A 57671-nucleotide genomic window follows, 5' to 3' on the forward strand; every position below is an offset into this window, starting at 1 on the left:
GGCGTTTCCAATGGGCTGTACCGCCATTGACCAACGAACCTCTATGCAGCGTCTTTGGATAGCGCTTGGCCGCTCGGATGCGGTGCGCGCATGTGTGACATGCAGTTTACCATAGGCACAGGATGCGTGGGGGAATGCGAGGCGTATAAATGATTGCCCGTCCAAGGTTTGAAATGTCGCACGCCGTTGGCGCAGAAAGACTGTGCGGTTATTCATTGCCTCTGCGCTCGGCGCGGAGAAGAGAGTTTGGACAGGATTAACAAGATTCACAAAATGAACTTGTGTGAAGTAATTGTCGATGACAACAGGAGAGGGTCTTAATCGTGTGAGTTTTGTAAATCATGTCTAATGAATGATCGTGTGGAGTTGCCGGGATGTAAGTCGTGCATTCCGCCGAATGGCGCATTGACGATATCGCGACACAATGAAGAAGCCGGACTAATCCGGGATATCGGATCAGTCCGGCTGATGGTGCGGATAAGTACGAGAGCTATGGCACGCGTGTTGCCGTGATTCCTCCTGGAAGCGAGGCGGTTTTCACAACGTATCCGGCCGGTAGGTTGAGCCGGTATTTCACTTGGCCGTCTTCCTTCCACCACCGCATTGTGACAACGCCGTCGGGCACCGGGATGCGGCCTTCGCACCATTCGAGGGGCACGTCGGAGATGCGCACCGTGACAGCCTTCTGTCCGGCTTCCACGACGACGCCCAGCACGTCGCGATAGAGCGTGTGGACGATGTGCGAAGCGAAGCCGTGGTTGCAGCTAGCCTCTTCTTTCACGTTCTCCCAGAGGGTGCCGGTGCGGTCGGCCATGTAGAGCAGGTAGTCGATGGATTCGGGAAGGATCTGCGCGCTGCATCCGTAGCGGGAAAGGATCTCGAAACGCAGCATGTTGCCAATGAAGGAATTCGCCGCGCCCACTTCAGGGTATAGGCCCTTGTCCTTCCGGTTCGGACCGAATTCATTCACGAGCTTCTTCCACAACTCGGGATGCGTGTCCGGCGTCGCTACATCGAAAAAGAACGCAAAGTACTGGCAGACTTCGGTTCGATTGCGCGTGACTTCCAGCTTGCCGTCTTTGCGCACGGCGTTGTCGACGAAGAATTCCCCGTCATAGGATTGCTTGAGGATAACGTCACGCATACGCTTCGCTTGGTCATTCAATTCCGGCATGGAATAGAGGGATCCGGCCGCATCCAACACGGAGGCATAGAGCATGTTGGATGGGTAGTTGACGTCCTGCACGTACTTGTTCGCATCGGACCACTCGACGAAGACCCAGCTTTCCAGCTTCTCAAGCAGGCCGTCTTCATTCTTGAACTTGTCGAAGTACTTCAGAAGCGCCATCACGCGCGGCTTGAGCGCATCGACCATTTCACGGTCGTTGCTACGCTGGTAGTACTCCTGAAGCTGCATGACGAACCACATCGCCCAGTTCGGGATGAAGACGCCATCGTAGTGATCGGCGGGATAGCACATCGGCAGCATGCCCTCGGGCAGATCGTCGAACTTGTCGGGGAGCAGGAAGTTCTCGATGAAGTTGCGCTCCACCGTAGTCTGGCCGCAGAGGTCACTCGCAGAACGCGCCGTGAAGAAGCTGTCGCACAACCAGCCCGCGCGCTCGCGGTGCGGGCAGTCCATGAAGACGTCCACGGAGTTTTGAACGAATGTCTCACGGCCCGCATCAAATAGGCGATTCAAGCGTACGTCAGACGAGGCAAACTGCGCCTCGCCGGCATCGGCGTTGACATATTCGCGAATGTAGGGATCGGCAACGCCGCAATCGCCGTCCAACACAAGAATCTTGAGATAGCGCAGTGTGTACGGTTCGATAGATTCAACAGTGTACGTTCCCGGTTCGAGTTCGAACGCAACAATATTGACACATCCAAGCCGACGCCAATCGACGTCGTTATTTGTCAATACCTCGTCGAACAAGAAGTACAACCGGGACGCTTTCTTGCATTCCAAGGTAGCGCCGATGAAGCCAGTAAGATTCGTACCGAAGTCCAACACACGATAACCGCCCTTCTTCGTCTGCACTTCAAACGGAGAAGAAGAAAGTGCTGGAGTGCCTTCACGTTTCGAATAGCTGAAACGTTGCAGGTCGATGGACGGAGTGACCGCAAGCTCGGCTTCGGGGAATCCCTTGAGTTTGGGCCCCACGTTCACAAACGAACGGTCTTTCCACGGGTGTTCCGGCGCCGGTCCTTCCGCGGCCGTGCCGTAGCCGAGGTCCATGACGGCGAGGCGCTTCACGAAACGCGGAAACGATATGCCGCGCGCGATGAGCTTCTTTTCGCCGACAACATCGCATGCAACCTCCGACGTCTTGACGTTGGGGTCGCTACGCCATGCATCGTAGCCGGGTTTCAAACGGTAGTACTCCGTGAACGGGCGTTGAAAACTGTAGCGGCAGACTTTCTGCACCCGCTCTTCGATGATGTGCGCCGTAAAGGGTTTCGCCGTGTCGCCAGTCGCCGCCAGCACCGTGTCGCCTTTGCGCACTTCGGCCTGCAGAAACGACGGTTGGTCGAGAACGTAATAACTATTCGAGTTGTAGCCAGCGACTTCCACCGCGATGACGTTTTTGCCTTCATTGACGCGGTTCGAGAGGTCCCACTCGTCGACGCGGAAGAACCCCTTTGCAGCACGCGCGGGACCGTATCCCGCAAACCCGCCGTTCACATAGATTCGGTAAATGGTCGAACCTGTTATCCGCAGCGCCAGCGGATCGCCGCGTTTCGCATCGACTATCGCGCGAAAGCCGACATTGACATTCATCTCCGTGTCGCGGCCCGCGGGCCAGATTGGTTTCGCCGCGGAGAAGTCCGCAACGGATACATGAAGCGATGCAGCGAGCACCGCCGTTGCCAACAACGAGAAGCCCATGAAGTACCCCCTTCTATTCACCCCGCCGTGCAAGACCGGGCCTGTAATTGAAACGTGTGGTTATTTGGTTTCGTACGGTTTATCGATCATGCCTTCGATGCGCTGTTCGACAGGCGCAAGCGGGGGCAGGCCGTTCTCGGGCCGGTCAAGATAAAATAGGGCCACCGCACAGAAATCGTCGCGCCGGTAATAGTTCACCCAAGCGACATCCGGCGAGTCGTGCGCTGCCAAGTCAACGGGCTCCGGCGATTCGAGCAGCCGTACAAACCGGCCTTGATTGTCATTGGCTATGGAGACCGGCTGAATTTCCACTCCCGCCTTCTGCATTTCCACGACTTCTTTTTTTGACGCTCCGCCCATGTGCTGAATCGTCACACGCAGGTCCCGGTGAAAACAGATCGGCTCGGGAACATGATACCGGTAGAAGCCATACTGAAGATGCTCTCCATCTGCCACCAGGCTTCCCTGATACCGCCGCTGAAACAGGCCTTGTCCCCAGCCCGTTCCGATGTAGTCCTCGGTGCCCGTGCCCACGATGGTCGGCCAATCGGTGTCGCCGTCGACGTACATTTTCACTTCGCCTTCGCCCCACCAGCCCACGTTCTCGGGATGAGCGATCACGCCGATGTGCGCCCCCACGAAACGCCCCTTGCCCTTCACGGCCGGCAGTATCTCGAAGTCCTTGTTGAGCGTTGTGGAAGTCTCGCGGCGCCAATATGCGTGGAAACAGAGCGCATCGGGATCGGGCTTCGCGGTGACAATGCAATCAATGTCATAGAACAACTGCACGACGTCGCGCTTCGACTCGTTGGTCAAAGTGACCTTTGCCCCGTTGTGGAACGGCATCGGGATGTAGCAGTTGAACGAGCGGCCTTCGGGATTACAGAAGAACTCATTCTCCATCGCCACCGGCCGGCCCAGGATGGCGCAAAAGAAATCGCCGAACGGCACCGACACGGCCGGCGTTGCGGCCCCGTCCCAATACATATCGAGGCGCAGCGCGCGCAGCATCTGCGGATCGCGCTCACGTATCGTGAACCACATGCGGCGGATTTCGCCGCTGCCCTGCAATTCAAGCAGCGTTTGCGTTTGACCCGCCGGGAGTAACTGACACGGGTTCCCCTTGCCGCCTTTGTTCGACTTGCCGCCTTCTCCCTTGGCTCCGGTGGGGTTTTCGAAGCTTACCCAGCGGGATTCCACGCCGTCGGGAACGCGATACAGGTCGGAACGGGAAGCGCCTTGCGCGCCGGCAACCGATGCAACAAATAGACAGAGCACGGTGAATTGGAGGCATTGTTTCATGATGAGTTTGCCCTCTAGTTTTGCTGGGCAGGCTGTGCTGCTTCCGCGGGCGCGGGTGGTTGAGCGGCGTTCCACTTCCATTCGCCGCTTTCACCCTTGACCAGCGTGGCGATAGGGCCGCCCTGAGCATCGAGAATCGCGAGCGTTGGCGTTTCCTGTTGCTCGAAGCGAACCATCACGCCGGTCTTGCCGGAGCGATCCGTCAGCACCATGGTGGGCAAATCGTCTGCCCCCATGAGCATCTCGGCCCGCTTGCGTTCGTCTTTGCCCATCACGCCAATGGAAGTGGCTCCGTTGGGATTCACGCCCAACGAAACGCGCATCTTGCCCGCCTTGTCCAGCAGTTCCAAATACGACTTTCCTTCGCTATTCACCCCCAACCGTGCACCGGGTCGTCCTTCGGCGTCGATGGCTTCGAATCGTTGCGAACGCACCACGTTCTCCTCCGCCGATACGCTGCCGTTTGTGGCAAGGATTGCGACCATCCCCCCGACAAACGACGAACCCAGCAGCATTCCAACCAGGAGCGCACTTCGCTTCAAGCTCATCGCGTTCTCCTCCTTTCCCTATGCCGATACCGTCACAACAACGGCAATTCCGGTTTATCCTCGTCTTTGAGCGGCTCTTCGCGAACCTGCGGTGTCCACGCCAGGAGCCTGCTCTCGATGCGCGTAATCTGCCACGACGTCACTTCTTTCGCAATGGATTCACACTGCGCCTTCGCCTCTGGCACGCCCAAGTTGTCCGCGAGCCGCCACCACCACAGTGCCTTATCGAGATTCCTCTCCACAACGCCGCCTTGAGCGTATGCGCGCGCCAGCCGCACGACGGCGGGCACGTATCCGGCAGCGGCCGATTTATGGTGCCATCGAATGGCCGCGCGAACGTTTCGCGCGGGACTGTCCTCAGCCTCAAGAATACGCGCCAACTCATATTGCGCCCGCGCATTGCCGAGACGCGCGGCAGGTTCAAGCAGTCTCATCGCTTCGCGCAGGTTGGCTTTGGCGCCGATCCCCCGCGACAGCATCAAGCCTGCGGCTGTTTGGGCTTCCAGTAATCCGGCATCGGCGGCCTTACGATACAATGCCGCGGCCTCCTCAGGATTGGCCGCAACCCGAAATCCTCCCGCAGGTTCGACACCGTGTTCGAGCCAGGTTGCCAGTCCATAGCACGCTTCGGGCACTCCATTGTCCGCGGCCAACCTCAGATACTTCTCCGCTTCGTTCAGGTTTCCGACTCCGCCTAGACCGGTCGCATACAAATAGGCCAAGGGGTAGTAGGCCTCAACGCACTTCCCCTCCGCCGCTTTGCTAAACCACTCTCTCGCGGTTGGATAGTTTATTAACGCGCGTTTGCCTTCGAAATAGACCATGCCCATTTCGTACTGCATCCGTGCATTGCCTCGATCCGCGGCGCGCTTCATCACATCCAGACGCATGATGCGCTCGCCCGAATTTGCGCGCAGTTTGACGATACGCCACGTCCCAATGCCTGCAAACGCGACCGCTACCGCAAGTATTGCTGTCGTTAAAACGCGCCCAAACGTTGCCTTTCCGGAGTCTCGTTTCATGATGCCGCTGCTTGCTCCTCTTGTGAGGTATGCTCGCGTGCTAGCCTTCTCGCTTCGTCGCGTTGGGACGGCGTCATTGTTTTCTCAAGCGTCTCCAAAACAGCCCGCGCATCCTCAACCCCTTCGTTCAACGCGGAAGACGCCCACACATACGCATTCACAGGGTCTTTTTCGACGCCCGCGCCTTCCGCGTATATGCGCGCGAGTTCAAGCCGCGCCATGGCGCTGCCGTGATTGGCCGCATCGTTGAACCACGCCGCCGCTTTGGCGGCATCACCGGACATGCCCAAGCCCTTCCGTGTAAGCATGCCAAGGCCATACATCGCATTCGCGTCGCCTTGACGCGCGGCCTCCTCGTACCATTTCGCGGCGGCGGCGAAGTCGTTAGGGAGACCAAAGCCATCCACGTACATCTTCGCCATGCGCGTTTGGGCGGGCGCCAGACCTTGTTCCGCTGCCTTTCGATACCATGCCGCGGCTCTCTTCATGTCTTGCGGAATTCCGTGCCCGTCTGGAGCCACCGCGCCGATTTCGTGAAGGCATCCCAGTTTCCATTGCGCTCCCGCATGTCCCCGGTTCGCGGCACCCTCCAGATAAATGAGCGCCTGGACGTAATTGCGTTGAACGTCTCTTCCTTCGAGGTATCGAAGTCCAAGTTCAAATTGCGCGTTTGCGTGGCCCCGCCAGGCGCCACGCTGCGCCGCGTCCGCGGGCGAGTGACCGCACCCTGTCATCATCGCAACGATCAGGCAGAAAACCGGCCAAACAACCGCCCGTTTTGCCGAGCTAGACATAGTGGAAGCCATGGAAACGGAGAGTCTTTTCATGCTCCGTAGTGTAGCAGACACGACTGGGCCGTGCATCGGCGCAAAAGCGCCCAAACTTGATTCGCACACGGCGACTCTTCAGAGTTGTGCAGGGGGACTACATCAAGGGGAATGACGATGCCGACCGAATCGATGAGCGGGCGTGAGCGTTGGAATGCTGTCTTGACGCGGAACAAACCCGACCGCGTGCCCATGGACATCTGGATCACCAAGGAGGCATTGGTCAATCTCTGCACGTATCTAGATGCAGACCCGTATGATGCCTTCAAGCGTTTGCACATCGACATTCCGATCACGGTGGAGGGGCGCTACGTCGGACCGCCCCTATCCGACGGCACGGACTACTGGGGGTTGCAGTATCGTGACGTCGATTACGGTTCAGGGGTCTACCCGGAATGCGTCGAACATCCTCTCGCCGCATACAACACCATCGAAGAAATTGAGGCCAACTACACCTTTCCGACGGCGGACTGGTTCGATTTCTCACATCTTCCCGAAGTCGTTGAGGCAGCGGGAGGCAGTCCCATTCGCGGCGGCGGATCGGAACCTTTCCTCTACTACAAATACTTGCGCGGCGATGTCCAGGCCTTCATGGACCTTATCGAGAATCCGGAACTTGTCCATTACTGCCTCGACAAGATGTTCGACTTCTGTTACCAGACCACGCTACGAATCTTCGAAACCGTTCCGGGAGCGGTGCAAATCACCTATGTCGCCGAAGACCTGGGCGGACAAGACAACCTGATGTATGCCCCCAAGCAGATTCGCGAGTTCTTCTTTCCCGGAATGAAGCGCATGATTGAGTTGACCCGTCAGCACGGATCGTTCGTGTTTCATCACACCGACGGGGCTGCCCGCGAGATCTTGCCTGATCTAATCGATATCGGCATTCAGGTTTTGAATCCCATTCAGTGGCGGTGTCGCGGCATGGAAAGAGAAGGACTCAAACGCGATTTTGGAGACAAGCTGGTCTTTCATGGCGGCGTGGACAACCAACACACGCTACCTTTCGGAACTGCCGAAGACGTCCGGCAGGAGGTAGTCGACAATCTGCGAATTCTGGGCGCGGGCGGTGGATACATCCTTGCGCCGTGTCACAACATTCAAGCCGTCTCGCCGCCGGAAAATGTGGTCGCGCTTTACGAGACCGGCTACGAAGAGGGCTGGTGCTAACCCGCAATTTACATCGGCGTTATTGAGCGCTGACGCAAATTGCTCACCTGCAAGACTTTGAGGCTGTCGCCTCGCTCGGTCTCGCGCTACGTCTTTTCAATCTCCGTGCGCGTGCGCGCGCTGATGAACTTGATGTCGTGAATGTGAAAATCGGATACCGACTCGATTGAGACTTCCCGTTCGAACTCCTTCGCGATTTCTTCGAGCAGTCCCTTGCTCTCCGTGCGCAGGCGCCGCGCCACGTCGGGATGAAGCTGGATAATCACGCGTTTCTCCTTGGAATGGCAGCACAGCCGCGTCAGCTCTCGCAGCGTTTCCAGCATCATGGTCGTTACCGAGCGCACCAACCCGCTGCCTTCGCAGTAGGGGCACGTTTGCGAGAGGGATTTCACGAGGTTGTGCTTGACGCGTTTGCGCGTCATTTCGATCATTCCCAATTCGCTGACTTCCGACACCGTAGTCTTTGCGCGATCGTTCTTCAGGCAATCCTGGAGTTTGTGGATCAGTTCACGCTTGTTGCGCTCCGATTTCATGTCGATGAAATCGACGACAATGATGCCGCCAAGGTCGCGCAACCGGACTTGCCGCGCGATTTCTTCGGCAGCTTCCAGGTTGGTCTTGAACACGGTGTCTTCGAGGTGCTTCGATCCCGTAAAGCGCCCGGTATTCACATCAATGGCCACCAGCGCTTCGGTTTGATCGATGCAGATGTAACCACCGCTCTTCATGTACACCTGCCGGTTCAGGGCTTTGGCAAGTTCTTTTTCGATACCGAACTTGTCGAAGATCGGCCGCTTTGCGTTGTAGTGCTTCACCCGCTTCTTGAGGCTTGGCGCGAAGGTGTCCAGGAAGCTTAAAATGCGTTCGTACTCGTCCGCGCTGTCTATGGTAAGTTTGTCGATATCGTTGGTGAACAAATCGCGTATGATGCGCAGGATCGGGCTCAGGTCTTCGTGCAACAGGCATGGGGCCTTGCCCGTTTCCATTTTCGACATGATGTCGTCCCACACCTTGTTCAGATACCGGACGTCATCCTGAAACTCGCTCTTCTTCTTCCCTTCGCCCGCCGTTCTCAGAATCAGACCCACTCCCTGGGGACGTATCCCTTGGAGGGTCCGGCGCAAGCGTTCCCGTTCGCGATCGTCTTCAATCTTGCGCGAGATACCGAGATGTTTGACGGTGGGCATGAATACGATGTAGCGGCCGGGCAAAGTCAGGTAGTTTGTTAACCGGACTCCCTTTGTTCCGAGCATGTCCTTGCTGACCTGCACCATAATGTGCTGGTTCTTTTTCAACAAGGATTCGATGCTGGGCGGTTTACCCCGGTGTCCTTTCTCGCTGGGCTTGACCGTGCCTTCTTCGAACACAAAGTCGCCGGTACCCTCGGCGCCCGCGATGTCGGACACATAGAGAAAGCCGTTCTTCTGCTGGCCGATGTCGATAAACGCGGCTTGAATGCCCGGAACGATGGAGTCCACTCGGCCTTTGTAGATGTTTCCGACAAGACTCTTGCTCTCTTCTCGCTCGATTGCCATTTCGGCGAGACGCCCGTCTTCGATCAACGCGATGCGTGTCTCCAAGGGGGCTACATTGATCACAAATTCCTTCATACTGCCTCCAGCGCGCAGATTAACGCCGGGCACGGAAGGGAGGCCGGGGCAGGCATCGGGCAAGAAACCGCGAGCGGATCAGGCAAAGAAATTCTTCCTGACATTCACGCTCAGAATAGTTCCCACACACATCATCGTCGTCATTAGAAACGAACCGCCATAGCTCAAGAACGGCAGTGGCAGACCCGTCACGGGCAAGAGATGAAGCGTGATCGCAATGTTCACGATAACGTGAAACCCGATGATGGACATACAGCCGATTGCCAATAGGCTGCCTGCAAGGTCCGGACAATCCCGCGCCAACGCAATGCTGCGCAGCATAAAAAGGGTGTACAACACAAGTACAACAATGCTTCCCACAAATCCGCGCTCTTCCGCGAAGAGCGCGAATATGAAGTCGGTGTGATATTCGGGCAGGAACTTCATGTGCGTTTGCGTTCCCTGTCCGAAACCTTTCCCCCACATCTGACCGCTGCCAACGGCAATGGTCGTTTGAATGATCTGATACCCCGCATCCAATTGATAATCCGGGTCCGCTTCGGGGGTGACGAACGACTCGATGCGCTTTCGCTGGTGCTCTTTCAGCGGCAGCTTGTCGAGATTGAAGTACGCGAGCGGCAGCACAATCGCGCCCGCCAGAAACATCGCAAGAAGATGGCGTTTGCGGCAGCCCGCGACATAAACCATCACAACCGCGATGGGCGACATGACCACCGCGGTCCCGAGGTCGCCTTGCTTAAGAATGAGAAGGAGTAACACGCCCATGATGGCGAAGGCTAGCATTAGGTATGGAAGCCGCTGTATCCGCTCGCCCACGCGCGGCAAGTACCACGCCATTGCATAGACCAGGGCAATTTTGCTCAATTCCGACGGCTGGAGGCCGATATATTGGCCGTACCTCAGCCAGTGCTGTCCGCCCATGGCCGTGTATCCGATGGCGAGCACGAGTACAAGCAACACGATGACGCCTACAAACATGACCGGCGCCAGCGATACCAACGCCCGGTAGTCGACGCAAACGATGCCGATCGCTACAAAGACACCGAGAATGAAGAACGCCGATTGCTTCACGTAAAACTTTAGATAGAACGGCAAATCGGATGCCGCGCTCATGCTCGCGCTATACAGGGTGGTTAACCCGATTCCCACCAATGTAAACGTGAGAATGACCAGAATCCAATCCACGCGCATCAGGTTGCGGTAGTTGAAGGTTCGAATGTGCGAATCGAGCAGATCGAGACCTTGCGCTGTTCCGTTCATCGGTCAACGTCCTTGCGCGCTAGCGACACAGGCGTTCCCGTTTCCGCGGGCCGAACCCCCTCGGGTTGATCCCGGTAGAAGTACTCGAAAACCTTCTTCGCCGCGGGAGCCGCAGCGGAACTACCGTGCAAACCGTGCTCGATGATTACACTCACGGCAATGCGCGGAGTCCGGTCTGTGACGCCGGAGACGAACAACGCGTGATCGCGATATTGGTAGGGAATGTCGTCTTCGTTGGTGTGGTGTGCAGTCATCCCCAGTCGAACGACCTGAGCTGTACCTGTTTTACCCAGGATATCCAAGCCTTCTATTCGTGCTTCTTTGCCGGTACCGCTTGGCGCCGAGACCTTCTCCACACATTTGCGCATGCCTTCCTGCACAATGCGCAGCGTGTTTTCGCTAAACAGCGGCTCCGAAACCTTCGGTCCCAATTCCATATTCACATAGGGCCGTACACGTCGTCCGCCGTTCAGCACCGTCGCCATCAACACCGCATTCTGCAGCGGCGTCGCCACCACGGATCCTTGTCCGATCGACATGTTCACGGTTTCGCCGTCATACCAGCGCGACTGCCACGGCTCCGTCTCGCCACGTTCTCGGGCCAGTTGCTTCTTCCATTCCGGCCCGGGTATCAAACCTGTCAACTCACCCGGCAAATCGATGCCCGTCTTCACGCCCAAGCCAAGCTTGTTTGACCACTCAACCACTTTTTCGGGCCCCAACTTCAAGCCAACGTTGTAGAAAAACACGTCGCACGAATAGGCTAGCGCATCGACAACATTGACGCCGCCGTGCCCGCCATACTTGAGCCGCCAACACCGCCAGGGGCGCGACACGCCCGGCAGATAAAACTTGCCGTTGCAGCCATATGACGAGTGCTCGTTGATGACGCCCTCTTCCAATCCTGCTATCGCCAGCGCCACCTTGAACACGGAACCGGGGGGATAGTGATACTGAAACGCCCTGCTCAGCGTAGGCTTCATCTTGTCGTCCAAGACTTCCGCAACCAGTCTGCCGCGGTCGGGACTGCTGGTCGCGAAGACATTTGGATCGTATCCGGGGGTGCTGGCCATTGCCAGCGCCTCGCCCGTGTCCGCATTCAGTACAACAATGGCCCCGATGTCGCTGCCGAGGATCTTCTCGCACTCGCGCTGCAATCCCATATCGAGGGTAGTGAAGATATTGCCGCCCGGCACCGGTTCCTTACGCGGCTCAAGTTCGTCCAGCCTGCGGCCCTTGCTATCGCGCTCGATGTACGGCACGCCGCGACTATCGGTGAGCAATTGCGGTACGCTGCCGTTGTAGCGGCTCACGATCATTGCGCCGTCGTATCCCTTCAGCATGTCTTCGTATGCCATCTCGAGGCCTGCGCGGCCAACGATATCGCCAATCCGGTAACGCGGTTTGCGCGACTCCAGCTCTTCTTCCGTGATTTCGTTGAACCAACCCAGGATTTGTCCCGCGCTCTCGTTGTAGTAATAGCGGCGCTGCGGGCGCGCCACCGAATACACGCCCTGCAATGCAAATGACAGTTCTTCGACTCGGTTCAATTCCGAGCGCGGAATGTCGCGTTTTACTAAGATTTGCTTGAAGGGCACCTTGCGATCGATTGCCGTCTTGATGTCTTTCAGCAGTGCATCGCCGTCGATGTTGATGAGTTGCGCGAGCCGTGAGCAGACGCCTTCCGGATCTTTCACCATGGCAGGCGTCAGTACGAGATCGCATGCGGCCCGGTTATCCGCGAGCACGACTTCGCGATCGCGCCCAAAGATCATGCCGCGAGGCGCCTTGAGCAGTTCGAAATCGACCCAGTTGTTCTTGGCCTGATCGGCATACTCCTGACCATGAATGAGCTGCATGTCCCACAGGCGCAGCGCGAGTATGCTCATCAGCACGATCACGCCCACGGTGAGTCCCGTGAGACGATTGTCGAGTCCTTCGAATCGCTTCTTCGATGTGGATGTTGGCATCTACACGGTCCCTCCATGCACGGCCCAGTCTTCGCGCCCAAACGAAAAATCGAGCACAAAGAACAACACCGGCGTGAACAGCGCTGAATAGAACGCCCCCGGCACCACGCGCGCCGCGATGTCATGCATCGCGCCAATACCGGGATCCTGCACATACGCCACCATGGTCGAAATCAATCCGAACGCCAAGCCGGACAGAAACACGAGTCCGGCTTTTACCGCGGGATGTTCCGTGGCAAGGCGAGCGGAAATGCGCCCGACAAGATAACCCACGATTACATAGCAGAGCACGTGGTGCCCCAACACGGCATTACTGGCCACATCGTTGAACAATCCGCCGAGCAGGCCCGTGAACATGGCCCTCTCGGGGCCGTTCATGACGCCGAAGTACACGACGAGCAGCAGGGTCAAGTTGGGCACAACATCCATCACGCGAATGACGTCAACCCACGTCGTTTCCAACAACGACGCGGCGATCACGGCCACTGCCCAATAGAAGTTTCTGCGCATCGTCTCTCCGTGGCCGGTTAAGGAGCGAACCGCTCCTGAATCGACCGCTCATCCGGCATGGCAAATGCCATGTGCTCAATGGTATCTGGCGGCGCTTGCCCGACCATTTCCGCAAGTCTCGGTTGAGCGCGCGCAACCAAAAACAACTCATCTATCGCGTATGGGTTTGCGTAGGGCTCCACATACGCCACCTGAAACAGCGATCCGCCCTTCTGCAAATCCACGATCTTCCCGATCCGGTATTCGCTTGGGAAGATTCCACTGCCTCGCGTCAAGACCTCGTCGCCAATGCGGACGACGTCCTTCGCATCAATATACTCCAACTTACAGAGTGGACCGAAGTCCTTGCCGCTGCCGTGGACCGTCGCCCACACTCTCCGGTCGCGGCCTATTATCGCGCCGATCTTGCAGAAGTCGCTGTGCAACGTTGCCACGTATGACAGCGCCGGCTCCACCTCGGTCACAATGCCCACAACGCCATCGGGCGTCATGGCGCACATGGCCTCTTTCACGCCATGAATTGAGCCGCGGTTGATGATCAATACGCCGGCCCTGTTGGAAATGATCTCCGCGGACACCGATACGACTTCCGCGGGCTTCAGCGACAATCGAGGCTGGGATTGCTCGAACTCAAGCATGCGGCGCAGGCGCTGGTTTTCGGCTTCGAGCGCATCTCGGTCCGCAATGCGCGGCGTCAACGCGCCGATCTCTTCTCGAAGATGAAATGCCTCCGAGCGCGCGGAACTGTAGGCCGTCACAAAGCCGGTCACGTAGGAGAAGGAATTCTCGATATGGTTCATGGCCTGCCAGAACGGATAGGCGACGACAGATACGGTCGTCTTGATGCCGCGCGTTACAAGATTGCCGCGCTGTCCTGAAGCAAGGGACATGAGAGACAAGAGTACCAGGATTGCCAGAATTACAGTGGGCCGTTGCTCGCTTATGCGTCGGGAAAGCGACAATGCTTACACTTCTTCGTCTTTGAAATGACGGATCCCTTCCAGGTACTTGCCTGTGCCCAGCACGACGGCCGTCAGCGGATCTTCCGCGACTGTCACGTGCAAGCCTGTCTCTTTCGCAATCAACTGGTCGAGACCGCGCAACAATGCGCCGCCTCCCGCCAGCACGACGCCGCGATCGAAAATATCCGCGGACAATTCCGGCGGCGTGCGCTCCAACGTTACGCGCACGGCGTTGACCATGGAGGAAACAGGTTCGCGCAACGCTTCGCGAATTTCCTCGGACGTGATGGTCAGTATCTTGGGCAGGCCCATTACCTGGTCGCGCCCTTTGACCTGCATCTCCATTTCTTCTTTCAACGGAAACGCAGAACCTATTGCAATCTTGATCTCTTCCGCGGTGCGCTCGCCAACCATCATGTTGTACGTGCGCTTCAGATGCTGAATGACGGCCTGATCCATTTCGTCGCCCGCAACGCGCACCGAATTCACGTGCACGATGCCGCCGAGCGAAATCACCGCAACTTCCGTCGTGCCGCCGCCGATATCCACAATCATGCAGCCCTGAGGCTCTTGCACGGGAAGCCCCGCGCCAATTGCCGCAGCCATCGGCTCCTCGATCGTGAAGACTTTTTTCGCGCCGGCCTGCATTGCGCTTTCGGTCACAGCGCGCTTCTCAACGGCTGTAATTCCTGAGGGGACGCAAATCGCCACACGCGGCATCACGAGCCTGCGTCGGTTGTGAACTTTCTGAATGAAATACCGAAGCATCGCTTCGGTCGTGTCGAAGTCGGCGATCACACCGTCCTTCATCGGACGAATAGCCACGATGTTGCCGGGCGTGCGCCCGATCATGCTCTTGCCTTCGTTGCCGACCGCGCGCACCTTTCCCGTGTCCTTGTTGATCGCGACTACGGAAGGTTCGCTGAGGACTATGCCTTGGCCCTTAACATAGACCAAGGTGTTCGCTGTGCCGAGGTCGATTCCCATGTCATGCGAGAAGAGACCCGGCAACCAATTCAAGATTCGCACAAATACCACCCCTTAAGCGGACGGATTAGGTTCCTACCGCGGAGCACCTCGTAACTGAAAGTAGTTTATAGACTTACCCGCTGTGAAGCCCGCGGATTATAGCAAAACCCTTCCAGCAATTCCATAGTCCGCAATTTGCATCGGCGCGATGGAGCGCCGGCGCAAATTGCTCACGTGCAAGACTTTGAGGCTATGCCATGAGGATTTATTGCGAACATACTCTGTCTTGGGAGAGCCGCTTTTCTTTTCGCCACAAGTCTCGCAAGCACGTCGAGTCTGCGAGAATCGATGTCCCGAGGTGGATGCCATGCCGATGGGCAGGAGTGAAAACAACGGTCCGGCACATGAACACCCGGTGAGGCGAAAGCGCGACACCCGCCTAGGAACCGAGCGGCTTAGGTTGCGGAAGTGACCCGGGTCAGCGACTCCGTGTTGAACAGGTCCACTTCCAGGAGCGCCTCGTAGGCCGCCGATACCAGCGACTCCCAGACCAGCCACTCGTCCTGAGCGTGCTCAAAGATGCGGCGAATGGCCATGTGATCCTTCAGGGCTCCGATGCGCTTCACCATCATCGCGCGCAGGAGATAGTAAATATGGTCCGTAGCCGCGGGTTCATCCGCCGCGATGTCACGCTCCTTATCCGCTAGCGCTTCGTATTCCGCGCGCTTCGGCTTCAGAAGCATATACAGGGCCACCAGCGCCTGCTGACCTTTCGTGCTCCACAACGGCGACTCTTCCGCATTCAGCAGTATCACTTCGATTTCGGATGTGGACCCCCCTCGAACAAGTTTCGCCACCTCCGTAAGGGCAAGTATCGCGTAGTACTTCATCGCGAGGAAATCGTCGAGGGCTTCGGCCTTTTGAAGGTGTCGCAATACAATTATTTCGCGCGCAAAAGGCCCGCCATAGCGCTCCAGATACGCACGGATCAGGTAATATTGCCGCCGCACTTCATACGGTTCGTGACTTGCACGTTCCATCCACGCGGAATACTGATTGGGCGTGTCTCGCGTGGTCGCCGGCAACGCAAGCGCCCCGCTATACGGTTTCGTTCGAGACGCCTCTCGCGTCTCCGATTCGACTAGCATGCCTCCGGTTACGTCGCTCTGCGAACTGGCAAACACCGCCTCCGCTTCCGCGTTCGGGCGATACGGTCTTCGACCTTGCTCCGCTTCGACGCTGCGTCGCGCCACCGGCAGGACAACGGGGCCGTCCCAATCCGCGGGTGGTGTGGTCGGAACGGACGGAACCCTGAGGGGCTCCACAACGCGCGGAGGCTTGTTCTCAACCGGCGTGGCCGCGGCTCGGCCGACGACTTCTTCCTGCGGCTCTGCCAACGGTCGGCGCTCGATGATTGGAGGAACCTTCCACGCCTCCCCGGGTCGAAGCTTCGGACGGATCCCCGCCGCGCCGGCAGACTCTTGGGCCGATTCACGTTCTTGTTCCGCTTCAATAGAGGGCGTCGCAGGCTCCGCCACAACACTCTGGCGCGACTGCCATCCGGTTGTCGAGCGCTCACCTGGAACAAACGACCAGCGCGGCTGAGAGACCGCCGATCCGCTGTCCAAGCTGCCTGTTTCGCTTGTACCCGCGCTGGATCCGCCACGCATGCGGTCGCCCGTTTCAATCACGCGCCGCCGCACGTCGCGAGGCGACGGCCGGCCTATTTCCTGCGGCCTGCCCGACTCTTCTTTGGCCCGAGCCTGAATTCGTTGCAGCGCACTTGCTGCGGGCGAAGGCGCTGTCCGCGGAGGTGGCGCAACTCGCTTGATTCGCTGGGACAAGGGCGTAAAGGGCAGGGATTCACCTTCAGACGTCTCAACGACCGGCGCCGGAATGGGTTCTACCGGTACGGCTGGAACAGGAATCGCCTGCACAGTCTCCGGGGGGGCAACAGGAATTGCCGGTTGTACCGGAGGCGTCTCGTAGATTACTTGCGCGACGGGAATCGCCGCAGGAGGCGGCTCCTGCGCAACATGCAATTGCCAGGCAGCGGCTGGCGTGGCCACCGGCCGTATCCACTCGGCGGGGGGCTCGGGAGCCAATGGCACGGCTGCGACAGCCGGCATCACCGGAGGCGGCGCTGGCGGCGGAGTGGGCTGTGGCGCGGCGGCAACTTGCGGAGCAGGCGCCTCGGGAGGCGGCCCCAAAGTAGTTGCCGGTGCTTGTTTCGGCAACTCGGGCGGCGGGAACTCCGCGAACTCCTTGTGCAAGTCCGGCATGACTTCCGGCAACGGTGATTCCATTTCCTCCGAAGCCAGTGGCACGCCATCCACCGAATCCAGCTCTACGTCATCATTTGAGGCGAAAGCCGCTTGCGCGCCTTCGATCATCTCTTGGGCTTGATCTTCCGTCAACTCGCCTAATCGAACTCGCGCCTTCAATGCCCGCTTGCTCAAGGGCCGGTTCTTGCTCTGCCGTTCCAGCTTCGGCCCAATTCGACGCACATGCCGTACGTTGACGCGAGGCCTCGAAGCGCTTCCCGGCTCTGCGGTATCGACTTCGTCGTCGGTCCTTTCGAGCCCGGCGGATTCGAAATGCTCCACGGGTTCCATTGAAGCGTCCTCGACGGAGGCCACTTCAACGACCAATTCGGACAAATCCTCTGCTTCTGCCTCCGGCTCGGCCGGTACCGCAGTTGGCATTGAGTCCGGCACCGTTGTCTCATCAGCGCGCTCAAAATAAAACGGTTGCGCGCCGGTCTCGGCTGAATCGGTTTGCGCTGGCTGGACGACTTCAATGACGGGAATCGGTTCTGGCGATGGCGGTACCGGAGGTGCGGGTGGTGGCGGTGACGACTCCGGCGCTTGCACCATTGCTTGATGTGTGACCGGCGGCTGCACATAGGATCGCTCGGCATCTGGCGGCTGCGTCGCGGGCGCCGGTGCGGGCGCACTCGATGCCTGAGTCATTTGATGCGCTAAATCCAGAAGGCGATCAATTTGAAAGTAGCGATCGCGTAATCGTTGACGCTCTTCAGGGTCAGTCACCGTCTCAAACCGGACACGGATCTCCCCCGCTTCCTGCAACAATTGCGAAGCGATTTGGGTCCAGTCACTCGGTTCGGTTTGCGTCATCCCACCGCGACCTCATCCCCGGAATCAAACCAGTACATATAAGTGCAGTAATACCAGTACCTTGCTTTTCTGTCGGAGTACAGCCCACAAGCTTCATCAACCTCCCGGCAAGCCAGACACGGTCTGCCCTGGGATCCAAACAGACTCTCCCGACTGGCAGGAGAATATCGCCGGAGCGTTGCCAGGTCGATTGGACCTCACCTCCAAAATGTCACAGAGGTGATTATAGTGAAAACAGAGCCATTTTGGCAACCACGAACGCGGATTTTTTCTGCCAATTGGGTTGTTGACAGCAAAAAGGACGGGGTTCTGTGGGCAAGTCTTCCTATCCGACTCGGAACTTGTCCTGTTAATCCGTCGTTTTCTTCCGGTTTTGGTTTGTACCGGAAGACTGCAAGGCTGTAAGGACGCGTTATTTGCGTCCGAGGTGGGTTTTAGCGGCGTGTTTCGTACGCATTCCAGGCTAACGCATCTCTTAGCGCTACTTTTGGTGGCGTTTTATGTCGTTGCGTCCGGGCGTACGCTTGTTCCCGGCTTGTGCGCCACCCAACGTGCGCAACAGTCTTCGTGTTGCGCCAAAGCCGACTCCGAGACTCAGGGCTCCCCTGAATCGGTACATGCGCCGCGCCCCAAACACCCTCCGTGCGGGTTGTGCCACTTGGTGCTGTCGGCGGTTACCCCTACCGCCATAGCCGTCTTGGCGGTCATGGCGTCCCCCGGTTACTTCGTGGCCCCTACCCTGAGCGACAGGAGTGTCTCCGCCGAGGTTTGTACCCTCTCCCGCCCCCGCGATCCTCCCATTTCGATCCTCTAGCACACGAAGACCGCCTATTAGCCGCAACTGCCTCATCCGATACGGTTGAGGCCTGTACCATCGTGACCAGGTATAAGGACCGGCTCAAAGCCAATTAGCCGATAACCCGGACGGGAGATCCCCGTGCCCGGATTCGTTTAGGAGAAGTATTGTGAAACGAACTGGATTTACCCTCATTGAACTCCTTGTGGTCATTGCCATCATTGGTATCCTGGCCGCAATCTTGTTGCCTGCCCTGGCCCGCGCCCGGGAAGCTGCCCGGCGGGCGAGCTGTCAGAACAACCTGAAGCAGATGGGTGTCGTCTACAAAATGTATGCGGGCGAGAGTCAGGGCGAGAAGTTCCCGCCGATCCGCGCCACGAATTGCAGTGGCGACCCCGTACTCTTCGATCAGATGGCCGATGTCGCGCGATTGTACCCGGAGTACCTCACCGACCTCGGCGTATTGGTTTGCCCGAGCGGCGTCTCGGTGGGTTCGCCAGAAGCGTTGTGGGACGTCCGGCCCAACAACAGCCCGGTGGGCATGATGCCCATGCCCGAAATGTCCCCGGACGGCGTAATGCTGACCGGTGACGGAATCGTCGAGCCGTGCGAGATCACGGGGGCAGTTCCCTATTCCTATCTGGGATGGGCGCTTCCCGACGGCTTAACGCAGATGACCGATACGATGCCCCTCATGAACAGCATCAACGCCTACGCCATGCAGTGGGAGATGGGCACGGAAGACGCATACGCGTGCGCCGACGGCGACTGGGAGTTCTCCATGCCGATCAACGGGTACGATGTGGCCTACCGCCTTCGGGAGGGCATTGAACGTTTCTTCATCTCCGACGTCAATAACCCGGCTGTCGGAAGCATCGGCCAATCGCAACTTGCGGTGATGTGGGACGCCATCGCGTCCGGCGCCAAGATGTTTAACCACGTGCCGGGAGGCGCCAATGTGTTGTACATGGACGGTCACGTCGCGTTCAGCCGGTGGCTGAGCGGCGAGGGAGAGTTTCCGCTTAATGCCGCGGGACTCGCCTTCCACAAAGCGAATCACATGCTGAACGGGACGCACATGTAACGCGTTCCTTCGTTTCCGGCCACTGGAAACATACCCTCCATTTCGTGTTGTACCGCAAGCCGCCATCGGACCCCCGGTGGCGGCTTGCCTCTTTTTTCCCGAGTTGTGAGTCCGCAGTCTACACCGGCACACTTGAGCGCCGACGCAAATTGCTCACGCGCAAGACTCTGAGGTTAGGCGTTACGCATTACTCGCATCCACTACTTTGGTAGAATGCGCCTTGCCAACGGCAAGGAGTGCGGGAAGTGACTCATATCTCATCGGACAACGCGGATTCGGATTCACCGGCCTGGCGCAACGGGTTCGGCGACCTCACCCGGCGCGTCCTCGGCTGGATGTTGCTGGTATCCCTGTTGCCGCTCGTCATCATGGCCGCCCAGGGTTATCACTGCGGCATGCAGGCCGTGATGGACAAGACCCACGATCAGCTTATGTCGTTACTCGACTCGCGGCGCGCACTGGTCGAAACATGGGTCAATCAGCGGTACAGTGAACTCGACATTCTCGCGACATCGCCTTCGGTTGCGCGGTGTTGTTCGCATTTCGCGCAATTGACCGAAGCGGAAATCGACGCCGAAGTCACGGCGATGATTCGAGGTATCGTGACGCGGGTCGACGCATACGACAGCATCACCGTGTTTGATGGCGATGACAACGTCATCGCAACGACTAGACATCCCGAGATACAAGGCAGTCTGCCGGCCATCCCGGAGAAGAACCCCGCACTCAAGGAAGGCGAATTCACGTGGTTTGGAGTGCCACAACTCTCGCAGGACAATTCGACCATCGTACCTATGTTTCGACTGTTGCGAAACCCACACGGAGACAAGATCGGCGCCATCAGCGCGAACCTCAACCTTACGCGTTCCCTCGAACCGTTGCTGCTGGAGCCCATCGTCAAGTACAAACGGCCCGGTGCGTATCTGATTACCGCCAACAAGACCATACTTGCGGGAACGAGCGCGTTGTCCGCGAGGCCCCACCGGCGCATGCCTCAGGCCGATTATCTTCCCGACGCATTCTTGTCGAGCGGATACCACGATTATCGGGACGCAACAAATTGGAGGGCTGCCGAAGCTGTCGCGAGAACCCCGTGGACCTTGGTGGTGGAACTCAACTTCATCGAAGCAACGCAGTGGCTGCGAATCCTGCTTCACCGAACGGTCATCACCGGCTCGATTACGCTCATCGTACTGGTCTTTCTTGCACTGTGGATCTCGCGCCGCCTGGGACAGCCGCTGCGTCAACTTGCACTCGTCGCTCAGCGCATCAGCGCGGGCAATGTCGATGAGCGGGTACCCGAGTTGAACGGCTCCGAAGCGGAGGCCGTTCGCCGCGCCGTGAATCAAATGCTCGATGAACTCAAAGAGAAGCAGGCACAAGTCGTGCGCACCGCGGCGTTGGCGTCTGTCGGAGAACTGAGCACGAGTATCGTCCACGAAATGCGCAACCCCTTGTCGTCGATCAAAATGAACATTCAAGGATTGCGGCACGACCTGGAACAAATTCCATCGGGCCGCGAACTTGCGGACATCGCCGAGGCTCAGGCAAAACGGCTTGAAGGGATGCTCGACGATCTCCTGCAATACGGCCGCCCCATTAGCGTTAACCGCCAACCGAAGCGGTTCCGCGAGCTCGCGGACGCGGCAATCGCCGTGGTGCAGGATCAGGCGCGCGCCAAACACGTCCACATTGCCGTCGATGATCAACTTCTCAAGACCCGGCTCGATGTCGATCCGGAGTTGATGTGCCGCGCACTCACCAATCTTCTCGCCAATGCGATTCAGGCGTCACCGGAGGACTCGACCGTCACACTCGGCGGCTGGAGAGAGGCGCTGTGGTCCGAAAAGGCGAGCATCTCCGTGCAAGATTCGGGACCCGGTCTCAACGAGGAGATAGCGGACCGGATCTTCAAGCCGTTTTTCACGACCAAGCCAAACGGAGCGGGATTGGGTCTGGCGAATGTACGGAAGATTGTCGATCTGCATGGCGGTTCCGTCACGGCGGCCAACCTTGACTCGGGCGGGGCGGTCTTCACGATAACGCTGCCCGTGCATCGCGAGGATACTTAGTGCATGCGACACCGGCTCGAGGCCGGCATTTGAAAAGGTTTTGGGATGAAGGTACTTGTAATCGATGACGATCAGGCGCTGTGCCGGTCGCTTCAAATTCACTTGGAGCGACAGGGACACGCGGTGGATTGCGTGTACACCGCATCTGACGGGCTGACGCGCCTGCAACTTGATGCGCCGGACCTAGTCTTTGTCGATCTGAAACTGCCGGACAAATCCGGGCTTGAAGTATTGCGCCACCTGCATGAGCAGTCATTCTCCGGGCTCGCCGTCATGATTACGGGAACGCAAGACATGAAGGCCACCATCGAAGCGGTGCGCCTCGGGGCCTTCGATTACATTCGCAAGCCCCTCGATCTGGATGCTGTGCTACTCACCGTTGAAAAGGTGGGACAACAATTGCGCACCGCGTCGCGAAAGGCCGTCTCCGAAATCTCCTCCGACGACAGTCCGCGCCACGAGATCATTGGCGCGCATCCCGGCGTCATTGAAGTCATCAAACAAATTGGCGTTATGAGCGCGGCGAGCATCCCCGTGCTCATCCTCGGCGAGACAGGCACCGGCAAGGAACTCGTTGCGCGCGCGTTGCACGAAGCCGGGTGCCCGCGACAACCGTTCGTCGCGCTCAATTGCTCATCCGTCGTGCCGACGCTGATGGAAAGCGAATTGTTCGGCCACGCGAAGGGCGCTTTCACGGGCGCGGATTCGGACAAGGCCGGACGCCTTGAGTTGGCGGGCGACGGGATCATCTTCTTTGACGAAATCGGTGACATGGCGCTCGATTTGCAGGCAAAACTGCTGCGCGCGTTGCAGGAACGCGCGTTCGAGCGCGTCGGCAGCGTGAAGAGCATTCCGCTGCGCGCGCGCATCGTTGCCGCGACACATCGCGACGTCGAATTGATGGTAAACGCGGGCACGTTTCGCGAGGATTTGTATTACCGGCTTGCCGTGGCCACGATACGGGTTCCACCGTTGCGCGAACGGCGCAGCGACATTCCTCAGCTCGCAGAACATGCGCTGGCGCGCATTGGCCGCGAACTGCACATTGCGGTGTCCGGCATCGAGGACAAAGCGATCCACCGGCTGCAAGCTTACGATTGGCCCGGCAATATTCGTGAGTTACAGAACGTCCTGACCCGCGCCATGCTGCTCACGCGCGGCGGCATTATCACTGAGGACAGCGTTGCCGCGTCGATTGGGCGCGGTCCTACTTCGAAGTCCCCCAACTTCGTCATGAAGACCCTGCGCGATGCCGAGCGCGATCACGTCGAAGCGGCCCTCTACGCAACCGGGTGGAACATCACGCACACCGCAACCATGCTGGACATTTCGCCCACCACCCTGCGAAAGAAGATCGCGGATTACGGGTTGGTTTCGCCGAGGGAGAACGCGTGAGGGGCCGTGAGTCCTGAACCCGTTCGAGCCCTCGAGCAAAAAATTGTTGGACAGGATTAACACGATGAACAAGATGGGGAAGAAATAGCGTTCAAATATGTGTCGATTCAATTCTCGGGGTGAAGGCGTTTCAATACTACGCACATTCTGTTTTGAATCGTATTCATCGTGTTAATCTTGTCAATCCTGTCTGGCAATTGAAATTCGGACGCAGTCCACGCGGCTGGTTGGTTCGGGAATTCTTTCTCCGTCTTCGCGAAGGCACGGGTGAAGCCCCTATTTACCAGAAACCGCCCGCGCGTATACGGCGTGAACACGCGCCTTGTGTGTATCAAGCAGTTCGGCGAGATTGTCGGCGAGTCCGAGACGCCGCGCCAGATCGGCCTGGGCGCCGGGGTCTTCGGGAAGCGTGCTAACGGAGCGGCCAAGGTTAATGCGCAGGCGATTCTCGATCCTTCGGAAGAGGAGATAAGCTTCCCGCAGCATTTCCGCGTCGCCGGCGCTCAACGCGCCGATGGCTTGCAGTCCTTCGATAGCCCCAAGCACGTCGCCGCGCTTCAGTTCGGGATGTTTCGCCGCATTCCGGATTTGCAGCAGACGCACGGCGAACTCCAGTTCCGCAATTCCGCCTTCGCCTTTCTTCACGTTCAACGACGTGTTGCTGGCGACGAGCTTTGCGCGGATCTCCTCGATGTGTTCCAGCGTCTCGGGAGTCAGCTCTAGTCCGAACGCCACGTCGCGCACACGCTGCGCCACTGCCTCGCCAAATTCGGCGTCTCCCGCGACGGCGCGCACTTTCGTTAGCGCAAGCAATTCCCATGGCTGCGCTTCGGTGCGGTAATACTCTTCGAGGCGCGTGTCGCTCACGACGAGCACGCCCTTCTTGCCGTCGGGCCGAAGCCGCGCGTCCACGTCGTACAACATGCCGTACCGCGTCGGCTCTTTCAGAATACGAATGATGGTCGAAGCGACTGCGCTGAAATACTCGATCAACGACATGCCCGAATCGGTCTTCGCGTTGCCGTCGTACACAAACACCAAATCGAGGTCGCTGCCGTATCCGATTTCGCACCCGCCCATCTTTCCCAAACCGAACACCGCAAATCCGCCGGTCACGCCGCCGTATCGTTCTTCGGTCTTCGTGCGCGCAACCCGCACGGCATATTCCAGAATGACATCGGCAAGCAAGGTCAGCTCTTGCCCCAACGCGACCACGTCCGCGTGAAGAATGATGTCGCGCGTACCGATACGCAGCGTCTCTCCCGCGAGCAATCGATAGGGTGCGGCATCTGCGTCAATGGCCTTCTGAAACGCTGCGAGTTGAGCTTCCAAACCCTCGCGCGTAGAAGGCCGATTCAACGCGCCGGGCCGTCCGAACACATCGAATAGTCCGGGGTCTCTCGTGATCATCTCCGCAAGAAACTGACTGTTCTCAACGAGCGTCACGAGATAGGTCGTGACTTCCGGACTGTACTTGAGAATGTCGTAGATTGAACCGGGCGCGCCAAGGTTGGCAAGGATTTGGCCCAATCGCATGAGCGTTGCGTCGGGGTCGATGGCCTGTGAGAGCGCCTTGAGCAAGCCGGGAGCAACCGCCGCGAACTGTTGCCGTACGTGCAAGGAGTTGGGGCGTTGCTTGCTGCCCGAAGATAGCGCAATAAGTTCTTCGCGCGCGCGACTCGTGTCCTTGAATCCGAGCCTCGCCAAGCCCGCCATACCTGCCTCGCCGTCGGAATGCGGGTTCAGAAGATCCGTCACCCACCGGTTCCCGGATCCTTCCGTCGCGAGGAACTGATCGAGAATCGCGCGCGTTTCCGACGCGCGGTCCAAGTAGTCCGCTTTGAAAGACACTCCCGACGCGTACCCCAGTTTACGCGCAAACGCGTCGAGTTCATTGGCGTCGTTGGGCAGAGCGTGAACCTGCTGACTGCCCTCGATCTGCAGCCGGTGCTCGACTTGCCGCATGAACGTGTAGTTGCTAATCAGGGCCGTCGCGTCGAACGGTTTCAGAAGCGCGTATTGCTCCAGTGCGCGAATCGCCGTCAAGGTATTTCGCGTCCGCAATTCGGGGAAGCGGCCGCCGTTCAACAGTTGCAGTATCTGCACCGTGAATTCGACATCGCGAATACCGCCGCGTCCGAGTTTCACTTCCGTATCGGTTTGTCCGCGGCTGCGAACTTGTTGTTCCATCTGCTGTTTGATCGAGCGGATGTCTTCGAGTGTCTCGTCGTCGAAATAGCGAGGAAACACAAAGGGACGCGTCCGTTCGATGAAGGCGTCGCCCAACTTAAGGTCGCCCGCAACCGGGCGCGTCTTGATCAACGCCTGGCGTTCCCACGCGTGCCCTTCGGTTTCGTAGTAGTGAATCGCGCTATCGATGTCCGATGCCAGCGGTCCCATCCGCCCATGCGGACGCAGCCGCATGTCGATGCGGAAAATGCTGCCTTCGGCGGTCACTTCCGAAACCGATTTGATCACGCGTTCGCCGAACTTGTGAAAGAACTCCGCATTCGAGATGGAACCGGATTCGCCGCCGCTCGTTTCTCCGTCCGCCGCGTAGAGAAACACGAGATCGATGTCCGAACTGAAATTCAGTTCGCGCCCGCCGAGCTTTCCCATGCCCAGAATCACGAATGTCGACTCGGCATCCGTGTCGTGAATTCGCGGCCTGCCATAGCGTGGCGTCAAATCGGCGTAGGCCCCTGCCATCGCCACTTCGAGCGCGGCGTCCGCAAGGTTAGACAAGTCTTCCGTCAAGGCCGCCAGCGGCACGTGCGCGAAGATATCTCGGGACGCAATCCGCAGAATCTCCCGGCGTTTGAACCGGCGCATGCTCTGGGCGCGCGCCTCAAACGTGTCGAATGCCATTACTTGCCGCCGCATGTCTTCGACGGTCATTTCGCGCGGCGGCGTTTCGTGCAGGTTACCTTCTTCCCACACCCAGAGCAGATACTCGGGATTTCTGCACACGATATCCGTCAGAAAATGGCTCTGGCCCAACACGGTGATAAGCAGTCTGCAAAAATGCAATGCTGCGCCCATCAGATCGAGTATTGCCCCTGGCGTGATCGACGCTTCCAGGAATCGCTCCAACCGAGTGAGTGCCAGCGAAGGTTCCGGGTTTTCCGCGAGTGCGTGCGCCAGATGTTCCGCAAGTCCGGGCCGCTCTTCGGATAGAAGCGATTCCAGCGTTTGCGCCGACTGTTCCGGCTGCGTAAACGTGATTGACGCAAATTCGGGCCTCATGACTCGCCTCTCGCCGCTGTCCACAACCGTCCCACGGCCTCGCCCGCCGAGGCCAGAAGCGACTCTACGTTCTCCATGGCGTATTCCGAGGACATGGGTCCGGTGCACAACGAAAACGCCGCCGTTACGCCTTCTCGATAGACCGCCTCGAAGCCGGGCCCCAAAGCCCCCGCAATCGCAACGCAAGGCACGCCCAATCGCTTGGCGATTCGCGCCACACCTACCGGGGTCTTACCTTTCACGGACTGACCATCGAGCCTTCCTTCGCCGGTTATCACGAGGTCGGCCCCTTCTATCCGGCTGGCCAGGCCGAACGCATCCGCAATGATCTCCACGCCCGGCTTGAGGTGCGCGCCGGTAAACACCACCAGGCCCGCGCCAAGCCCTCCCGCCGCGCCTGCTCCCGGCAAGTTTTCCACGTGAACGTTCATTTGCTTAGCTGCCACTTCCGCGAAGTGCCGCAGCGCGTCGTCCAGTTCACGGACCATCTCCGGCGTAGCGCCCTTCTGAGGGCCGTACACCGCCGAAGCGCCGTCCTGTCCGCACAACGGATTCGCGACGTCGCACGCCACGAGAATCTCGCACGCTGCGAGACCCCGGTGCTTTCGGGTAGCGTCAATGCGCGCCAACCGCGCCAGGGCCGCGCCGCCTACCGGTAGTTCCTGTCCGTCTTCATCGAGCAGCGAGTAGCCCAGCGCTTGCGCCGCGCCGGCACCCCCGTCGTTGGTCGCACTTCCTCCGATACCGATGATGATTCGGGATACGCCACGGTCAAGGGCATCGCACAGCAGTTCGCCTGTTCCTCGCGTCGTCGTAACGAGCGGGTTACGTCGCGCGGCGGGTACCAATGCCAAACCCGACGCTGCCGCCATCTCGATGACGGCCGTTGAGCCATCTCCCAATAACCCGTATGTGGCCAGGACCGGGTCTCCCAACGGCCCGGTTACTTCTAAGTCGATGATCGTGCCGCCGGTCGCGGTAACCAGCGAATCGACGGTGCCTTCGCCTCCGTCCGCCATGGGAACGATGTCTACGATCGCATGAGGCTGCGCTTTCGCCAGCCCCTCGGCAATGGATCTCGCGACCACCGATGCCGGCGCGCACTCTTTAAACGAATCTGGCGCTACTACAAAGCGCATAATTCTCCACTTCGTTGGGTTGATGCCTCGGAGTTTTCAACAATACTAGGATGTGCTCGACAAAGTAAATTTCTGAAAGGAAGCGCCTGGGTCGTCTGTGACTTTGAGCTGTCGCGTTGAGTCCGCTCCCCGCTCATTCGCGGACACCCAGCCTCGTTTCCTCCCCGGCAGGATGTCCGTTTTTGTTTGTATCCCTCGCGTCTCCTTTCCCCGTATTTGCCTTGATAAAATCGGCGTACTCTGTGTATGCTCAGCCCATGATCAGCGAATTTCCCCTTCGAAACCGCGTCAAAGAGCTTCGCGAGCGCATAGGCTTGCGTCAAGCTGACTTGGCGGACGCTGTGGGGATTACCCGGCAGACGATCATCGCTATCGAGAAGGGCCGGCTCAATCCTTCCATTCTGATATCGCTCAAGGTGGCGCGCATGCTGCGCGAACCAGTCGACTATGTCTTCTATCTTGCACCGGGCACCGAGGCCTTGTCGTTGGCCAACGTTGCACTTGAAGGAGCGACCGATAAGCCCGGAGTGCGTAAGGGCAAAAAAGGGCGGCCCAAGGGTTCGCGCAAGCCGAAGGAATCCGCGCCCGTGGATGAATCGGATACCTCGATTGACGAATCACCTGAAGAAGACGTAATCGCGGATACCGAAGACGTTGAATCCCTGGAAGTCATACCGGATGCCGAGGTGCTGGCTCCCGTACCCTCCGAAGAAGCGCCGGTGCCCGATTATGAGGAATTTGACGAGACGCCTGCCGAAGTGGATGAAGTCCGCTACGAACTCGACCGGGATTCGGATGCGGCCATGGAAGAACCCCAAGAAGGGGAAGACGAACCGGTGGAGTTCGAAGAGCCCGCAGACATTCCGAGTGAATCCGCCGTGGCCGGGGAATCGCCAGAAGAGCAGCGATTTGACGCGTCGGCTCCTTCTCCCGAGGAGCACGAATCCGATGCTCCCGTGCGCGAGACCAAGTCCGGCCAGGCCATTTGGGACTTCTTCTGAGCCTCGCCCAATCAGGAAGCTGTCAGCACTTCCCTAAGTTTGTTGGCAAGCGCGTGAATTGAGTACGGCTTCCCAATAAACTGCACCCCTTGCGACAGAACGCCGTGGTGGACGATGGCGTCTTCCGTGTAACCGGACGCGAATAGGACCTTGATTTCGGGTCTGAACTTGAGTAGTTCTTCCGCGAGGGTCGGCCCGTTCATGCCTGGCATTACGACATCTGTCATCAGCAGATGAATCTTCCCCGGGAAATTCCGCGCGGCGAGCAAGGCGTCTCCCGCGTTGGCATGCGGCAGCACGTTGTATCCGAGCTTGGTCAGAAAGCGATTTGCCAGGTCGCGCACGACTTGTTCGTCTTCAACCAACAGGATTGTTTCCTGCCCTAAGGCAAGGGATCGTGCGGCCAAGTTCTTCAAGGGTTTTGCCTCACCCCCCACACGGGGCAAGTAAATCTTGAACGTTGTCCCCCGCCCTACCTCGCTGTACACCTCTATCGAACCACCGTTCTGTTTCACGACCCCGTAAATCGTCGCGAGTCCAAGTCCTGTCCCCTTGCCGCGCGGTTTGGTCGTAAAGAACGGTTCGAACAAGTGCGACTTCACCTCAGGCGACATACCGCAACCGGTATCCGAGACGCTTAACACGATGTATTCGCCCGGCACCGCGTCTACGTGATTTCGACAGTAGTCTTCGTCGAGTGTGGCCAAGTCGGTTTCGAGACTCAGTCGTCCACCGAGTGGCATCGCGTCTCGCGCGTTTACAGCCAAGTTGATAATGACTTGCTCCAATTGTCCAGGGTCGGCGTTGACTTGCGCCTCCGAAGTACGCGGGACCATGTATAGCTGCACGTCCTCGCCGATGAGACGCCCGAGCATTTTGTGCATCCGCTCAATCAGGGCGTTCAAATCGAGAACGCGCGGCTCGATGATCTGCTTTCTGGAAAAGGCCAACAATTGACGAGTCAAGGCCGCGGCGCTCTCTGCCGCGTGCCCAATCTCTTGGAGTAACACACGCAGCGGATCCCGGTCCCCCAATTCCATCATGGCCAACTCTACGTTCCCCGATATGCTGGTAAGCAGATTGTTGAAATCGTGGGCGACTCCTCCCGCGAGCCTGCCTATGGACTCCATCTTCTGCGCGTGACGCAGTTGACCCTCCAGCGCAAGCTTTTCCTCCTCCGCGCGCTTGCGGCTCGACACATCGCGCAAAAAACCTTGAACAACCCTCTTTCCGCCTTTCAGCGCAACTACATTGGGGCTAATTTCCACCGGAACTATCTTTCCCGAAGCTGTCACGATTTCGGCTTGCAGAAATCCCGTGTCCCGCCCTTCCTGAACGGAGTAGAAACGCCGGAGATGGTCTGCTTGCTGGCCCGATGGATGAAGTGCGGCGATGGTTTTGCCAATGAGCTCTTCCTTGCAGCGCTCCAGAAGGCGCTCGGCCTGTGGATTCATGTCCAGGATAACGGCCGTTTCCGCATCCGACACGAAGACAGCGTCTGGTGCCCCCATGAACAGGGCTCGCATTCGTTCGTTGGCTTCCGTGAGTGCATCTTCAGCGCGCCGCCAATCTGTGACGTCCTGCCCGATAGTCCAACGTTTCCAACCGGGTATCGGTACACGAACGGATATATCCGACCAGGAAATCACTCGACCTTCCCCAGATTTCGTGGTCAAAACCATTTCTTCGTTATGCAGCTCGCAGTCTGGGTCCGAGATCAACTCCACTATAATGGCCCGATAGGTGGCGTCTGGATAGAGCAGTTCCAGCGCCTTCGGATTCGCGACCATCTCTTCCTTCGTGTAGCCGGTGACTCGCTCGCACGTCTCGTTCCAATGAAACACCACTCCCGATTCGTCGAATGCAATGAAGAGGAATGGAAACTCACGAATCATCTGACGAAATGCTTGCTCGTTTCGCCACAATGCTGCGGTCTCGTGGCGGAGCGTCGCCAGTTCCTTTTCCATGGCCGCGCATCGCGTTTGCAGCGATACGAATTCGGTATTGTCACCTTCGGCTTGAGGCAGGTTTTCCTGAGGCATAAGGTCCCAAGTTACGCATACCCGCACCGGCAAATGCCCGAATCTATGATTCGTACGAGGTCATTTCGCTGACAGCAACGGCCGGTCCATCGATGGCGTGGTGTACAGAGGGCTGGCGCCACGTATTCCAAATCTCCAGACAGGAAGCCACAGCGCCTTATGATTACAGCCTACATTTGTTGTAGAAGAATAGGCTGCGTCCCGTCAAATTCTCTGAGAGCCGACCGAGAGCCGTCACCCATGTCTCGTCAGACTGAACGTAGCGGTCAGTCGTAGCCGCACCCTCTCAGATGCGCTCCCAGGACGATTCCAGGACGCCGAACGCTTCGTTCAATTCCTCGGCACTCATTACCAGCGGAGGGCTGACCCGAAGCACTTTCCCCGCGAGAGGTCCGAGGAAATGCACGCCTTGCGGGCCGTTACCGCGATACGCCTCCAGCACGCAGGCGTTCGCAGTTGCGTCGTCCTTCATTTCCACGCCATAGACTAGCCCTTCGCCGCGAACGTCCACTATGAAGGGAAACCTCTTCTTCAGCGCATCCAGGTGGCCGCGAATCTGGGGCGTCAGGTTACGGCACTTGTCGACCACGCCTTCCGTTTCAAACACGTCGAGGACGGCACACACGGCGGCACAGGCTCGTGGATTGCCACTGTATGTATCGGATGCCTCGCCGTAGGCCAACGCATCGATCAGGTCGGCCCGACCGGCGACCGCAGCCGCGGGTTCCCCATTACCCAGCCCTTTGCCCATGACAACCAGGTCGGGCTCCACGCCATAGGTCTGGTACGCAAACATGTTGCCTGTCCGCCCATGACAGGACTGAACCTCGTCGAAGATGAACGCGATATCATGCTTATCGCACCACGCTTGAAGCATCTTGTGGTACCACGCCGGAGGATGAAAACTTCCCTTGGCCCCGAGATAGGGCTCCGTGATGAGCAGCGCGATCTGGTTCGGATATTGCTCCGCCAAGGCGTCCAATTCCGCCTGGTAGAACGACTGCGGGTGTTGCTCTTTCATCGGAAACGAAATGAACCGCACGTTTGGATTTGGGCTGGTGTCGCCCGTGACATCCGCCGCCAGCCCCTTCTTGCCGTGGAATCCGCCCCGCGTTGCCACAATAATGGGACGGTCGGGATGCTTGTGCAGCGCGGCCCACATAGCCTTCTGGATACCCTCCGAGCCGCTGGCCGCCCACAACAGCTTCTGCGCTTTGGGCATTGCCATGGTCGTAAGCAGGCGTTCCGCCGCAGTCGCCTCGACTTCCACAATCATGTTGTAGGCATTACGCGGAAGACCCGTCGCGTACTGCCGGTAGAATGCCTCGAAACGAGGATGGGAATGACCCAGATTCGCCACCAACACGCCCGATGTGAAGTCGAATAACTCACGATCGTCTGCAGTGCGCAGGATACAGCCCGAAGCCGCTTTCACCACTATTTGTGTCGGCGTAAATGTACGTTGTCCAAGCCCTACGCATGCATGCAACCGCGTGCGTATTTCATTCCCCTTCGGTTCCCCCTCGTGCAAAATCAGATTCACTCTGCCTCCTCGCTATCAGATGTAATACATCGCGCCTTTGCCAGCGCGCGTCAATATGTCGTTGACGGTAAATTCCGATAACACGCGCTCAATCTCCGCCCCCACGGCGCGCCATGCGGGTCGCAGATCCGCGCCTCCCGAATCATCCACCGGCAGCGGATCGAGAATCGGGCCGTCGATGGCGTGGACGATGTCGAGCAGCGTAATGACCTCCGCCGTTCGGGCAAGCATGTAGCCGCCCTGAGCGCCGCGTACGCTCTTCACAATTCCGGCTCTCTTTAATTGGAGAAGTATGTGCACCAGATACTTCTCGGGTATGTCGCGCAACGTTGCAATATGGACCGCCGTCATCGGCGTCTCGCTGTTTTCGTTGCGCGCCAATTCAAGAACGGCACGGCATGCGTATTCACATCTCGATGAAATGTTCATGTCGGTCCCCCATTGGACGTATCTTACAAGATCCTACTGCGCAACATCGAATCCTTGCCTTCATTTCGTGGACCCCGAAATCCCTGCGTCAGGCACCTTACCAAGTGGGTCATTCCCAACCTCAAACACGTTTACGTCGTATCCACCGCCAATCGTGCTCCGCCGTGCGTGCCGTTTGCGTGTTTCCCAGCCGGCCCCTCGCCGGGCCGCAGAGACTCTCCACAATTGTGGCGGCAGGAAGAAGTTACCTGCCCTCTAACGGAGGGCTAACACTTGACGGCATTACCGCTCAAAGAACGAATTCTGAGTGGGAAAGTCCGGTGTTTCTCGAAAACCGATAACCGCTAAATTTGGTATTGACAGACAGACAACACCACATTATATTGTGCCTTACCGCAATAATCCCCCTCAGGCAACTCTAGGTTGCCGGTACGGGGAAGGGGGTGAATCCCCCAGCGGATTCTTGGCTGTCTTGGGATTTCGTAGGTCACGCTGAATACTGCAATTATAAAACGGCGCTGGGGCCGCAACTCCAGGCGTAGGGGATCCTTTGTCCCTCCAGGGATACCGGATTTTAGGCCTGAGAACTGCGGCCTTGCGCGCCGCAAGATGTTGTATTAAAGCGACTTACGCGAACGATCAAAAACTTGCGGGCGGGAAAGCGCGGGTAATTTAGACCGAAGTCAGGCGCCGTCGCGTCTGCTTGGCTTTCCGGACTGGGGAGGGTGTATCGGTGCTGGAACCACAAGTGGAACAAACCATTCTGAAGCGCGACGGCCGTACGGTGTCGTTTGATGGGTCGCTCATCTTCAAGGCCATTGAGAAGGCCTTCAAAGCCGAACACGCGGTTCCCAGGGATGAGCCGCTGGAGCCCGCGATCCTCGAGAAGGCGCGCACCGTCGCAGACGAGGTTATCGCTGAAGCCCTTCAAAACGCCCGGGCAGGCCAGCGACTCGAGGTGGAACGCATCCAGGATGCCGTGGAGAGGCGCTTGATGCAGAACGGCGAATACGCCGTTGCGCGCCGCTATATTGTCTATCGCGAAGACCGCAAGAAGGCGCGCGCACTGCGCGGGGAAACCGATCTCCAGGGCGATCCGCTGGCGCAGATGTACGTGAGCCTGCCGGACGGCTCCCGCGAGATCCTCACCGGTCAGCGTATCCGCAAGACTCTTTCAGAAGCATGCCAAGGAGTGGAGAATATTGCCTCCGTCGACGAGATGCACGACGAGGTAATGCAGACGGTTTATGACGGCATTACTCCGCAGGAAATAGCCAAGGCGGGTATCTTCGCGGCCAAGGGGCGTATCGAGCGCGACCCCGCGTACAGCTTCGTCACCGCGCGGCTGCTGCTCAAGTTCATCTACAACGAAGTGTTGCCGCAAGGCATTGAAGTCGGTTCGCTCGAAGCGCAGCATCGCAATCACTTCCGGCATTACATCGCCGAGGGCGTTCGACTGGAGCGGTTAAGCCCGTCCCTGCTCGAATTCGATTTGGACCGTCTTGCCGCCGCCCTGGACCTTCAGCGCGACCGGCAATTCGCATATATGGGACTGCAAACCCTCTATGATCGGTATCTGATCCACAACAACGGCCGCCGCATCGAGTCGCCTCAGTACTTCTGGATGCGCGTCGCTATGGGCCTCGCCATCAATGAGGGCGCCCAACGCGACGAGCGCGCCATTGAGTTCTACGAAGTCCTGTCGCAGTTCCTGTTCACGTCTTCGACGCCAACGCTCTTCAACGCGGGCACGCTGCATCCGCAGCTCAGTTCGTGTTACCTCTCCACCATCGAGGATGATCTCGAGCACATCTTCAAGGTGATCTCCGACGACGCGCGCCTCTCAAAATGGGCCGGCGGATTGGGCAATGACTGGACGAATGTCCGCGCAACGGGCGGCTACATCAAGGGTACGAATGGTCAAAGCCAGGGCGTTATCCCCTTCTTGAAAGTCGCCAACGACACTGCGGTTGCCGTCAATCAAGGCGGAAAGCGGAAAGGCGCCATGTGCGCGTACCTGGAAACGTGGCACCTCGACATCGAGGACTTCCTCGACCTGCGCAAGAACACCGGCGACGAGCGCCGCCGCACGCACGACATGCACACCGCGAACTGGATCCCCGATCTGTTCATGAAGCGCGTGGCCGCGGAGGAGCATTGGACGCTCTTCAATCCGTCGGAAGTGAAAGACCTGCATCACCTCTACGGAAAGGCGTTCGAGGAACGCTACGTGGAGTACGAGAAGAAGGCCGAGCGTGGCGAGCTGCGGCAGTTCAAGCGCGTCGATGCCGTACTCCTCTGGCGCAAGATGCTTTCCATGCTGTTCGAGACCGGCCACCCGTGGATCACGTTCAAGGACCCGTCAAACATCCGTTCGCCCCAAGATCACATGGGCGTCGTGCATTGCTCGAACCTCTGCACCGAAATCCTGCTGAATACCTCTCCGGAGGAAACCGCGGTCTGCAATCTCGGCTCCATCAATCTCGCCGCGCATATCACCGAGACCGGACTTGACGAGGCCCTCCTTGCGGGTACCGTGCGCACGGCGGTCCGCATGCTCGACAACGTGATCGACATCAATTTCTATCCGACCCCGGAAGCCCGCAATGCCAATCTCAAGCACCGGCCCATCGGATTGGGCATTATGGGTTTCCAGGACGCGCTTTATGCGCAGGGGTTCAGCTATGCCAGCGAGGAGGCGGTCGAATTCGCGGACAGCAGCATGGAGATGATCTCGTATTACGCCATCTATGCGTCGACCGAGCTGGCGGCCGAGCGTGGCGCATACCCCAGCTATCAAGGCTCGAAATGGAGCCGCGGTCTGCTGCCTATCGACACGATCGATCTCCTCGTCGAGCAGCGAGGCGGCCACGTGGATGTCGATCGGTCTACTCGCCTGGATTGGTCCGTCGTGCGTGAGGCCGTGAAAGAGTTCGGAATGCGCAATAGCAACACCATGGCCATTGCGCCGACGGCCACCATCTCGAATATCACGGGCGTCACGCAGTCCATCGAGCCGGCCTACAAGCACTTGTTTGCGAAATCGAATCTCAGCGGCGAATTCACTACTGTCAACACGCATCTCGTCAATGATCTCAAAGCACTCGGTCTTTGGGACGCCGAAATGGTCGAAGACCTCAAGTACTACGACGGATCGCTGACTGAAATTGAGCGAATTCCCGCCAACCTGAAGCAGAAGTACCTCACCGCATTCGAAATCGAACCGAAGTGGCTCATTGAATGCGCCAGCCGCCGCCAGAAGTGGATTGACATGGGGCAATCGCTGAACCTGTACCTCGCGGCTCCGAGCGGGAAGTTGCTGAGCGAGATGTACCAACTCGCGTGGCGTAAGGGACTCAAGACAACCTATTACTTACGCAGCCTCGCCGCGACACAAGTGGAGAAGTCGACGGTCGACATCAACAAACGCGGCATTCAACCTCGCTGGATGAAGAGCAAGTCAGCCTCCAGCAACATCCAGGTCCAACGGGAAGAATCCGCCGAAGAGACTCAGCCCAAGGCGTGCAGTCTCGCCGATCCGGATTGCGAAGCATGCCAGTGAAGAATTTTGGATTTTCGATTTTGGATTTTGGATTGAAGAGAGTTGCCGCCGAGTGTTGGCGAGCAATGTGTTCCGGTTTCTTCCCTAGAGCATTTACTTTGAAGACGTCTATTGCTTCATGCGCCTCGGGGACGAGCCACGCAGTTTCCAATCTCAAATTTCAAATCTCAAATTTGAGATTCGGAGATCGGGACCTTGAGACTCGGGGTTTGCCGCTCGCATTCCATGCATCAAGGTACACATCGGCGCTCTTGAAAACTCACCGAATCCCCACTCTTTCAAAATCGTGTTCATCGTGTGAATCCTGTCGATATTTGTTCTCTCTCAGTATGTGCTTAGTTGTTATATGCCTGTTCGCTTTGTCCCGCGGAGCTTTTTGAGGAAGGAGACGTACTCATGTCAGCGTGTTGCACAGCCACCGGAATCCCCCCGAAACCCTTCGATCTCAGCAAGAGGATTAACGTCGAAGACAAGCGCTTGCTGAACTGCAAGCAGGTCGACGTCAATCAGCTCATGCCGCTGAAGTACAAGTGGGCGTGGGAGCACTATCTCAACGGGTGCAACAACAACTGGCTGCCCAGCGAAGTGTCCATGCAGCAGGACATCGAGTTGTGGAAGTCCAACAACCTGACGGACGCCGAACGCCTCGTGATCATGCGCAACCTTGGCTTCTTCAGCACGGGCGAAAGCCTGGTGGGCAACAACATCGTGCTTGCCATCTTCAAGCACATCACCAACCCCGAAGCGCGGCAGTATCTGCTTCGCCAGGCTTTCGAAGAGGCTGTGCACACCCACACCTTCCATTACATTGTGGAGTCTCTGGGCCTCGACGAGCGCGAAGTCTTCAATATGTATCACGAAGTCTCGTCCATAGAAGGCAAAGATCAGTTTGTCATGCGTCTTACCGAGGACGTGCTCCGCGACGATTTTAATACGGAGACTATCGAGGGCATTCAGAAGTTCCTGAAGAACCTCGTGGGGTTCTACGTGATCATGGAAGGCATCTTCTTCTATAGCGGATTCGTCATGATCCTGTCGTTTCACCGGCAGAATCGCATGACGGGCATCGGCCAGCAGTTTCAGTACATCTTGCGCGACGAGACCATCCACCTGAATTTTGGCATCGATCTCATCAATACGATCAAGGAAGAGAATCCCGGTGTGTGGACACCTCAGTTGCAGCAGGAGATCCGAGCGATGATCCACGACGCGGTGGAATACGAGATCCGGTACGCGCAAGACTGCCTGCCGCGAGGTATCCTTGGACTCAACGCGGGACTCTTCCGCGAGTATGTGCAGTATGTTGCCGACCGTCGAATGGAACGCATCGGTCTCAAGTCGTTCTTCGGATCTCGGAATCCGTTTCCGTGGATGAGCGAGACGATCGATTTGTCGAAAGAAAAGAATTTCTTCGAGACCCGTGTAACGGAATACCAGACCGCAGGTAGTCTGGAATGGTAAGACCATTAAACGCGTAGGAGCGTTGGTTACCGACGGGGTCTTCGTCTTGGGCGAAGGCCCCGCTTCTTTTATGCGGCTCCCGCTGCCATCGCCAACCCCAGGCCGACGAGGAATAGCAGCCCGAAGGCGACAATGCACGTGGCTATATAGAACGAAAAGAGGATGAAGAACTCGAGAAATACGAGTTCATAAGTCCTCCGCAACATGATGATGCTGCCAATATACCCCAAGCAGGGAACGAACGTGTTCATTAACGTCCCGATAAACGACATGATCCCTATGTTGATTAAGTCGCTCTGTAGATCGTCGTTGGGAAGCTTGTTTCCGGTGCGCAATGTCAGATACAAGGAAATAGTGTATTGGGTGGTTGTCAGGACAATGCTGATCACTAACCAGCCTACCCACGAAAGCTGCCACCCGAAGAGGACAATATTGAGGTCTTCGGTGATTCGAAACACAGGCTCCGGTTGACTCGCGGCGGTCTGAGTCGCTTCAGTGGCCCCGGTTGAGTTGCCCCCGCCTCCCGTCACCATGGCCAGCACCGTAATCAATACCAGGGCCGCGACTACGGACAAGACGATAATGACCGGAGTCGAAAGCCAATCCGGGCGCGCAAACTTCTCGGGCGGCGGCGGAAGCGGCGGCGGTGGAGGCGGTCCCAAAATGTCGTCCAAGCTGATATTCGGCAACAAGGGTTCGTCGGCGGTGTCATCCAGCCGCGGCGTAGCCAGGTCTTTCTCGATGGCTCTGCGAAGTTTTTCCGCGCGCGGGTCATTAAAGTGCTTCAATAAGACCCCGCAAATGTGCAGCGCCTCTTGCGTGCGTCCCAGCCGGCGCATGCACCGAGCTCGCGGAAAAAGGATATTTGCGGTGTTGGGAAAGGCAGCGTTCAGTTCGTCCAGCAGAGCCAGAGCCTCTTCATACCGCCCCTTGCGGTAATAGGCGTCGGCCATGCTGAACCGTTCCTTGGCGTCGTTCGAGCGCATGGTTTTCCCCATTGTCTGCCCATCGTAGCCCCACAGCAGTCTGCGACACCGACGCTCCGAAATCAAGGTCTATCGCATCGGTCAATTCCAGCCCATTTGCCATTTTTCGCTCTTCAAGGATAAAATCAAGCACTTACTGCCCCGTTCTGGCGAATGGGACAGCCACACTGGTGACGCTGCAAAACTTCCACGCCAAGGGGCGTGCGATAGCAACAAAGGGAGGAACGAGAATGGTTAGAAGTGTGAAGGAGAGTAGCACGACGCGGTTTGGTCTTAAGTTAAGCTCCTTATTGGCGATGGGTGCAATTGCGATGTTCGTAGGCGCATCCGCCCATGCCGGCATTCTCGACAAGGTCAAAGGCAAAAAGAAAGAAGACACGAAAACCGAGGAATCGGCCGAAGCAAAGCCAGCGGCTCCCGCGTACACAGGCCCCAAGCAGGTCGTCTGTGTCGATGCCTTCGAAGGCGCGGGCAAGCTGGGTTGGGATGAAGGTCCCGTGCTTGCGGCCATGCTTACCGACGCATTGATGCAGTCGGGCCGCTTTATCGTGGTGGAACGGCCGAAGCTCGATAACGCCATCAAGGAGCAAGACCTTGGGGCGTCGGGCCGTATCAACTCGCAGACAGCCCTGAAGATCGGGGAAATCGTCGGCGCGAGCGTCCTGGTTCAAGGTACGGTTACGCAGTTCGAGCCCGGTGAAGAGGGTAAGAGCGGTCGCGTGGGCGTGCCCATTGGCGGCGTGAGCGTTGGTCTCGGCGGCAGCAAGGTTACGTCGAAGGTTGCTATCAAGCTGCGCCTGGTCGATCTGACAACGACGGTTGTGCTCGACACGTTTGACGCGGAAGCTGAAGGCACCTACAAGAGCATCGGCGCGGATGTTTACGCGGGTGGGTTCAGCGCGGGCGGCGATAAGTTTAAGAAGACGCCCCTTGGCGAAACCAGCGAGAAAGCTGTCAATCAGGCCGTCGAGCGCATCTCCGCGAAAATGGCTGATGTTCCCTTCTCGGCGCGCGTAGCCGAGGTCGATGGAAAGTCCATCTACATCAATGCAGGCAGCAACCGTGGCGTGCAGGTGGGCACGGTCATGGGCATCTACAAGCAGGGCAAGGTCATCAAGGATCCCGACACGGGCCTTCCGCTCAGCGTGACGTTGGACAAGACCGGTACGATCAAGGTGGACGACGTACAGGAGAAGCTCTCCGTATGCTCGTTGGTGGACGGCAAAGCGCCCGCCAAAGGCGATACGGTTAAGATGGAACAATAGCGTTTGTATTAAACGCCGGCCGGAGCACGAACGCTTCGGCCGGCGTTTTCGTTTTCGGGTTTGGAATTAGTGTAACGACTTCACTGGTTGCAGCCGCCGGGTATGGACAGGGGTTACAATCCGCTCTCCGCGATTCGCCTCCGGGACTGCACGGGGCCGTGCCATTTGCCTTCGCCGAACACCTTTTGCGCCTCCTCGGCAAAGACCTCTTTTCTGACTCGAATGAGACTTTCGGCATAGTCCCACTCGCTGGTTAGAGGTCGCCAGCCGTATCCGTCTGCGGCACTGTTCCAGAACCAGAGCACGCTGTCGAAGGGGTCGAGCAATGAAAGCGAAGTAGTGTGGACACCGCCCTCTATGAGGGCATATGCGCCGTCTACCAGTCCCCACGTTCCAAACAAGACCTCGTCCACCGTGGTCCCGTACTTCAATTCAAGGTCTCCGCTGCCCAGCGCGGACTCGATGATTCTACGAAGGAGGCCCAGTTCCTCTTGTTCGGCGTGTACCAACGACTGCAAACGCAGAGGCGGTGTCTTCTCGCGAAGTGGGCCCATCGCGGAGTGAATGATGCGCGAATCTCCGGGATTGAGCTGAGTGAATAAGCAGACCGCTTCGCCCAGAGCGAGCATACGTTCGCGCGCGGTACCTGAAAACTGTGCCCCACGCCGCATTAGTTCCGTGCGTTTGCGCAGTGAGACTTCGGCGAGGGCAATGACAATCTCTTCTTTGCACGAGAAATAGTGATAGATCGTGCCTTTCGAGACGCCGCACTGCGTCCCGATCCGCTCCATGGTCAGGCCGTAGTAGCCGTCCGCCAGAAACAGTTCCCGCGCCACCCCCAGAATGGCTGCGTCCCTTTCATTCATCTTGCGTATTCTTGGCGATACGAAGGCCACGTTCGAGAGCTCCCCGACGAACTTGGACTGGTTTCCCCCGCCCTACTTGCGTACAGACTACCGTGGAGAGGGCAAACGGTCAAGTGCCATCCCCGTTGCGACGTGCGTTGAAGATCGATATGGGGGACCGAGCAGACTTCGTGGGGCAGTCTGCATCGGTCCCCCATATCGTACTGCTGTATGAGAAGGTGGAAAGCGAATCAGTCCCTCTTTCCACTCGGTCGCTGATTAGCCGGCAGAACCCGCAATGGCGCCTGCGGCGACAGCGAATGATTTGGTAATGGGCGCTTTGTCGTTCGGGTACTTCAGGAACGACACGTGACCGTCCATGTACAGCACATTCGAACCGCCGGGCACGTGGTTGAAGCTCTGGACCTCTGTCGAGGTCGCGTCCCACATCACGAAGATCTCGCTCTGGGCCGCGGCCGATGCGGCAGGGTTATTGATGTCGCTGATCAGGAAGCGTTCGATGCCTTCGCGCATCCGGTAGATTGTGTCGCTACCGCCGTTGCCGTTGCCAGCCATGCCGGACGTGTCGTTCTCGAGCAGTTGAAGGGGGCCCCGCATATTCGTGTCCACAGAAAGCATGGGGTAGTTGGTCATATCGGCGGTATAGAGGTTGATGAACTGGTTGCCAATCTGTGTAGGAATGGTCGCACCAGCCGGTGTTGTCACACCCATCGCCGCCAGCACGCTCGCGTCCATCAGGTTTTCGGGCTTCTCGTCGCAGCGGTCATAGACAAACCCGAAGTAGTAATACGACCAGGAAGCCGCCCACCAGTTGTTGTATGTCTGGTCGCCTTCAACGCCTCGGAAAGCAAGAATCGGCAAGCCACCTTCCGATTCGGGGTAGTACATGTCTTCGGGGCTGTGCTTTGCGCTCGACGGGCATACATAGATATTGGGATCCGTCACATACTCCGGATACACCGCAACGCACAGCGGCGTCATGATGGGACCGTTACAGGGGTCGCACACCGTCTGATGTTGCATCGGGGGGTACTTCTCGCCCTTCGATTCGCCGGAATACATCTTGTAGACAAGGCCGAACTGTTTGAGGTTGTTTGCGCAGCTTGCACGGCGGGCCGCTTCTCGAGCACGAGCCAGCGCAGGCAGCAGTATCGCCGCCAAAATGCCGATGATGGCAATGACGACGAGGAGTTCGATTAAGGTGAATCCTCTTCTTCTCATAACTACTTCCCTTCTTGTAACGTTACGACGGCTTCGAATCCGCATGCGGCCTTCGGGCCGCCTGCATCCACACTTCCGAGACGTTGCCCAATCCCGGAGCCTCCCCGTAAATTGCCCGCGCCTCTTCCGCGAAAACCTCTGCGCGCGCCCGCAACAGGCTCGCACCGTAATCCCACTCCGCGAAGAACGGCTTCCATCCGTACCCGTCAGCCGCGAAGTTCCAGAATCTCCATACCCGCTCAAAGGGGTCGCTAAGCTGCAACGACGATCCGTGCGCTCCGCTCTCGATCAGCAGGTGTGCCCCATCGACAAGACCCCACGTACCCAAAAGAATTTCGTCCACCGTGGTCCCATTCGTGAGCGTCAGGTCCCCTTGCAGGAGCGCCTCGTCAATCACGCCTCTGAGGATGCCGAGCTGCTCTTGCTCCGCCTGAACCAGCGCTTGGAGACGCAGCGGCGGGGTCTTCTCTCGGAGGGTTCCCATGGCAGCGTGGATGATGCGCGAATCCCCCATGTTCAGCAGCACGAAAAGGACGACCGCCTCCCCAACCGCCAGAATTCGCTCACGGGTCTTCCCCTTGAGGAGCGTTCCCCGGTGCATCAGTTCTGTGCGCTTCCGAAACGCCCTTTCAGCCAAAGCAATGATGATCTCCTCCTTGCAGGAGAAGTAGTGGTACATCGTGCCCTTCGAAAGGCCGCAACGCGCCGCAATCCGATTCATGGTCAGGCCGTAGTAGCCATCTTCCAGAAAGATCTCGCGTGCCGTGTCCAGAATGGTGTCATCGCGCTCTTTGAGCTTGCGTAGTCGTGGCGATGAGAACGCCATTCGAAGGAACCCCCAAGTGATGCAAGACCGGCGGCATTCACCGACCTAAAGTTGTCTTGACGTCAAGTCAACCTAGAGTTAGTTTAGCCCGGTTTCCCCTCCCTGTCAAGGCTCCCCTCCGAGAATCCCTACCCGACGCTACACCAGCCCTGATGGTACCCACCTGGAACGGCTTGGGCTTAATCGATATAAGTGCTGTGATTTCAGCGCCTTATATATGCTGTAATCTTAAGGAGTCTGTGCACGGTTTACGGATTTTGATGCCGTATACCTCAAAGGTTGTTGTATCTGAAGCTGGCGCCCAAGGGAGCCGTGCCTCCTATTGGGTTTGTCCATCGGAGTTCATCGGTGTTCATCCGTGGTTGAGTCGCTTTGGTTGCGGTTCTGTTGCGTTGCGAGATAGTTGTATTTCGTGTCTGCCGGCGAGGTTGTTCGTCCACGATCCGCCACTCGGTGCATCTATAAATAGGAGCAGGCGTAACGCGGATATGTATAGCCTGGAAATCCGATTCACGATATTCGGCGCACACAATGGGAACGTGCTTTGAGAATGTGATTGCCGCGTATGTCAGAGACAAAGTGGTCAATGACTAGCCCGCAAGTTGCACCTGCGAAGTGAGGCAATTGAGGTCTCGGCGGCTATCCACGCTAGCCGTCGCGAAACGGAACGGGCGGGTCAGTCGAAATTGACTGATCCGCCCTGTTCTTTCTCTGCTTCGTGCGCTAGCTTAGCTTACGACCCGAACTCCGCGCCGATTACGGCGCAGCAGGCTTCGTATCGGGCTTTGCCGCCTTGGCCGCGTTGAGCGCCTGAAGCGCTTCAAACACCTTGGCGCGCACATTGGGATCTTCCTTGGCCTTTTCGAGAATGTCGCGGGCGCGCTCGTCGCCAAGACGCGCGAGAACATACGCGCCTTCGAGTTGTAGATAACCCGGTGGCATTTTGGTGGTCACTAGGTCGTAGATGACGTTTCCTGCCTCCGGTTGCTGCATCTTCTCAAGCGCTTTGAAACCTAGCGCGGCCAAGTCGGAACGGCGTTCGCCCATCACGACGACAAAGTCCGCGATACCCGTCATGGCGGTTGGCCCGCCGAGCTTCACCAAGGCATTGAAATAGGTTTCAATCACTTCGAGACTGATGTCGCCATCCTTGGCGTTTTCGATCATGTCGGCGGCAATCGGCCCAGCGGCGCGCTGATCGCCGGTATCTCCAAGCGCGGAGATCACTTCTTGGGAGTTTGGAAACCGTGCAAGTACTGGCAGAAGCGCATCGCACGCCTCAGGACCCCCAAGCGTACCCAAGGCCGCTATGGTCGATAGCTGCCATCGTGCGTTTTCATCCGTTTGCGTTGCGTCTTTTGCCAGCGTTTCTTTCAGGGCCGCTGCCAACGGCGCAATCGCACTTCGGTCCTTCAATGCGGCAATACTATTGAGTGCATCCGATCGGACGTTGAAGTCCGTGTCATTGAGCGCTACACGCACAAGGTCTGGCGTAGCCTGCTTGTCTCCAAGCTCGCCCAATGATACCGCCGCCTGGCTTCGTACGACGTGGGAGGAATCGTTGAGTGCCGCGATCAGTGTGGGTACTGCACGTGGGTCGCCAATGGCTCTGAGGGCCATGACGGCACTGCACCGGTAATTCTCGTTCGGGTGCTTTGCCATTTCAAGGAGGGGTTCCACCGCGCGGGGTTCTTTCCGCTCGCCCAGAGCTTCGGCAGCGATGAATACCACATCCGGATCGGCACTATGCAGAGCCTCCAGCAAGGCTGGGATGGCCCTTTCATCGCTGAGCTGCCCCAGCGCCCCTATGACTTGAGCCTTTTCTGCCGCTCCGCCCGCGACACGCGCCACCGGTCGTCTTAGAGGGGGCGTGTTTCTGACTGCCGGTGCGCCTCGAAGCACGGTTTCCGAATCGCGCGACAGCGCCTGTGCGAGAGGCTCGTAGGCAACGGTACCAAGCTTGGCCGCCTCGGTTGCGTTGCCCTGCGCGATCAGGAAGTACGCTTTGTCCTCGGGGGTCGGGGGCTGCCAAGACAGCTTGCTCAGCAAGTCGCCAGCCATGGCCGCGACATTCTTGTTGGTGTCGCGTAGCGCCGCTGCCAAGGCCGCGAGCGCTTCTTCGGTGCTTTGTTTCGAGTACCGCATGCGGTAATCCGCAAGTCCGCCCAACGCATTCACGGCCGCCGCGCGCACGTTTCGATCCGCGTCCGTTGCGAGACCCTTCAACAGCATTACTGTTTCGTCCGCACGGCACAGATTCTCCGCGGATTGAGTTTCCTCAGGCTCTTGGCCGTTCCGGTCTGGCCCCAGTACTTGGGCCACTCCGGCGCGCATCGCTTTGTCGGGGCTTTGTAGTGCCTCTTTGAACGCGGCGAGCACTTGATTCGCGTCTTTCTTGCCGAATGCGGCTCGCAAGGAGACGGTTAGCTCATCCTCTTGGTCTTTGGTAGGCGTCACGCGCGGCAATAGCGAGACCAAAAGTTGAATAGTTTCCGGGTTGTCGATGCGTTGCAGTGCCGCAACGGTGCCGCTGTAGACACTTTCATCTTCGTCGATGGCCGCGATGCGAAGAATGGGCATCACCTTCTCCTGCGGAAACTTCGTCAGGGCCTCGGCGGCGGCCTCCCTCACGGGCTCACTGTTCTTTAAGGCCGCAACGAGGTGATTGATCGCGTCAGGGTCACCGATTTGACCCAGTGCGGTCGCGGCAGCCGCCTTTACACGTTCGTCCTCGTCGGATAGGGCGTTGATCACATAGGGAACATATATTCGGGCATTCTTGGCTTCTACGATTTGTTTGACTGCGAGCTTCCGCAACCACCAGTCTTTGTCCTTCAGTTGACCAAAGAGCTTCAAGAAGGTGGCTTCCTCCGATTCAAGTCCAGACGGAACAGATGCCGGTGGCAGATTGGATGGAACAGCAGGGCTGTCCGCCGACGCAGGAATTTGGGCTTCAACATTGGGGCCGGATGGTTGCCCGTTTGCCGCTGGTACTGGCAACTGCGCCGGTGCGGCAACTTGGGCACTTTCAGTCGCCGCCTCCGGATTGGCCGCAGGTTCGACGCTAAGTAATGGCTGCCGTAATTGCGCCAGCTCGGGCACATTGGGTTCCTGGGCTGGCTCCGCCGTTTGGGATTGCACGGACTGCGCGTTGTTTGCGGGCGCGTTCACCTGCGCGACGGCAATCGCCGCGACAACAAGCATCAACGCCGAGATAGTCCATCCACCGTGCACCAAGCGTACACGGGATTCGTTTGCCCCGAGCAAGCGCTGCACGCGACGGCGCAACTGCGATGGGTTGTCCGTTGCGGAAAGCGCTGCAAGGCTTGCCGGGGCCATCTTCCCTTTGCACGCCAGCGTCGCGGCGGCAATCAGCGATTCCGCATAGGCCCGAGCTTCCCCACCCTGCTTCACGACAAGGTCGTCGCAACACAACTCGCGCTCGAACCGGATTCGCCGCGACACGTACCACACCGCGGGGTGAAAGAAGAGGAAGGCCTCGATGAGCCGCTGTGCGATGTTCACAAGGTGATCGAAGCGGCGGATGTGGGCCAGTTCGTGCAACAACAGAAACTCGATCTGTTGTGGCGTCAATCCTGATGCAAACGAAACCGGCAACAGGATCATCGGACGCACAATACCGACGACCGTCGGCACGGCCACATGCTGGCAGTACGCGAGTGCAGGGGCAACGCGCATTCCAAACGCCTGCGCACTGTGCGCCAGCGTAGTCAGCAGGATGGACTCTTCCACGGGGCGCGACCTGCGGCGTAGCCGCTTACCACCCATCACGCCCATACCCAGTCGCAGCAGCATCGCCGCGACGCCCGCTGCATAGGCGAGGAACACCACCTGTTCGGTCGTGGCCCAGGGCCGTTCTGGACCCCGCGCTTGCGCAAGCGCGGTAGCACTGGGCATTTCGGAGACGTCTACCGGCGTGATGGGGCTTGCCGGTGCGGGTGCTGCTTCCGCAGTCTCAACGTCGTTTGGTTCTGCGGATTCGGCTGGCGCGGTCGGAGTGTCGGTAGATGTGTGGGGCAATACCCACGCCACCGTTTCGGGGACGTGACTTACCGCGACATAGGTAAGCACTGGGCATGCTGCCATGAGCAGAAGCGCGACCACCATCACGCCGTAGCGCAGGCGCGCGGAGCGGCGTCGCAACAGAAGCATCGCCAACGCGGCCAGAACGCCCAGCAGCGCACCCTGCCACAGAAACGACGCCATCGTTAACATCACGCGCCCACACCATTCGGACGCCAAGAACATCTCGATGTTCATCGCCGGTCCTCCACTCTCTTTTCGATGAGACGGTGAAGTTCTTTCAGTTCGTCTTCGTCAATTTCTCCAGACTCGATGAGGTGTAGTACCGCTGCCTTGGCCGACCCGTTAAACACACGATTCACCGTGTCTCCTAACATGTCGGCCATGGTGCGCTCGCGATCGACCTTGGGGCGGTATACGTAGCCTCCCCCTTTCTTGGTCCGCCGCAGATATCCCTTTTCCGTCATGATTCCCATCATCGTCATCACGGAGGTATAGGCCAGTTCGCGCGTTTCAGAGAGGGTGTCACGGACGTGACGCACGGTGGACGGCCCATCGGTCCAGAGGATTTTGAGGATTTCGAGTTCGAGCTCGGTCGGGAATCGTGATGCGGGTCGTGTCATGGCGAGTACCCTCACATTCGTCGAAGCGCGGCTACTAATTCATTAGTAGGATAACCGGTTTCCAATCCCCTGTCAATACCTACGAACGAATTAGTAGGCGACTTGGTTGACGTGCGGGAATTCGGGGATGTCGCGCGAGGGAACAGGATTGGCTCTACCGGGTGTTACGTCCACTTGAAGTTGTTGATTGTTGCCGGTTTATCCAGTACGTGATGGTCTCCGTTTTCCATTCACGTTCTGCTGTGGTAGGCTCTGGTCGTTGCAAGCGTCCGACTAGGGACCGTGTAAGGAGAGCAGCATGTCCGTACAACCAACCGCTGCATTTCAAGGCGATGCCTCGACGGCGGATCAGTCTCGATATCGTATTTCCGAGGGCGCCATGGGAACCGTGGTCATTTTTGGGGCCACGGGCGACCTGGCGAGCCGGAAACTCATTCCCGCTATCTACAACTTGTGGCGGACGGGATTCTTGCCGAAGCGGATCGCGGTTGTGGGTGTGGCGCGCCGGCCCAAGACCGATGCCGAATTCCGCCAGGAAATGTGCGAGGCCCTGAAAAAGTTCTCGCGGTCGAATCACGGACTTGGAGACTCGTGCGATCCCTTCGTTTCGAACGTGTATTACCACCAGCTCGAGTTGACTGACGCCGAGGGGTACAACGGGTTGCGCACCCGGCTCAACGCATTGGACGAGCAGATTGGCGCTCCCGGAAACCGTTTGTTTTATCTTGCGGTTGCGCCGGAGTACTTTGCGCCCATCGTGGAGAATCTGGGGACGGCGGGGTTGGTGCGCGCCGTGGGCGAAGAGCGTTACTCGCGAGTGGTCGTTGAGAAGCCGTTCGGTCACGACCTCGAATCGGCGCGCGCGTTGAATGCGCAGATCAGCGCCGTGTTGGCGGAAGATCAGGTCTACCGCATCGATCACTATCTCGGAAAAGAAACCGTTCAGAACATCTTCGCGTTTCGGTTCGGTAATGCGATCTTCGAGCCGCTCTTCAATCAAAAGTATGTTGACCACGTGCAGATTACCATGGCCGAGACGGTAGGCATGGAAGGCCGGCGTGGCGCTTTCTATGACAAGACGGGCGCGTTGCGCGACGTGGTGCAGAACCACTTGCTGCAATTGCTCTGTCTCGTCGCGATGGAGCCGCCGGCCTTGTTGGGCGCAAAGCACACACGCGACGAGAAAGTAAAGGTCCTGAGTAGTGTCAGCATTCCGGAGAAGGACCCGCTTCCAGCGTGGTGCGTGCGCGGCCAGTACGCCGAGAGTCCAGGCCAACCGGGGTATTTGTCGGAGGAAGGTGTCGCCCCGGATTCGGTTACGGAGACCTACCTGGCGTTGCGGTTGCACGTGGACAATTGGCGGTGGGCTGGGGTTCCTTTCTTGCTGCGCACCGGTAAGCGCCTGAAGTCGCGCGTGACCGAGATTGCCATCCAATTCAAACAGCCGCCGATGCATTTCTTCCGCGAAATTGGCATTCCGGTTCCGTTGGCGAACACGCTCGCGTTTCGCATTCAGCCGGACGAGGCCATTTCGTTGCGGTTCAACGCGAAGCCGCCAGGCATGGAGATGGGTATTCAACCCGTGAACATGGAGTTCGACTACGGCACGACGTTCAAAGAGGACTTGCCGGAAGCCTACGAACGCTTGTTGCTGGATGCGTTGCGCGGCGATACCACGTTGTTCATGCGCGCCGATGAAATCGACTACGCGTGGCGTATTGCGACCGATATCGCCAATACGTGGAAAAGTGAAGGTCCACCGGAGTTGTATCGACCTGGAACGTGGGGGCCTTCGGAAGCGAACCGGATTTTCGCGCACAGCGAAGGCACATGGCGCACGCCGTAGAGGAAACCTCGGAAGTAGCTGGCTGCGGCGGCAAATATGAGAATGGAGTGGTGTTCCTTGTCTGTCTTTGTTTCCGAGTCTCCCGCGCGTGAAGCGGCTGCTGCTTTTGCCACGTTGTGCGAAGAAAGTATTGCTTGTCTAAACCTCGCCGTTTCAGGCGGCTCGACACCTCGCGCGCTATTCCGGTTGTTGGCCACGGAGTTTCGCGAGCACATTCCGTGGCAACGCGTTGCGGTCTTCCAGGTGGATGAACGGTGTGTCCCCCCGACCGACAGTCAGTCGAATTGGAAAATGCTTCACGAAGAACTGCTGGCGCATGTACCTAATTTGACTGCCTTTCGAATGGAGGCGGAACGTCCCCGAGCGGCAGAGGACTATGAGCGCGTCATTCGTGACAACGCACCGGCCAACGAGGTGGGCGTTCCACGATTCGACCTCATCCTCTTGGGCATGGGCGCGGACGGTCATACCGCTTCGCTCTTTCCCGGCACAGATGCCTTGAGCGAGGAGAGGCGTCTCGTCGTGCTGAACGCCGTGCCTCAACTGTCCACAGAACGTATCACCATGACGTATCCCCTCATCAACGCCGCGGCCCGGCGCTGGTTCCTGGTCCAGGGGGCCGACAAAGCCCCCGCTTACGCGCGCATACACAGCCACGGCGACGTACCGGCTGCGCTTGTTGCAGATGCGGATTGGTTTGTAGATGCCTCGGTGGTCGGCGCCAAGTAGTCTGAAGACAATCCGGGCATATTCCTCCTATCCTGTTTCTTTATAATTACTTGCGACGTTTGTTTGTTGGACAAATCACCTTGCTTTGAGACCGGCACTTGACTTTTGACAAAAGATTTGATATTTTTAGAAATATGGAAATTAAAGCCGCAGTTCAGATGATAGGGAGCCTGGCGCAGGACACACGCCTTGCGGTGTTCCGGCTGCTCGTGCGTCAGGGCCCGGAAGGGCTTCCCGCGGGAGATATCGCTGCTGCCCTCGACGTCCCTGCGCCGACGATGTCGTTTCATTTGTCGCAGTTGGTGGCGGCGGGGCTTCTGACCAATACGCGCAAAAGCAGGTCGATTTTGTACAGCGTGGACTTCGCGGGGGTGCGCAGTCTTTTCGAGTACCTCATGGAAGATTGCTGCCAAGGCCGTAGCGAACTGTACAGCGAAGCTCGGTGCGACGATAAGCCCTCGTGCTGCGGAGCGGATGCTCAGGGGCTCACACCATGAGTGAGCGGTTGCGGGTGCTGTTTCTGTGCACTGGAAATTCGTGCCGGAGCCAAATGGCGGAAGGCTGGGCAAAGCATCTTAAGCGGGAAGTGCTGGATGCCTATTCGGCGGGCACGCGCCCCCAGGGCCTCAACCCGCTTGCAGTGAAAGTCATGCGCGAGGCAGGCGTGGATATTTCTACACATGCCTCGAAGCACGTCGGTGACTTGGGAGGCGTTGAATTCGATCTAGTGGTTTCGGTGTGCGGAGATGCCCATGAAAATTGTCCTGTGTTTCCCGGGCAAACGCGGGTGATACATGTTGGCTTTGACGATCCGCCGAGGTTGGCGGCAAATGCAAAATCGGAAGAAGAAGCGCTGGACCACTATCGGCGCGTGCGAGACGAAATCCGGGCGTTTATCGAGCAGTTGCCCGACAACGTACAAGGGTGAATGACCATGGAAACGGTACATGAAGTGCGGGAACGCGTTCGTGAAGGATATGCGGCGATTGCCGGACAGGGGTCGTCGTGCTGCGGCACTACCTCGTGCTGCGGCACAGCTGAGACGGGCACTGCGTCGCAACTCGCGGAAGTGATTGGATACACTGCGGAGGAGATTGCCGCGCTGCCAGACGGCGCAAACATGGGATTATCGTGCGGCAATCCTGTTGCGCTTGCGTCGTTGCGCGAAGGAGAGGTGGTTGTTGACCTCGGCAGCGGCGGCGGTTTTGATGTGTTCATTGCGGGAAGAAAGGTCGGGGCCGCTGGCCGCGCCATTGGCATCGACATGACGCCGGAGATGCTGTCGAAAGCGCGCCGCAACATTCCGGTGTATCGCGAGCGGTCGGGCCTGGATAACGTGGAGTTCCGGCTCGGCGAGATCGAGCACCTTCCACTCCCGGACAACTCCGTGGATTGCATTATCTCCAATTGCGTGATCAACTTGTCGCCTGACAAACCGGCGGTGTGGCGTGAAATCGCGCGCGTCCTCAAGCCGGGCGGGCGTGTCGCGGTGTCGGACCTCGCGCTGTTGCGTCCCTTGCCGGAAGCAATTGGCGAGAAGGTCGAGGCCTTAATCGGGTGCGTTGCGGGGGCCGTCCTGGTAGAAGAGACGGAGCGCATGGCGCAGGAAGCGGGTCTATCACACATTCAGTTGGTTAAGAAGACCGAGTATGTGGACATGATGAACACGTGGAGCGACCCGCTCTACCGTGAGATTGTCGCGTTGCTGCCTGATGGTCTAGCTCCATCGGACTATGTTGTAAGTCTTGAGGTGAGTGCCGTGAAGCCCGTACCGAAGCGGTGCTGCGGCTGAACTATATAACCTTACGCGGGGGATGTTAGTGAAATGGCATCAAGTAGTCTGAAGCAGTTGTCGTTTCTCGATCGGTATTTGACGGTGTGGATCTTCCTAGCCATGGCCGCGGGAGTGGCCATGGGCTATTTCGCCCCAGGGTTAACGTCGCTGGTGGAAAAGGTTCAGGTCGGCACGACCAATGTCCCGATTGCGATCGGGTTGATTCTCATGATGTATCCGCCGTTGGCGAAGGTACGATACGAAGAACTCGGCGACGCGTTTCGAAATGTGCGGGTACTGACCCTGTCGTTAGTACAGAATTGGATTATCGGGCCGAGCTTGATGTTTCTGCTGGCGATCGTGTTTCTGCATGACAAGCCCGAGTACATGGTGGGGCTCATCATGATAGGGTTGGCCCGTTGCATTGCCATGGTTATCGTCTGGAACGATCTGGCGAAGGGCGACAGCGAGTATTGCGCGGGGCTCGTCGCGTTCAACAGCGTGTTCCAAGTCCTGTTTTACAGCGTGTACGCCTGGTTCTTCGTGACGGTCTTGCCGCCGCTCTTCGGACTGCGCGGCAGCGTTGTGGATGTGAGCATTGTCCAGATTGCCCGGAGCGTTTTCATCTATCTTGGCGTTCCGTTTATCGCGGGCATGCTGACTCGGTTTGTACTGCTGAAGCTGAAAGGCAAAGATTGGTACCACACGTCGTTCATTCCCCGCATCAGCCCGATTACCCTCATTGCGTTGCTCTTCACCATCGTGGTGATGTTCAGCCTCAAAGGCAATCTCATTGTGACAATCCCCTTCGATGTCGTTCGTATCGCGATTCCCTTGCTCATCTATTTCGTCGTGATGTTCCTCGTGAGTTTCTTCATGGGCAAGAAAGCCGGGGCCGATTATCCGAAGACGGCTACCTTGGCCTTCACCGCTGCGAGCAATAACTTCGAACTGGCTATCGCCGTGGCAGTCGCGGTGTTCGGCATCAACTCCGGCGCCGCGTTCGCCGCGGTGATTGGCCCGTTAGTCGAAGTGCCCGTATTGATAGGGTTGGTGGGTGTTGCGTTGCGCTTCCAACAGCGCTATTTTTGCGCGAAATGCTGAGGATCCCAGAGCGCAGTAATCTGCACAGCCAAAGCTTGGAAAGTGGCTATACGGGGACACGACTCTCGCCGTGTCCCCGCGGTGGTGAAAGCCGCCCCTCTTGCGGCGCTTTACGTGTGTGAACTACCTCGCAATTTGCAGCGGCGCTCAGTTGCGCCGGTGCAAATTGCTCACGTGCAAGACGTTGAGCTTATGCCATGAGGATTTCTCACGAACACACTCCGATCATGAAGAACTGCTTCATTCCTGGCGTCAAGCTTGGCAATTGCTCCGGCTACGATCTTGGTTCGTGTGCGTTCGCGAGAAATCCGGACTACCGGGACGGCTTAAGGCTCTTCGTTAGCTCTTCCCAGCGGCGTCGTCTTACGGCCCATTCCTCCTTCGGAATGGCATCTATCGTCTGGCGCAACTGCGCCAGCGCGTCACGAACACCCGGACTCAGGCTTCTAGGGTAGTGTCTGCGCCGTGTCTCCTTTTTGGAGTAAGGCGTAGGGTCGAACAAGTACGTTGCTGTGTTCATCTCGTTTCCTCCAGTGCGGCGTCCTTGCATCGCATATAGCTGAAGTAATATTCAGTATTATATGGTGAACCCCCTGAAAAGTCAAGCCGCTGCCCGCCACGCTTGACACACCTCATGAATTCCCCTATTATTCGACTTGACATTTGGAGAAAGATTGTGTACCCTATCAACATAATCGACATTCTTTAGTATGTTGACCAGCAAAGCCAAGTATGCGCTCCATGCCCTGGAAATACTGGCAAGAGAAAGGCGCGATCAGCCTGTCCTTATTGAGGATTTGGCGCGCCGGGGCAACATACCGAGGAAGTTTCTGGAGTTGATTCTGCTCGACCTGAAGAGCTTAGGGATCCTTCAGAGCAAGCGCGGTAGAGCGGGAGGGTATTACTTAGCCCTCCCCCCCGAGGAGATAAGCCTCGGGCAGGTTATTCGGTCCATGAGCGGGCCGATTGCCTTGGTCCCCTGCTTGAGCCGGACCGCCTATCGCCGGTGTACCGAATGCCAGGACGAAGGCTCGTGTGGGATTCGTCTTGTCTTGAAGGAAGTTTATGACGCAAGTATCAAAATACTGGAGCGGACCAGTCTCGCAGACATGGTCACGCGGCACGAGGAAGCGGCAAATCGGCGCAACGATGCGCCGATGTACCACATCTGAAGTGCGCTCATTTTTTTGGAAATTTAGCCTATTATCTTAATAGACATTAGGATGTTAATCATGCGAGAGCAGTACGGAACCATTCAAAACGCGCCCGACCACGAAGCGGAGTCCCTGATACTGAAAGCGGTCCGCTCCATCCGGTACGGGTCGGTAGAAATAGTCATCCATGATTCGCGGGTGGTCCAGGTGGAACGCAGGGAGAAGCACCGGTTCACCGCGTCGCACGAATGAGCCCCCCTTCGGGGGATTTCTTTACCGCCTACCAGACCACTGGAGGCGAACGCAAAGACAGTTAAACGCACGGTAATCGACCGGACCTCCGGAGATGTCGCCGAAGGAGACACAGCCATGTGGAGGTCCCGTATTGCAGTGGGGCTTGCCCTGGTGGGTCTGGCGCATTTTGCCGGACCGGCACCGGGGATTGCCCAAGAGAACGGCGCAAGCGCAGCGGCAACAACCGACGAGCTGGCGCAGTTGAAGAAACAGCTAGAGGAGTTGAACCAAAAGGTGTTGGTGCTGGAGCGCCAGAAAGAAATTGAGAAGGAAGCTGCCGCCGAGAAGGCGAAGACGGCTGCCGTCGTGAGCGCGGGGAAAGACGGGTTCACCATCGGCTCCGCGGACAAGGCATTCCAACTCAAGATCGGCGGCTGGACGAGTTTCGATACGGCGTGGTTCGATCAGGACTCGGAGTTGAGGAATAGCGTCGGCGACGAACAGGACGGCACGGGGTTCCGCAGTATCCGGCTCCGGCTAACGGGAACGGTTTATCAGAATATCGATTTCCAGTCGGAGTTTGAGTTTGCGGGACAGAACGGCCAGGACACGCCGGCGATCTACGACACGTACATCACCTTGAAGGACATTCCGTACGGAGGTGACCGGAAGGGCGAACTACGCTTCGGCCATTACCGTGAACCGTTCAGCATGGAAGAGCTGACGGCGATTCCGGCGCGGCTCTTTCAGGAGTTGTCGCTGGCGAGCACGTTCAATCCGAGCCGGAACGCGGGCGTTCAGTGGAGCGACGCGCTAATCGGTGAAGAGAAGAAAGAACGGCTTCAGTACGCCGTCGGTCTCTTCAAGGAAACCGACTTCTGGCCCAGCAGCAACGATTCGGACGAAGATCAGGGCTGGAGCGTCACGGGACGTGTATCGGGCCTGCCGTACTACAAGTACAACGGCGAGCACCTCGTCCATGTGGGTGTGGCGTACAGCCACCGCAACCCGGACGGGGCGGTGCTTCCGTGGGCAACGCGCCCGGAAACCCGGTTGTCGTTGTTCCGGTATATCGACACGGACAAGTTCCAGAACTTCCGGTTGCGCGATGCGCGGGCGGATGACGTGGACCTGCTGGGTCTGGAGTTGGCGGCGGTATTCGGGCCGTTCACGTTCCAAAGCGAATACACGCTGGCGGATGTGGACACCACCTTCAATGGCAGCCGTTCCTTTAGCGGGTACTACGCGCAGGCGAGTTACTTCCTCACCGGGGAAGTGCGGCCGTACCGGCATTCGACGGGCACCTTCGACCGCGTGACTCCGAAGAAAGACTTCAAGTGGGGCAAAGACGGCGGCTGGGGCGCGTGGGAAGCGGCGGTTCGTTACTCGCACGCGGACCTCTCGGACGGCGGCGTGCGCGGCGGCATCCAAGACTCGTATACCGCGGGCCTTCATTGGTATCTGAATCGAAGCACCAACGTCTCCTGGAACTACATCCACAACGTCGTCGACCACGATTTGTATGACGGCGAGTTCGATTCACTGCAAATGCGCGTGGAAGTGGCATTTCTCTGAGCAATAACGAAGACAGACAACATAACGACTAATTCACCGCCCCAAGGCGGACAGACCAATAAGGAAATAGCAGTCATGAAACACGTGAAGACACTCTCGAATGGATACGTTCCCGCACCGGCCACCTCGCTGCTTGAATTGGCGCAAATCGGAACGATCTTTGGAACGTTTGCCACGGCCTTTACCGGCTTTATTGGAGGCATCAACGTGTGGACGCAAGCGCTTGAGCGGCTCGTGAACGTCGGTCAAGACAAGGCGTCATCGTAGCGCAGTGCCCGGCTCTGCCTCTCCGCGGGCGGAGGCGGCGTCTATGGGACTACCCCCAAGGCGACCGTCCTCTCCCGCAGGGGCCCGGGCGATAGAAACGCAGAAGTGATTGAAGAACCGCCGAGCCCACAGGCCGGCCAGTAACCAGGAGCTAGACTGATATGCGATTGACTACGATTCTCACGGCCGTGGCCATTGCGTTGGCCATGCCACTTGCCCCAGGCGCCCACGCGGCGGGCGCCGTGAAACTGCTGAACGTGTCGTACGACCCGACCCGCGAGTTGTACGACGAGTACAACGCGGCATTTGCCGCGCATTGGAAGACGAAGACCGGCCAAGACGTCACTATTCAGCAATCGCATGGCGGTTCGGGCAAACAGGCCCGCGCCGTGATCGATGGGTTGCGCGCCGACGTAGTGACCCTGGCGCTGGCTTACGACGTCGACGCCATCGCGCAGAAGGCAAGTCTGCTGCCGAAAGATTGGCTGACCAAGCTGCCCAACAACAGCGCTCCGTATACATCGACCATCGTGTTCCTGGTGCGCGCGGGAAATCCGAAAGGCATCAAAGACTGGGACGACCTCGTGAAGCCGGGCGTGTCCGTAATTACGCCCAACCCGAAGACCTCCGGCGGCGCGCGGTGGAACTACCTGGCGGCATGGGCCTTTGCGAAGCGCAAGTTCAACGGCGACGAAGCGCAGACCAAGGAGTTCCTGAAACTGCTTTTCAAGAACGTGCCTGTGCTCGACTCGGGCGCGCGCGGTTCAACAACGACCTTCGTGCAGCGCGGCATCGGTGACGTGTTCATCTCGTGGGAAAACGAGGCTTTCCTTGCAACGAAAGATCTCGCCCAAGGCAAGTTCGAGATCGTCATTCCGTCGATCAGCATCCTCGCGGAACCGTCCGTGGCGGTCGTCGAGCGCAATGCTCAGAAGAATGGCACGACCGACGTCGCGAAAGCCTATCTCGAATACCTGTACTCCGAAGAGGGGCAGGAAATCGCTGCGAAACACTACTACCGTCCGCGGCTGGAATCCGTCGCGGCGAAATACAAGAGCACGTTCCCAGACGTGAACCTCGTCACCATCGATGAGGAGTTCGGAGGATGGGCCCAGGCACAGAAGATCCACTTCGACGATGGCGGCACCTTTGACGCGATCTACGTGCCGGGTAGCTGATTACCAGAAGGACACGAACGCACATG

General features: G+C 58.1%; 44 protein-coding genes (1 of these 44 running past the window's edge). 20 read left to right on the forward strand and 24 right to left on the reverse strand.

Annotated features, from left to right (window positions below):
- Nucleotides 1-490 precede the first annotated feature (490 nt).
- The 5 genes from K1Y02_04105 to K1Y02_04125 are packed head-to-tail and all read right to left on the reverse strand — an operon-like array spanning nt 491 to nt 6571.
- Nucleotides 491-2893 (reverse strand): hypothetical protein, encoded by a 2403-nt coding sequence (locus K1Y02_04105; protein MBX7255526.1) that lies wholly within the window; start codon nt 2891-2893, stop codon nt 491-493.
- Between the two features lie 60 nt (nt 2894-2953).
- Nucleotides 2954-4195 carry a DUF2961 domain-containing protein gene (locus tag K1Y02_04110; GenBank protein ID MBX7255527.1) on the reverse strand — a complete coding sequence of 414 codons (1242 nt, stop codon included), beginning with the start codon at nt 4193-4195 and terminating at the stop codon, nt 2954-2956.
- Between the two features lie 14 nt (nt 4196-4209).
- On the reverse strand, nt 4210-4743 hold the full coding sequence (locus tag K1Y02_04115; protein ID MBX7255528.1) for a hypothetical protein: 534 nt from the start codon (nt 4741-4743) through the stop codon (nt 4210-4212).
- 32 nt (nt 4744-4775) lie between these two features.
- Nucleotides 4776-5765: a sel1 repeat family protein gene (locus K1Y02_04120; GenBank protein MBX7255529.1), complete on the reverse strand. Its 990-nt coding sequence runs from the start codon at nt 5763-5765 to the stop codon at nt 4776-4778.
- Nucleotides 5762-6571 carry a sel1 repeat family protein gene (locus K1Y02_04125; protein ID MBX7255530.1) on the reverse strand — a complete coding sequence of 270 codons (810 nt, stop codon included), beginning with the start codon at nt 6569-6571 and terminating at the stop codon, nt 5762-5764. Before K1Y02_04125 ends, K1Y02_04120 begins: the two co-directional genes overlap by 4 nt.
- 138 nt (nt 6572-6709) lie before the next feature.
- Between K1Y02_04125 and K1Y02_04130 the strand changes: the two genes are divergently transcribed.
- The gene (locus K1Y02_04130; protein ID MBX7255531.1) at nt 6710-7765 is read left to right on the forward strand and encodes a uroporphyrinogen-III decarboxylase-like protein; all 1056 of its coding nucleotides are present in this window, start codon (nt 6710-6712) and stop codon (nt 7763-7765) included.
- 86 nt (nt 7766-7851) lie between these two features.
- Here the strand turns inward: K1Y02_04130 and K1Y02_04135 are convergent, their stop codons facing one another.
- From K1Y02_04135 to K1Y02_04165, 7 genes are all read right to left on the reverse strand, one after another.
- Entirely contained in the window at nt 7852-9375 is a 1524-nt protein-coding gene (locus K1Y02_04135) for an Rne/Rng family ribonuclease (GenBank protein ID MBX7255532.1), read from the reverse strand.
- Nucleotides 9376-9453: 78 nt separating this feature from the next.
- Nucleotides 9454-10635 (reverse strand): rod shape-determining protein RodA, encoded by a 1182-nt coding sequence (rodA, locus tag K1Y02_04140; GenBank protein ID MBX7255533.1) that lies wholly within the window; start codon nt 10633-10635, stop codon nt 9454-9456.
- Nucleotides 10632-12605 (reverse strand): penicillin-binding protein 2, encoded by a 1974-nt coding sequence (gene mrdA / locus K1Y02_04145; protein MBX7255534.1) that lies wholly within the window; start codon nt 12603-12605, stop codon nt 10632-10634. Before mrdA ends, rodA begins: the two co-directional genes overlap by 4 nt.
- Nucleotides 12606-13115: a rod shape-determining protein MreD gene (mreD, locus tag K1Y02_04150; protein ID MBX7255535.1), complete on the reverse strand. Its 510-nt coding sequence runs from the start codon at nt 13113-13115 to the stop codon at nt 12606-12608.
- 17 nt (nt 13116-13132) lie between these two features.
- Complete coding sequence (locus K1Y02_04155; protein MBX7255536.1) at nt 13133-14077, reverse strand: rod shape-determining protein MreC; 945 nt, start codon at nt 14075-14077, stop codon at nt 13133-13135.
- A gap of 3 nt (nt 14078-14080) precedes the next feature.
- On the reverse strand, nt 14081-15088 hold the full coding sequence (locus K1Y02_04160; GenBank protein MBX7255537.1) for a rod shape-determining protein: 1008 nt from the start codon (nt 15086-15088) through the stop codon (nt 14081-14083).
- A 413-nt stretch (nt 15089-15501) separates the two neighbouring features.
- Nucleotides 15502-18183, reverse strand: coding sequence for a hypothetical protein (locus K1Y02_04165; protein MBX7255538.1), 2682 nt, complete (start codon nt 18181-18183; stop codon nt 15502-15504).
- A gap of 965 nt (nt 18184-19148) precedes the next feature.
- Between K1Y02_04165 and K1Y02_04170 the strand changes: the two genes are divergently transcribed.
- From K1Y02_04170 to K1Y02_04180, 3 genes are all read left to right on the forward strand, one after another.
- A complete protein-coding gene (locus tag K1Y02_04170) occupies nt 19149-20063 on the forward strand; it encodes a DUF1559 domain-containing protein (GenBank protein MBX7255539.1) in 915 nt (304 codons plus the stop codon).
- 245 nt (nt 20064-20308) lie between these two features.
- Entirely contained in the window at nt 20309-22135 is a 1827-nt protein-coding gene (locus tag K1Y02_04175) for a sensor histidine kinase (protein ID MBX7255540.1), read from the forward strand.
- A 45-nt stretch (nt 22136-22180) separates the two neighbouring features.
- Nucleotides 22181-23530, forward strand: coding sequence for a sigma-54 dependent transcriptional regulator (locus K1Y02_04180; GenBank protein MBX7255541.1), 1350 nt, complete (start codon nt 22181-22183; stop codon nt 23528-23530).
- 276 nt (nt 23531-23806) lie between these two features.
- On the opposite strand, the gene glnE is transcribed toward K1Y02_04180, so the two are convergent.
- Nucleotides 23807-26776, reverse strand: a complete 2970-nt coding sequence (gene glnE / locus K1Y02_04185) for a bifunctional [glutamate--ammonia ligase]-adenylyl-L-tyrosine phosphorylase/[glutamate--ammonia-ligase] adenylyltransferase (GenBank protein MBX7255542.1) — start codon at nt 26774-26776, stop codon at nt 23807-23809.
- The gene (locus K1Y02_04190; protein ID MBX7255543.1) at nt 26773-27915 is read right to left on the reverse strand and encodes a glycerate kinase; all 1143 of its coding nucleotides are present in this window, start codon (nt 27913-27915) and stop codon (nt 26773-26775) included. The genes glnE and K1Y02_04190 overlap by 4 nt, the downstream gene beginning before the upstream one ends.
- Before the next feature lie 257 nt (nt 27916-28172).
- On the opposite strand from K1Y02_04190, the gene K1Y02_04195 reads away from it, so the two are divergent.
- Nucleotides 28173-28916: a helix-turn-helix domain-containing protein gene (locus tag K1Y02_04195; GenBank protein ID MBX7255544.1), complete on the forward strand. Its 744-nt coding sequence runs from the start codon at nt 28173-28175 to the stop codon at nt 28914-28916.
- A gap of 11 nt (nt 28917-28927) precedes the next feature.
- On the opposite strand, the gene K1Y02_04200 is transcribed toward K1Y02_04195, so the two are convergent.
- From K1Y02_04200 to K1Y02_04210, 3 genes are all read right to left on the reverse strand, one after another.
- Entirely contained in the window at nt 28928-30958 is a 2031-nt protein-coding gene (locus tag K1Y02_04200; GenBank protein MBX7255545.1) for a PAS domain S-box protein, read from the reverse strand.
- 286 nt (nt 30959-31244) lie between these two features.
- Complete coding sequence (locus K1Y02_04205; GenBank protein MBX7255546.1) at nt 31245-32396, reverse strand: aspartate aminotransferase family protein; 1152 nt, start codon at nt 32394-32396, stop codon at nt 31245-31247.
- A 120-nt stretch (nt 32397-32516) separates the two neighbouring features.
- On the reverse strand, nt 32517-32930 hold the full coding sequence (locus tag K1Y02_04210; protein MBX7255547.1) for an Rrf2 family transcriptional regulator: 414 nt from the start codon (nt 32928-32930) through the stop codon (nt 32517-32519).
- A 733-nt stretch (nt 32931-33663) separates the two neighbouring features.
- On the opposite strand from K1Y02_04210, the gene K1Y02_04215 reads away from it, so the two are divergent.
- Nucleotides 33664-36492 carry a ribonucleoside-diphosphate reductase subunit alpha gene (locus K1Y02_04215; protein ID MBX7255548.1) on the forward strand — a complete coding sequence of 943 codons (2829 nt, stop codon included), beginning with the start codon at nt 33664-33666 and terminating at the stop codon, nt 36490-36492.
- 396 nt (nt 36493-36888) lie between these two features.
- Nucleotides 36889-37953: a ribonucleotide-diphosphate reductase subunit beta gene (locus K1Y02_04220; GenBank protein ID MBX7255549.1), complete on the forward strand. Its 1065-nt coding sequence runs from the start codon at nt 36889-36891 to the stop codon at nt 37951-37953.
- Nucleotides 37954-38021: 68 nt separating this feature from the next.
- Here the strand turns inward: K1Y02_04220 and K1Y02_04225 are convergent, their stop codons facing one another.
- On the reverse strand, nt 38022-38939 hold the full coding sequence (locus K1Y02_04225; protein ID MBX7255550.1) for a tetratricopeptide repeat protein: 918 nt from the start codon (nt 38937-38939) through the stop codon (nt 38022-38024).
- A gap of 230 nt (nt 38940-39169) precedes the next feature.
- Between K1Y02_04225 and K1Y02_04230 the strand changes: the two genes are divergently transcribed.
- The gene (locus K1Y02_04230) at nt 39170-40204 is read left to right on the forward strand and encodes a hypothetical protein (GenBank protein ID MBX7255551.1); all 1035 of its coding nucleotides are present in this window, start codon (nt 39170-39172) and stop codon (nt 40202-40204) included.
- A gap of 113 nt (nt 40205-40317) precedes the next feature.
- Here the strand turns inward: K1Y02_04230 and K1Y02_04235 are convergent, their stop codons facing one another.
- From K1Y02_04235 to K1Y02_04255, 5 genes are all read right to left on the reverse strand, one after another.
- On the reverse strand, nt 40318-41070 hold the full coding sequence (locus K1Y02_04235) for a TetR/AcrR family transcriptional regulator (GenBank protein MBX7255552.1): 753 nt from the start codon (nt 41068-41070) through the stop codon (nt 40318-40320).
- A 258-nt stretch (nt 41071-41328) separates the two neighbouring features.
- Nucleotides 41329-42291 (reverse strand): DUF1559 domain-containing protein, encoded by a 963-nt coding sequence (locus tag K1Y02_04240; GenBank protein MBX7255553.1) that lies wholly within the window; start codon nt 42289-42291, stop codon nt 41329-41331.
- 22 nt (nt 42292-42313) lie between these two features.
- Nucleotides 42314-43117, reverse strand: coding sequence for a TetR/AcrR family transcriptional regulator (locus tag K1Y02_04245; GenBank protein MBX7255554.1), 804 nt, complete (start codon nt 43115-43117; stop codon nt 42314-42316).
- A gap of 756 nt (nt 43118-43873) precedes the next feature.
- Nucleotides 43874-47398, reverse strand: a complete 3525-nt coding sequence (locus tag K1Y02_04250) for a HEAT repeat domain-containing protein (GenBank protein ID MBX7255555.1) — start codon at nt 47396-47398, stop codon at nt 43874-43876.
- A complete protein-coding gene (locus K1Y02_04255) occupies nt 47395-47784 on the reverse strand; it encodes a BlaI/MecI/CopY family transcriptional regulator (protein ID MBX7255556.1) in 390 nt (129 codons plus the stop codon). Before K1Y02_04255 ends, K1Y02_04250 begins: the two co-directional genes overlap by 4 nt.
- A 379-nt stretch (nt 47785-48163) precedes the next feature.
- Here K1Y02_04255 and zwf point away from each other — a divergent pair, with 379 nt between their 5' ends.
- From zwf to arsB, 6 genes are all read left to right on the forward strand, one after another.
- Entirely contained in the window at nt 48164-49630 is a 1467-nt protein-coding gene (gene zwf / locus K1Y02_04260) for a glucose-6-phosphate dehydrogenase (protein ID MBX7255557.1), read from the forward strand.
- 57 nt (nt 49631-49687) lie between these two features.
- Nucleotides 49688-50359, forward strand: a complete 672-nt coding sequence (gene pgl / locus K1Y02_04265) for a 6-phosphogluconolactonase (protein MBX7255558.1) — start codon at nt 49688-49690, stop codon at nt 50357-50359.
- A 134-nt stretch (nt 50360-50493) separates the two neighbouring features.
- On the forward strand, nt 50494-50856 hold the full coding sequence (locus tag K1Y02_04270; GenBank protein MBX7255559.1) for a metalloregulator ArsR/SmtB family transcription factor: 363 nt from the start codon (nt 50494-50496) through the stop codon (nt 50854-50856).
- Nucleotides 50853-51287, forward strand: a complete 435-nt coding sequence (locus tag K1Y02_04275) for an arsenate reductase ArsC (protein ID MBX7255560.1) — start codon at nt 50853-50855, stop codon at nt 51285-51287. Before K1Y02_04270 ends, K1Y02_04275 begins: the two co-directional genes overlap by 4 nt.
- Nucleotides 51288-52151 (forward strand): arsenite methyltransferase, encoded by an 864-nt coding sequence (gene arsM / locus K1Y02_04280; GenBank protein ID MBX7255561.1) that lies wholly within the window; start codon nt 51288-51290, stop codon nt 52149-52151.
- Nucleotides 52152-52199: 48 nt separating this feature from the next.
- Nucleotides 52200-53237 carry an ACR3 family arsenite efflux transporter gene (arsB, locus tag K1Y02_04285; GenBank protein ID MBX7255562.1) on the forward strand — a complete coding sequence of 346 codons (1038 nt, stop codon included), beginning with the start codon at nt 52200-52202 and terminating at the stop codon, nt 53235-53237.
- 313 nt (nt 53238-53550) lie between these two features.
- Here arsB and K1Y02_04290 read toward each other — a convergent pair whose 3' ends face one another.
- Nucleotides 53551-53757 (reverse strand): hypothetical protein, encoded by a 207-nt coding sequence (locus K1Y02_04290; protein MBX7255563.1) that lies wholly within the window; start codon nt 53755-53757, stop codon nt 53551-53553.
- Between the two features lie 190 nt (nt 53758-53947).
- On the opposite strand from K1Y02_04290, the gene K1Y02_04295 reads away from it, so the two are divergent.
- The 6 genes from K1Y02_04295 to cysT all read left to right on the forward strand — a co-directional run.
- A complete protein-coding gene (locus tag K1Y02_04295; protein ID MBX7255564.1) occupies nt 53948-54409 on the forward strand; it encodes an Rrf2 family transcriptional regulator in 462 nt (153 codons plus the stop codon).
- 60 nt (nt 54410-54469) lie between these two features.
- The gene (locus tag K1Y02_04300) at nt 54470-54643 is read left to right on the forward strand and encodes a YezD family protein (GenBank protein ID MBX7255565.1); all 174 of its coding nucleotides are present in this window, start codon (nt 54470-54472) and stop codon (nt 54641-54643) included.
- Between the two features lie 117 nt (nt 54644-54760).
- On the forward strand, nt 54761-56200 hold the full coding sequence (locus K1Y02_04305) for a hypothetical protein (GenBank protein MBX7255566.1): 1440 nt from the start codon (nt 54761-54763) through the stop codon (nt 56198-56200).
- Between the two features lie 75 nt (nt 56201-56275).
- Complete coding sequence (locus K1Y02_04310; GenBank protein MBX7255567.1) at nt 56276-56467, forward strand: hypothetical protein; 192 nt, start codon at nt 56276-56278, stop codon at nt 56465-56467.
- 161 nt (nt 56468-56628) lie between these two features.
- Nucleotides 56629-57645 carry a sulfate ABC transporter substrate-binding protein gene (locus tag K1Y02_04315; protein MBX7255568.1) on the forward strand — a complete coding sequence of 339 codons (1017 nt, stop codon included), beginning with the start codon at nt 56629-56631 and terminating at the stop codon, nt 57643-57645.
- Between the two features lie 23 nt (nt 57646-57668).
- Nucleotides 57669-57671: the 5' end (the start) of a sulfate ABC transporter permease subunit CysT gene (cysT, locus tag K1Y02_04320; GenBank protein MBX7255569.1), read on the forward strand. The gene runs 828 nt beyond the window's last position; 3 of the gene's 831 nt are visible here — the first part of the coding sequence; the start codon lies at nt 57669-57671; the stop codon falls past the right edge of the window.

This window comes from Candidatus Hydrogenedentota bacterium, assembly GCA_019695095.1.
Taxonomy (GTDB): domain Bacteria; phylum Hydrogenedentota; class Hydrogenedentia; order Hydrogenedentales; family SLHB01; genus JAIBAQ01.

What these genes read in the sequence shown, in the direction of transcription:
- K1Y02_04295 (MBX7255564.1), top strand. Translation starts at nt 53,948, where the DNA reads ATGTTGACCAGCAAAGCCAAGTATGCGCTCCATGCCCTGGAAATACTG.
- zwf (MBX7255557.1), top strand. Translation starts at nt 48,164, where the DNA reads ATGGGAACCGTGGTCATTTTTGGGGCCACGGGCGACCTGGCGAGCCGG.
- K1Y02_04300 (MBX7255565.1), top strand. Translation starts at nt 54,470, where the DNA reads ATGCGAGAGCAGTACGGAACCATTCAAAACGCGCCCGACCACGAAGCG.
- rodA (MBX7255533.1), bottom strand. Translation starts at nt 10,635, where the DNA reads ATGAACGGAACAGCGCAAGGTCTCGATCTGCTCGATTCGCACATTCGA.
- K1Y02_04315 (MBX7255568.1), top strand. Translation starts at nt 56,629, where the DNA reads ATGCGATTGACTACGATTCTCACGGCCGTGGCCATTGCGTTGGCCATG.
- glnE (MBX7255542.1), bottom strand. Translation starts at nt 26,776, where the DNA reads ATGAGGCCCGAATTTGCGTCAATCACGTTTACGCAGCCGGAACAGTCG.
- mrdA (MBX7255534.1), bottom strand. Translation starts at nt 12,605, where the DNA reads ATGCCAACATCCACATCGAAGAAGCGATTCGAAGGACTCGACAATCGT.
- K1Y02_04110 (MBX7255527.1), bottom strand. Translation starts at nt 4,195, where the DNA reads ATGAAACAATGCCTCCAATTCACCGTGCTCTGTCTATTTGTTGCATCG.
- K1Y02_04305 (MBX7255566.1), top strand. Translation starts at nt 54,761, where the DNA reads ATGTGGAGGTCCCGTATTGCAGTGGGGCTTGCCCTGGTGGGTCTGGCG.
- K1Y02_04250 (MBX7255555.1), bottom strand. Translation starts at nt 47,398, where the DNA reads ATGAACATCGAGATGTTCTTGGCGTCCGAATGGTGTGGGCGCGTGATG.
- K1Y02_04120 (MBX7255529.1), bottom strand. Translation starts at nt 5,765, where the DNA reads ATGAAACGAGACTCCGGAAAGGCAACGTTTGGGCGCGTTTTAACGACA.
- K1Y02_04310 (MBX7255567.1), top strand. Translation starts at nt 56,276, where the DNA reads ATGAAACACGTGAAGACACTCTCGAATGGATACGTTCCCGCACCGGCC.
- K1Y02_04130 (MBX7255531.1), top strand. Translation starts at nt 6,710, where the DNA reads ATGCCGACCGAATCGATGAGCGGGCGTGAGCGTTGGAATGCTGTCTTG.
- K1Y02_04235 (MBX7255552.1), bottom strand. Translation starts at nt 41,070, where the DNA reads ATGAATGAAAGGGACGCAGCCATTCTGGGGGTGGCGCGGGAACTGTTT.
- K1Y02_04180 (MBX7255541.1), top strand. Translation starts at nt 22,181, where the DNA reads ATGAAGGTACTTGTAATCGATGACGATCAGGCGCTGTGCCGGTCGCTT.
- K1Y02_04190 (MBX7255543.1), bottom strand. Translation starts at nt 27,915, where the DNA reads ATGCGCTTTGTAGTAGCGCCAGATTCGTTTAAAGAGTGCGCGCCGGCA.
- K1Y02_04245 (MBX7255554.1), bottom strand. Translation starts at nt 43,117, where the DNA reads ATGGCGTTCTCATCGCCACGACTACGCAAGCTCAAAGAGCGCGATGAC.
- arsM (MBX7255561.1), top strand. Translation starts at nt 51,288, where the DNA reads ATGACCATGGAAACGGTACATGAAGTGCGGGAACGCGTTCGTGAAGGA.
- K1Y02_04135 (MBX7255532.1), bottom strand. Translation starts at nt 9,375, where the DNA reads ATGAAGGAATTTGTGATCAATGTAGCCCCCTTGGAGACACGCATCGCG.
- K1Y02_04290 (MBX7255563.1), bottom strand. Translation starts at nt 53,757, where the DNA reads ATGAACACAGCAACGTACTTGTTCGACCCTACGCCTTACTCCAAAAAG.
- K1Y02_04165 (MBX7255538.1), bottom strand. Translation starts at nt 18,183, where the DNA reads ATGACGCAAACCGAACCGAGTGACTGGACCCAAATCGCTTCGCAATTG.
- K1Y02_04240 (MBX7255553.1), bottom strand. Translation starts at nt 42,291, where the DNA reads ATGAGAAGAAGAGGATTCACCTTAATCGAACTCCTCGTCGTCATTGCC.
- K1Y02_04210 (MBX7255547.1), bottom strand. Translation starts at nt 32,930, where the DNA reads ATGAACATTTCATCGAGATGTGAATACGCATGCCGTGCCGTTCTTGAA.
- K1Y02_04115 (MBX7255528.1), bottom strand. Translation starts at nt 4,743, where the DNA reads ATGAGCTTGAAGCGAAGTGCGCTCCTGGTTGGAATGCTGCTGGGTTCG.
- K1Y02_04105 (MBX7255526.1), bottom strand. Translation starts at nt 2,893, where the DNA reads ATGGGCTTCTCGTTGTTGGCAACGGCGGTGCTCGCTGCATCGCTTCAT.
- K1Y02_04200 (MBX7255545.1), bottom strand. Translation starts at nt 30,958, where the DNA reads ATGCCTCAGGAAAACCTGCCTCAAGCCGAAGGTGACAATACCGAATTC.
- mreD (MBX7255535.1), bottom strand. Translation starts at nt 13,115, where the DNA reads ATGCGCAGAAACTTCTATTGGGCAGTGGCCGTGATCGCCGCGTCGTTG.
- K1Y02_04225 (MBX7255550.1), bottom strand. Translation starts at nt 38,939, where the DNA reads ATGCGCTCGAACGACGCCAAGGAACGGTTCAGCATGGCCGACGCCTAT.
- K1Y02_04275 (MBX7255560.1), top strand. Translation starts at nt 50,853, where the DNA reads ATGAGTGAGCGGTTGCGGGTGCTGTTTCTGTGCACTGGAAATTCGTGC.
- K1Y02_04195 (MBX7255544.1), top strand. Translation starts at nt 28,173, where the DNA reads ATGATCAGCGAATTTCCCCTTCGAAACCGCGTCAAAGAGCTTCGCGAG.
- K1Y02_04125 (MBX7255530.1), bottom strand. Translation starts at nt 6,571, where the DNA reads ATGGCTTCCACTATGTCTAGCTCGGCAAAACGGGCGGTTGTTTGGCCG.
- K1Y02_04270 (MBX7255559.1), top strand. Translation starts at nt 50,494, where the DNA reads ATGGAAATTAAAGCCGCAGTTCAGATGATAGGGAGCCTGGCGCAGGAC.
- K1Y02_04230 (MBX7255551.1), top strand. Translation starts at nt 39,170, where the DNA reads ATGGTTAGAAGTGTGAAGGAGAGTAGCACGACGCGGTTTGGTCTTAAG.
- K1Y02_04255 (MBX7255556.1), bottom strand. Translation starts at nt 47,784, where the DNA reads ATGACACGACCCGCATCACGATTCCCGACCGAGCTCGAACTCGAAATC.
- K1Y02_04220 (MBX7255549.1), top strand. Translation starts at nt 36,889, where the DNA reads ATGTCAGCGTGTTGCACAGCCACCGGAATCCCCCCGAAACCCTTCGAT.